This is a genomic window from Porcipelethomonas ammoniilytica, assembly GCF_025567485.1.
In the GTDB taxonomy this organism is placed as follows: Bacteria; Bacillota; Clostridia; order Oscillospirales; family Ruminococcaceae; genus Porcipelethomonas; species Porcipelethomonas ammoniilytica.
The window spans coordinates 3,027-60,697 of record NZ_JAOQKH010000007.1 but is presented as its reverse complement, the minus strand read 5'-3'; the positions used below and the strand labels follow the sequence as shown (position 1 = coordinate 60,697).

General features: G+C 37.5%; 58 protein-coding genes and 2 tRNA genes (1 of these 60 only partly in view). 46 read left to right on the top strand and 14 right to left on the bottom strand.

Annotated elements, in window-relative coordinates:
* The 23 genes from OCV67_RS07430 to OCV67_RS07320 all read left to right on the top strand — a co-directional run.
* Positions 1-391, top strand: partial view of a YlbF family regulator gene (locus OCV67_RS07430; RefSeq protein WP_147643351.1) — the 3' portion only. It extends 17 nt beyond the left edge of the window; the window shows 391 of its 408 coding nt (coding positions 18-408); its start codon lies beyond the left edge, outside the window; it ends in the stop codon at positions 389-391.
* Between the two features lie 88 nt (positions 392-479).
* Complete coding sequence (gene mutS, locus OCV67_RS07425) at positions 480-3,089, top strand: DNA mismatch repair protein MutS (protein ID WP_147643350.1); 2,610 nt, start codon at positions 480-482, stop codon at positions 3,087-3,089.
* Positions 3,090-3,107: 18 nt separating this feature from the next.
* Positions 3,108-5,081, top strand: a complete 1,974-nt coding sequence (gene mutL, locus OCV67_RS07420) for a DNA mismatch repair endonuclease MutL (RefSeq protein ID WP_147643349.1) — start codon at positions 3,108-3,110, stop codon at positions 5,079-5,081.
* 1 nt (position 5,082) lies between these two features.
* Positions 5,083-6,024 carry a tRNA (adenosine(37)-N6)-dimethylallyltransferase MiaA gene (gene miaA / locus OCV67_RS07415; RefSeq protein WP_147643348.1) on the top strand — a complete coding sequence of 314 codons (942 nt, stop codon included), beginning with the start codon at positions 5,083-5,085 and terminating at the stop codon, positions 6,022-6,024.
* Between the two features lie 103 nt (positions 6,025-6,127).
* Positions 6,128-6,370 (top strand): RNA chaperone Hfq, encoded by a 243-nt coding sequence (gene hfq / locus OCV67_RS07410; RefSeq protein WP_147643347.1) that lies wholly within the window; start codon positions 6,128-6,130, stop codon positions 6,368-6,370.
* An 11-nt stretch (positions 6,371-6,381) separates the two neighbouring features.
* Positions 6,382-7,632: an HlyD family efflux transporter periplasmic adaptor subunit gene (locus tag OCV67_RS07405; protein WP_147643346.1), complete on the top strand. Its 1,251-nt coding sequence runs from the start codon at positions 6,382-6,384 to the stop codon at positions 7,630-7,632.
* Positions 7,622-8,317, top strand: a complete 696-nt coding sequence (locus OCV67_RS07400; RefSeq protein WP_147643345.1) for a YggS family pyridoxal phosphate-dependent enzyme — start codon at positions 7,622-7,624, stop codon at positions 8,315-8,317. Before OCV67_RS07405 ends, OCV67_RS07400 begins: the two co-directional genes overlap by 11 nt.
* A gap of 88 nt (positions 8,318-8,405) precedes the next feature.
* A complete protein-coding gene (locus OCV67_RS07395) occupies positions 8,406-8,897 on the top strand; it encodes a cell division protein SepF (RefSeq protein WP_147643344.1) in 492 nt (163 codons plus the stop codon).
* Between the two features lie 3 nt (positions 8,898-8,900).
* Positions 8,901-9,665 carry a YlmH family RNA-binding protein gene (locus OCV67_RS07390; protein ID WP_147643343.1) on the top strand — a complete coding sequence of 255 codons (765 nt, stop codon included), beginning with the start codon at positions 8,901-8,903 and terminating at the stop codon, positions 9,663-9,665.
* Positions 9,666-9,672: 7 nt separating this feature from the next.
* Positions 9,673-10,362 (top strand): DivIVA domain-containing protein, encoded by a 690-nt coding sequence (locus tag OCV67_RS07385; protein ID WP_262644413.1) that lies wholly within the window; start codon positions 9,673-9,675, stop codon positions 10,360-10,362.
* A gap of 3 nt (positions 10,363-10,365) precedes the next feature.
* Positions 10,366-13,131, top strand: a complete 2,766-nt coding sequence (gene ileS, locus OCV67_RS07380; protein WP_147643342.1) for an isoleucine--tRNA ligase — start codon at positions 10,366-10,368, stop codon at positions 13,129-13,131.
* A gap of 58 nt (positions 13,132-13,189) precedes the next feature.
* A complete protein-coding gene (gene lspA, locus OCV67_RS07375; protein ID WP_178085046.1) occupies positions 13,190-13,705 on the top strand; it encodes a signal peptidase II in 516 nt (171 codons plus the stop codon).
* On the top strand, positions 13,698-14,603 hold the full coding sequence (locus OCV67_RS07370; RefSeq protein WP_147643340.1) for an RluA family pseudouridine synthase: 906 nt from the start codon (positions 13,698-13,700) through the stop codon (positions 14,601-14,603). The genes lspA and OCV67_RS07370 overlap by 8 nt, the downstream gene beginning before the upstream one ends.
* Positions 14,604-14,605: 2 nt before the next feature.
* On the top strand, positions 14,606-15,427 hold the full coding sequence (locus OCV67_RS07365; protein ID WP_147643339.1) for a Cof-type HAD-IIB family hydrolase: 822 nt from the start codon (positions 14,606-14,608) through the stop codon (positions 15,425-15,427).
* Positions 15,428-15,471: 44 nt separating this feature from the next.
* Complete coding sequence (locus OCV67_RS07360; protein ID WP_147643338.1) at positions 15,472-16,311, top strand: transketolase; 840 nt, start codon at positions 15,472-15,474, stop codon at positions 16,309-16,311.
* 5 nt (positions 16,312-16,316) lie between these two features.
* Positions 16,317-17,258 carry a transketolase family protein gene (locus OCV67_RS07355; RefSeq protein WP_178085045.1) on the top strand — a complete coding sequence of 314 codons (942 nt, stop codon included), beginning with the start codon at positions 16,317-16,319 and terminating at the stop codon, positions 17,256-17,258.
* Positions 17,259-17,263: 5 nt separating this feature from the next.
* Entirely contained in the window at positions 17,264-18,328 is a 1,065-nt protein-coding gene (locus OCV67_RS07350) for a hypothetical protein (RefSeq protein WP_147643337.1), read from the top strand.
* A gap of 91 nt (positions 18,329-18,419) precedes the next feature.
* The gene (locus OCV67_RS07345) at positions 18,420-19,799 is read left to right on the top strand and encodes an SPFH domain-containing protein (protein WP_147643336.1); all 1,380 of its coding nucleotides are present in this window, start codon (positions 18,420-18,422) and stop codon (positions 19,797-19,799) included.
* 28 nt (positions 19,800-19,827) lie between these two features.
* The gene (locus tag OCV67_RS07340; RefSeq protein WP_147643335.1) at positions 19,828-20,922 is read left to right on the top strand and encodes a hypothetical protein; all 1,095 of its coding nucleotides are present in this window, start codon (positions 19,828-19,830) and stop codon (positions 20,920-20,922) included.
* A gap of 5 nt (positions 20,923-20,927) precedes the next feature.
* Positions 20,928-21,749: a TPM domain-containing protein gene (locus OCV67_RS07335; protein WP_178085044.1), complete on the top strand. Its 822-nt coding sequence runs from the start codon at positions 20,928-20,930 to the stop codon at positions 21,747-21,749.
* Between the two features lie 138 nt (positions 21,750-21,887).
* Positions 21,888-24,881 (top strand): rhamnogalacturonan lyase family protein, encoded by a 2,994-nt coding sequence (locus tag OCV67_RS07330; RefSeq protein ID WP_147643333.1) that lies wholly within the window; start codon positions 21,888-21,890, stop codon positions 24,879-24,881.
* 221 nt (positions 24,882-25,102) lie between these two features.
* Positions 25,103-26,458 (top strand): citrate/2-methylcitrate synthase, encoded by a 1,356-nt coding sequence (locus OCV67_RS07325; RefSeq protein WP_337405183.1) that lies wholly within the window; start codon positions 25,103-25,105, stop codon positions 26,456-26,458.
* A 33-nt stretch (positions 26,459-26,491) separates the two neighbouring features.
* Positions 26,492-26,737 carry a GIY-YIG nuclease family protein gene (locus tag OCV67_RS07320; protein ID WP_178085043.1) on the top strand — a complete coding sequence of 82 codons (246 nt, stop codon included), beginning with the start codon at positions 26,492-26,494 and terminating at the stop codon, positions 26,735-26,737.
* A gap of 214 nt (positions 26,738-26,951) precedes the next feature.
* Here OCV67_RS07320 and OCV67_RS07315 read toward each other — a convergent pair whose 3' ends face one another.
* From OCV67_RS07315 to OCV67_RS07305, 3 genes are all read right to left on the bottom strand, one after another.
* A complete protein-coding gene (locus OCV67_RS07315) occupies positions 26,952-27,209 on the bottom strand; it encodes an HPr family phosphocarrier protein (protein WP_147643331.1) in 258 nt (85 codons plus the stop codon).
* A 70-nt stretch (positions 27,210-27,279) separates the two neighbouring features.
* Positions 27,280-27,927: a potassium channel family protein gene (locus OCV67_RS07310; protein ID WP_147643330.1), complete on the bottom strand. Its 648-nt coding sequence runs from the start codon at positions 27,925-27,927 to the stop codon at positions 27,280-27,282.
* Between the two features lie 20 nt (positions 27,928-27,947).
* A complete protein-coding gene (locus tag OCV67_RS07305) occupies positions 27,948-29,288 on the bottom strand; it encodes a TrkH family potassium uptake protein (RefSeq protein ID WP_147643329.1) in 1,341 nt (446 codons plus the stop codon).
* Between the two features lie 212 nt (positions 29,289-29,500).
* Here OCV67_RS07305 and OCV67_RS07300 point away from each other — a divergent pair, with 212 nt between their 5' ends.
* The gene (locus OCV67_RS07300) at positions 29,501-29,782 is read left to right on the top strand and encodes a DUF2325 domain-containing protein (RefSeq protein WP_147643328.1); all 282 of its coding nucleotides are present in this window, start codon (positions 29,501-29,503) and stop codon (positions 29,780-29,782) included.
* Positions 29,783-29,993: 211 nt separating this feature from the next.
* Here OCV67_RS07300 and OCV67_RS07295 read toward each other — a convergent pair whose 3' ends face one another.
* Positions 29,994-31,589, bottom strand: coding sequence for a recombinase family protein (locus tag OCV67_RS07295; RefSeq protein WP_147643327.1), 1,596 nt, complete (start codon positions 31,587-31,589; stop codon positions 29,994-29,996).
* A gap of 64 nt (positions 31,590-31,653) precedes the next feature.
* Positions 31,654-31,791: a hypothetical protein gene (locus OCV67_RS07290; RefSeq protein WP_178085042.1), complete on the bottom strand. Its 138-nt coding sequence runs from the start codon at positions 31,789-31,791 to the stop codon at positions 31,654-31,656.
* A 285-nt stretch (positions 31,792-32,076) separates the two neighbouring features.
* Between OCV67_RS07290 and OCV67_RS07285 the strand changes: the two genes are divergently transcribed.
* Entirely contained in the window at positions 32,077-32,637 is a 561-nt protein-coding gene (locus OCV67_RS07285) for a helix-turn-helix domain-containing protein (RefSeq protein WP_147643326.1), read from the top strand.
* Between the two features lie 101 nt (positions 32,638-32,738).
* Here the strand turns inward: OCV67_RS07285 and OCV67_RS07280 are convergent, their stop codons facing one another.
* From OCV67_RS07280 to OCV67_RS07255, 6 genes are all read right to left on the bottom strand, one after another.
* Entirely contained in the window at positions 32,739-33,668 is a 930-nt protein-coding gene (locus OCV67_RS07280) for a hypothetical protein (RefSeq protein ID WP_147643325.1), read from the bottom strand.
* A 39-nt stretch (positions 33,669-33,707) separates the two neighbouring features.
* The gene (locus OCV67_RS07275; RefSeq protein ID WP_147643324.1) at positions 33,708-34,295 is read right to left on the bottom strand and encodes a recombinase family protein; all 588 of its coding nucleotides are present in this window, start codon (positions 34,293-34,295) and stop codon (positions 33,708-33,710) included.
* Positions 34,296-34,461: 166 nt separating this feature from the next.
* Positions 34,462-35,634, bottom strand: a complete 1,173-nt coding sequence (locus tag OCV67_RS07270) for a zinc ribbon domain-containing protein (protein WP_147643323.1) — start codon at positions 35,632-35,634, stop codon at positions 34,462-34,464.
* 6 nt (positions 35,635-35,640) lie between these two features.
* On the bottom strand, positions 35,641-36,873 hold the full coding sequence (locus OCV67_RS07265) for a hypothetical protein (RefSeq protein WP_147643322.1): 1,233 nt from the start codon (positions 36,871-36,873) through the stop codon (positions 35,641-35,643).
* 16 nt (positions 36,874-36,889) lie between these two features.
* Complete coding sequence (locus OCV67_RS07260; RefSeq protein ID WP_147643321.1) at positions 36,890-37,558, bottom strand: hypothetical protein; 669 nt, start codon at positions 37,556-37,558, stop codon at positions 36,890-36,892.
* A gap of 35 nt (positions 37,559-37,593) precedes the next feature.
* Positions 37,594-37,782 carry a helix-turn-helix domain-containing protein gene (locus OCV67_RS07255; RefSeq protein ID WP_147643320.1) on the bottom strand — a complete coding sequence of 63 codons (189 nt, stop codon included), beginning with the start codon at positions 37,780-37,782 and terminating at the stop codon, positions 37,594-37,596.
* Positions 37,783-37,928: 146 nt separating this feature from the next.
* Between OCV67_RS07255 and OCV67_RS07250 the strand changes: the two genes are divergently transcribed.
* On the top strand, positions 37,929-38,234 hold the full coding sequence (locus OCV67_RS07250) for a helix-turn-helix domain-containing protein (protein WP_147643319.1): 306 nt from the start codon (positions 37,929-37,931) through the stop codon (positions 38,232-38,234).
* 260 nt (positions 38,235-38,494) lie between these two features.
* Here OCV67_RS07250 and OCV67_RS07245 read toward each other — a convergent pair whose 3' ends face one another.
* From OCV67_RS07245 to sigK, 3 genes are all read right to left on the bottom strand, one after another.
* Positions 38,495-39,193, bottom strand: coding sequence for an ATP-binding protein (locus OCV67_RS07245; RefSeq protein WP_147643318.1), 699 nt, complete (start codon positions 39,191-39,193; stop codon positions 38,495-38,497).
* Positions 39,194-39,197: 4 nt separating this feature from the next.
* Positions 39,198-40,052, bottom strand: coding sequence for a phage replisome organizer N-terminal domain-containing protein (locus OCV67_RS07240; RefSeq protein ID WP_262644411.1), 855 nt, complete (start codon positions 40,050-40,052; stop codon positions 39,198-39,200).
* 265 nt (positions 40,053-40,317) lie between these two features.
* The gene (sigK, locus tag OCV67_RS07235; protein WP_178085040.1) at positions 40,318-40,953 is read right to left on the bottom strand and encodes an RNA polymerase sporulation sigma factor SigK; all 636 of its coding nucleotides are present in this window, start codon (positions 40,951-40,953) and stop codon (positions 40,318-40,320) included.
* Between the two features lie 175 nt (positions 40,954-41,128).
* Here sigK and cobI point away from each other — a divergent pair, with 175 nt between their 5' ends.
* From cobI to OCV67_RS07135, 20 genes are all read left to right on the top strand, one after another.
* Positions 41,129-41,830, top strand: a complete 702-nt coding sequence (gene cobI / locus OCV67_RS07230) for a precorrin-2 C(20)-methyltransferase (protein WP_147643316.1) — start codon at positions 41,129-41,131, stop codon at positions 41,828-41,830.
* On the top strand, positions 41,823-42,959 hold the full coding sequence (cbiD, locus tag OCV67_RS07225) for a cobalt-precorrin-5B (C(1))-methyltransferase CbiD (protein WP_147643315.1): 1,137 nt from the start codon (positions 41,823-41,825) through the stop codon (positions 42,957-42,959). Before cobI ends, cbiD begins: the two co-directional genes overlap by 8 nt.
* Entirely contained in the window at positions 42,952-43,707 is a 756-nt protein-coding gene (gene cobM, locus OCV67_RS07220) for a precorrin-4 C(11)-methyltransferase (RefSeq protein ID WP_147643314.1), read from the top strand. The genes cbiD and cobM overlap by 8 nt, the downstream gene beginning before the upstream one ends.
* Positions 43,704-44,744, top strand: coding sequence for a cobalt-precorrin 5A hydrolase (locus OCV67_RS07215; RefSeq protein ID WP_147643313.1), 1,041 nt, complete (start codon positions 43,704-43,706; stop codon positions 44,742-44,744). Before cobM ends, OCV67_RS07215 begins: the two co-directional genes overlap by 4 nt.
* On the top strand, positions 44,738-45,469 hold the full coding sequence (gene cobJ, locus OCV67_RS07210; protein ID WP_147643400.1) for a precorrin-3B C(17)-methyltransferase: 732 nt from the start codon (positions 44,738-44,740) through the stop codon (positions 45,467-45,469). Before OCV67_RS07215 ends, cobJ begins: the two co-directional genes overlap by 7 nt.
* On the top strand, positions 45,462-46,223 hold the full coding sequence (cobK, locus tag OCV67_RS07205) for a precorrin-6A reductase (RefSeq protein ID WP_147643312.1): 762 nt from the start codon (positions 45,462-45,464) through the stop codon (positions 46,221-46,223). Before cobJ ends, cobK begins: the two co-directional genes overlap by 8 nt.
* On the top strand, positions 46,213-47,412 hold the full coding sequence (gene cbiE / locus OCV67_RS07200) for a precorrin-6y C5,15-methyltransferase (decarboxylating) subunit CbiE (protein ID WP_147643311.1): 1,200 nt from the start codon (positions 46,213-46,215) through the stop codon (positions 47,410-47,412). The genes cobK and cbiE overlap by 11 nt, the downstream gene beginning before the upstream one ends.
* Complete coding sequence (locus OCV67_RS07195; protein WP_147643310.1) at positions 47,409-48,770, top strand: cobyrinate a,c-diamide synthase; 1,362 nt, start codon at positions 47,409-47,411, stop codon at positions 48,768-48,770. Before cbiE ends, OCV67_RS07195 begins: the two co-directional genes overlap by 4 nt.
* Positions 48,754-49,809, top strand: coding sequence for a nicotinate-nucleotide--dimethylbenzimidazole phosphoribosyltransferase (cobT, locus tag OCV67_RS07190; protein WP_147643309.1), 1,056 nt, complete (start codon positions 48,754-48,756; stop codon positions 49,807-49,809). Before OCV67_RS07195 ends, cobT begins: the two co-directional genes overlap by 17 nt.
* Complete coding sequence (locus OCV67_RS07185; protein WP_147643308.1) at positions 49,803-50,324, top strand: bifunctional adenosylcobinamide kinase/adenosylcobinamide-phosphate guanylyltransferase; 522 nt, start codon at positions 49,803-49,805, stop codon at positions 50,322-50,324. Before cobT ends, OCV67_RS07185 begins: the two co-directional genes overlap by 7 nt.
* Positions 50,321-51,106, top strand: a complete 786-nt coding sequence (locus tag OCV67_RS07180; RefSeq protein WP_147643307.1) for an adenosylcobinamide-GDP ribazoletransferase — start codon at positions 50,321-50,323, stop codon at positions 51,104-51,106. Before OCV67_RS07185 ends, OCV67_RS07180 begins: the two co-directional genes overlap by 4 nt.
* Positions 51,094-51,486, top strand: a complete 393-nt coding sequence (locus OCV67_RS07175) for a bifunctional adenosylcobinamide kinase/adenosylcobinamide-phosphate guanylyltransferase (RefSeq protein WP_178085038.1) — start codon at positions 51,094-51,096, stop codon at positions 51,484-51,486. The genes OCV67_RS07180 and OCV67_RS07175 overlap by 13 nt, the downstream gene beginning before the upstream one ends.
* Positions 51,483-52,040, top strand: a complete 558-nt coding sequence (locus OCV67_RS07170; protein ID WP_147643305.1) for a histidine phosphatase family protein — start codon at positions 51,483-51,485, stop codon at positions 52,038-52,040. Before OCV67_RS07175 ends, OCV67_RS07170 begins: the two co-directional genes overlap by 4 nt.
* On the top strand, positions 52,037-52,999 hold the full coding sequence (gene cbiB / locus OCV67_RS07165) for an adenosylcobinamide-phosphate synthase CbiB (RefSeq protein ID WP_147643304.1): 963 nt from the start codon (positions 52,037-52,039) through the stop codon (positions 52,997-52,999). Before OCV67_RS07170 ends, cbiB begins: the two co-directional genes overlap by 4 nt.
* Positions 52,996-54,030 carry a pyridoxal phosphate-dependent aminotransferase gene (locus OCV67_RS07160; RefSeq protein ID WP_147643303.1) on the top strand — a complete coding sequence of 345 codons (1,035 nt, stop codon included), beginning with the start codon at positions 52,996-52,998 and terminating at the stop codon, positions 54,028-54,030. Before cbiB ends, OCV67_RS07160 begins: the two co-directional genes overlap by 4 nt.
* Positions 54,023-55,507 carry a cobyric acid synthase gene (locus OCV67_RS07155; protein WP_147643302.1) on the top strand — a complete coding sequence of 495 codons (1,485 nt, stop codon included), beginning with the start codon at positions 54,023-54,025 and terminating at the stop codon, positions 55,505-55,507. The genes OCV67_RS07160 and OCV67_RS07155 overlap by 8 nt, the downstream gene beginning before the upstream one ends.
* The gene (locus tag OCV67_RS07150) at positions 55,507-56,028 is read left to right on the top strand and encodes a cob(I)yrinic acid a,c-diamide adenosyltransferase (RefSeq protein WP_147643301.1); all 522 of its coding nucleotides are present in this window, start codon (positions 55,507-55,509) and stop codon (positions 56,026-56,028) included. Before OCV67_RS07155 ends, OCV67_RS07150 begins: the two co-directional genes overlap by 1 nt.
* Entirely contained in the window at positions 56,025-56,651 is a 627-nt protein-coding gene (locus tag OCV67_RS07145; protein WP_147643300.1) for a precorrin-8X methylmutase, read from the top strand. The genes OCV67_RS07150 and OCV67_RS07145 overlap by 4 nt, the downstream gene beginning before the upstream one ends.
* A gap of 78 nt (positions 56,652-56,729) precedes the next feature.
* Positions 56,730-56,805: transfer RNA gene (locus OCV67_RS07140), tRNA-Lys, on the top strand.
* A gap of 2 nt (positions 56,806-56,807) precedes the next feature.
* Positions 56,808-56,882: transfer RNA gene (locus OCV67_RS07135), tRNA-Glu, on the top strand.
* Positions 56,883-57,671: the final 789 nt, after the last annotated feature.

Genomic DNA, 57,671 nt, shown 5'->3' with positions numbered 1-57,671 from the left:
GGCAAGAGAATTAGGAAAGCTTATACAGGCAGATCCGAGATATGACGCATATATAAAGGCAAAGGAAACAAATGATAAGGACGAACAACTTCAGAAGCTTATCAATGATTTTACAATGAAACGTTATGAGCTTAATATGGAAATGTCTAAAACAGATAAAGATACTGATAAGGTAAAAGAGCTTGACGGAGTTATCAAGAATATTTACGGTGAAATTATGGTAAATCCTAATATGGCTGCATTTAATGCTGCAAAAAATGCCATGGACGGTATGCTGGCAGAAATTAACAACATTATTACTGCGTCTGCAAACGGAGAAGATCCTGAAACCTGTCCGTCACAGCCGAGCGGTTGTTCAGGCAGCTGTTCAACTTGCGGCGGATGTCATTGATCTGATATGATTTAAATAAAATTTTTAGCTTTTTGACTTTTTCATGAATTTTTCTGAAAAGGTCAAATTGCATAATCGGAGGTTATTGATGGAAATAGACAGATCCAAAATTTCCCCTATGATGAAGCAGTATCTGGATACTAAAGACGATTATCCCGATACTATACTGTTTTTCCGTGTGGGCGACTTTTATGAAATGTTTTTTGATGATGCGCTTTTGGTATCTAAAACTCTTGAACTTACCCTGACGGGAAAGGAATGCGGACTTGAGGAAAGAGCACCTATGTGCGGAGTTCCTCACCACAGCAGTGAAATATATGTAAAAAAGCTTATAGAAGCAGGATATAAAGTTGCTATATGCGAACAGCTTACAGATCCGTCTGAAGGAAAAGGTATAGTACAGAGAGATGTTATAAGAGTTGTTACACCCGGTACGCTTATAGAAAGCAGTATGCTAAACGACGATAATAATAATTATATATGCTGCGCTTATTATGATAATCAGAGCTGCGGAATGTGCTTTGCTGATATATCAACGGGAGAGGTTCGTCTTGCACTTGTTGACGGCGGGAAAAATCTTGAACCCGAGCTTGTAGATTTGTTGTCCAGATACAGTCCGGCAGAAGTTATATTTAATCCTGAATTTCTTTCTCTTAAAACAGTCCTTGATTTTATAAAGGAGAAATTGGGCTGTTCGGTAACACTCAGAGAATCGGAGTGTTTTGATCCGGATTTGAAGAAAGAAACTGTGTATAAACAATTTTCCGTTTCTTCAATGGATATGCTGGGACTTGCCGAAAGCGGTGCGGATGTTTGTGCAGTGTGCGGACTGTTTGAATATATCGGTGATACTCAAAAAACCCTTACAGGACGTTTCACTTCAATTGAACGTCAGGACGCTTCGTCGGTTATGGCTTTGGATCTTACTGCAAGACGAAATCTTGAGCTTACTGAAACCTTAAGAAACAAGGAAAAGAAAGGTTCTCTTCTGTGGGTACTTGATTCCACAAGAACATCAATGGGCAAGAGACTTCTTAAAACTTATATTGAACAGCCGCTTACAAGTCCGGCAAGAATTATTGACAGACTTGAAGCTGTGGAGCAGTTTACTAAAAATCCTGTTGTACTTATGGAAACCGGCGATATTTTAGAGCGTGTTTATGATCTTGAACGTCTTATGACAAGGGTAATGTACAAAACTGCAACCCCAAGAGATTTGAAGTCGCTGTCTGTAACTTCTCTTCAACTGCCTCATTTGAAGGAACAGCTGAAAAAACTGTCTGGTTCAAAGCTGATAAATTCTTTGGAAAGCAGTATCTCAACTCTTGAGGATATATCCGGTCTTGTTGAAAACGCTATAATTGACGAGCCGCCGGTTTCAGTAAAGGACGGCGGTGTTATAAAGGACGGTTTTAATGAGGAGCTTGACGACCTCAGGCATATAATGAACAGCGGTAAGAATATTATTACTGAAATCGAGGAACGTGAGCGTGAAGAAACAGGCATAAAGGGACTGAAAATTGGTTTTAACCGTGTATTCGGATATTATATTGAGGTTACACGCTCATACTACGATCTTGTTCCTGACCGTTACATACGCAAGCAAACTCTGACAAACTGTGAACGATTTATCACGGAAGATCTTAAAAATGCCGAGAATAATATTCTTGGCGCAAAGGACAAGGCGCTGAGACTTGAAGCAGATATTTTCTCAGAAGTACGTGATTTTCTGGCGTCAAAACTTCAGAGCGTTCAGCGTACTGCTTCCGCCGTTGCCGCAGTTGACGTACTATCATCATTTGCTGACGTTTCAATGAAAAATAATTATACTCGCCCGGAAATTGCGATTGACGGAGTTATTGATATACATGACGGACGTCATCCGGTTGTAGAACTAATGCTGTCTGATGAAATATTTGTGCCTAATGACGTTTATCTTGATACAAAGGGCAGCAGAATGTCGGTCATAACAGGACCAAACATGTCCGGTAAATCAACATACATGAGACAGACTGCACTTATTACTCTTATGGCTCAGATGGGTTGTTTTGTTCCTGCGTCATACGCAAAAATTTCTGTGGTTGACAGAATTTTCACTAGAGTAGGAGCATCCGATGATCTTACCGCAGGACAAAGTACCTTTATGGTTGAAATGAGCGAGGTTTCGGATATATTAAAATTTGCTACAAAAAACAGTCTTGTGATTCTTGACGAGGTTGGACGTGGTACGTCAACCTTTGACGGTATCAGTATTGCAAGAGCAGTTGCGGAACATATATGCAGTTCAAAAAATCTTGGCTGCAAGACGCTTTTTGCCACTCATTATCATGAGCTTATCGAACTTGAAAATCTCATGGAAGGCGTTAAGAATTACAGCATAGCCGTTAAGAAAAGCGGCGATGGAATACGCTTTTTACGAAAGATTGTCAAGGGCGGTGTAGACGAAAGCTACGGTATTGAGGTCGCAAAGCTTGCAGGACTTCCAAATAAAGTTGTCAAACGTGCCAGAGAGCTTTTGGCTGAAATGGAACTTGAAAATAAAACCGTACGAAAAGCAGACAGTGACGATGGTCAGATAAGCTTTGAAATACTCAATAGAGATATTCTCGCAGACCGTCTGAGAAAAACAAACGTTGCCGAGCTTACTGACAGTGAGTGCAGAGAAATGCTTGAGGAACTGGCAAAGCTTGCTGATTAAAGCAAAAAGGAGGATTAAATGGCGGAAATCAATGTACTGAGTAAGGATATTTCCGAACTTATTGCTGCCGGAGAGGTTATTGAACGTCCGGCGTCTGTAATAAAGGAACTTCTTGAAAATTCAATAGACGCAGGAGCGGAGCATATTACTGTTGAAATCAAAAACGGCGGTACGACTTATATGCGTATAACCGATGACGGCTGCGGAATTGCACCTGATCAGGTCGCTACTGCATTTCTCCGCCATGCCACAAGCAAAATTACGTCTAAAGATGATCTGGACAGTATTTTGACTCTTGGTTTCAGAGGAGAAGCGTTGGCGTCAATTTCAGCAGTTGCAAGGGTAGAAGTGCTTACAAAGCAGCATGAAAGCGAACTGGGAACTAATTACATAATTGAGGGAAGCATTGAAAAACTGAATGAACCTACAGGCTGTCCGGACGGAACAACAATTATCATACGTGATATTTTTTACAATGTACCGGTACGTCAGAAGTTTATGAAAAGAGACTCTGCTGAGGCAAATGCAATAATTTCAATTATGCAGAAGATCGTACTTTCTCACCCCGAAATTTCTTTTAAGCTAATTAAAGACAATAAGGTCGAGTTTACCTCTGCCGGAGACGGGGAACTTTATTCGGCGATTTACGGAGTGTACGGAAGAGATTTTGCCCATGACCTTATTCCTGTTGATTACAGTGAAAACGGTATAGCGGTAAAGGGGTATGTTATTAAACCTCTGTATTCAAAGTCCAATAGAGTATTTCAGAACTTTTTTATAAACGGAAGATTTGTAAAATCTGTGACATGCTGCGTGTCTCTTGAAGAGGCATACAAAAATCTTATAATGGTCGGAAAATATCCTGCGTGTGTGCTGATGCTTGATGTTCCTCCCGCAACTGTAGATGTAAACGTTCACCCTGCAAAGGCGGAAGTAAGGTTTTCTGATGAAAAGATCGTTTTCAACTGCGTGTATTTTGCAGTTAAAAATGCACTTATGGCGTCTGGACTTATTTATGAATTTCAGATGAAGGAAGAAAAGAACAGTATTGTTGACTATAAAGCCAAGCCTTTTGAGCCTGAAAAATTTGAACAGCCTAAAATTCCTGAAAAAACAGAAAATACTGTGTCTGTGAGATCTGTATCAAATTCTGAATATTCCGCTGCTTATTCTAGTGAAAAAGTGAAAAGCGATAATACAACTGCTTTTCATTCAGAATCAATAAATCTTTCGTCCAGAAAGATGATTTATGGAAATGATGGAAGAACAGGTTTTTCTGATGTTCAGAAAAATACTCAAGAAGAAACGAATCAGTCATGTGAAAATGAAAAAGATTTTGGTGAGTTCAGTTATATTAACAGTAACTCGTTTAAAAAACCTGTACCTGATCCTGAACCGCATGTAGAGGAAAAAACAGAAGAACTTGAAATAAAAGTTATTGGGGAGCTTTTTAAAAATTATATTTTGGCAGAATCAGGTAATAATATGGTTATGATTGATAAGCATGCTGCTCATGAAAGAGTGATTTTTGAAAAGCTGAGAAGTAACTGTACTTCTGCCGACAGTCAGATTCTTATCGACAGTATGGAAATTTTACTTTCAGAAAATGAATGCGGAGCACTTGAAGAAAACAGTGATGTTCTTGAAAACATGGGATTTAAAATAGATACTTCCGGTTCGCCTTTTGTGAAGGTAACTGCTGTTCCGTTGATTCTTGATATGCTCAATATGGATGAAATAATTCCTGAAATAGCAGAAAATCTTTATCTTAACAAAGTCAATCCTCAGACTCATTGTCTGGACGACACACTTCATGATCTTGCCTGCAAGGCTGCTATAAAGGCAAATGATAAAAACAGTATACCTGAACTTCAGCAGCTTGCAGAAGATGTTTATTACAATGAAAATATCAGGCACTGTCCTCATGGCAGACCTGTAATGTTTGTGCTTTCAAAGCGGGATATAGAAAAACAGTTTAAAAGGATACAGTAGAATGGAAAAAATAAAAATTGCTGTTATTGCAGGTCCTACCGCTTCGGGAAAAACTGAATTGGGCGTTGAAATTGCCAAGTCGTTTGACGGAGAAGTGATTTCTGCAGATTCTATGCAGATATATAAGGGTATGGATATTGCGACTGCGAAGCCGACACAGGAGGAAATGGGCGGTATTCCTCATCATCTTATTGACTTTCTGGAGCGTGACAGAGCGTTCAGCGTAGCAGATTATGTGGAACTGGCTAATGAAAAAATAAATGAGATTCATAAACGTGGTCGTTTGCCTGTAATAGTCGGCGGAACGGGACTTTATATTTCCTCTCTGATTGACAATATTCAATTTCCGGATATAAAATCCGATTTGGATATCAGACAAAAGCTGGAACAGGAAGCAGCCGAGTTTGGTAATGATAAGCTTTTTGAACGGCTTGAAAAATGTGATCCTGAAACTGCCGCTGAGCTTCATCCTAATAATCTGGTACGTGTGATACGTGCTTTGGAGGTTTATGAAATTACAGGACGAAAGCTTAGTGAATATAAAGCTGAAAGCCGCCTTGTTGAGTCTCCTTATGAATCGGTAATAATCGGATTGAATTATCATGACAGACAAAAGCTTTATGATAAAATCAATCGGCGTGTAGATATAATGGTGGAAAATGGACTTGTTGAAGAGTCCAGAAAAGTTTTTGAATCAGGTGAAATGAGAACTGCTGCTAATGCTATAGGTTATAAGGAATTGATTCCGTATTTTGAAAACAGAGCGGATCTACAGACCTGTATTGATAAAATTAAGCAGGAAACCAGACGTTATGCAAAGCGTCAGCTGACTTGGTTTAGGAAAAATGCAAAAATTCAGTGGTTAATGTTAGATGAATTTGACAATAAAGAGAAATTTTTTGATAATTGTAAAAAAAATATAGCCAAAGCGTTGAGTTTGTGATATAATATAAAATAAGTATTTTTACATACGTTTTCGGGTAATAACCGAAAAAACAGATAAACAAATGTTTTGAAAAAACACAATATTTATAAGGGGTGTTACCATGAACAAAATTCTTAATTTGCAGGATGTATTTCTTAATCAGGCCAGAAAAGATAAAATACCGGTGACTATTTATCTTACAAATGGTTTTCAGTTCAAAGGTATAGTAAGAGGATTTGACAATTATGTCGTTATTCTGGATTGCGAGGGAAAGCAGAATCTTGTTTATAAGCATGCTATTTCCACAATTTGTCCTGTTAAGCCTATACCTATTCTTGATGGGTCTGAAAAGGCGGAACAGTAAGGGAGAAATAAATGAATTCGGCTACTTCCAGAATTTTAAGCGTATTGCTTTTAATCTGTATAACAACTTCTCTGCTGAGCGTTATTATTCATTTGAATGATGAAGAATACAAAACCGAAACCGCTACTTATGCAGAGGCTGATGATTCTGTTTCTTTTAAGGCAATTTATATAAGAAATGAAGAAGTAGTGCGTTACAGCGGAAACGGTGTTGTAAGCTACGAAGTCCCGGACGGAGGAAAGCTTGGCAAAGGGTCTGTAATTGCCGAAATCTATGCTGATGAAAGCCAGATTGATGTCAAGCAGAAAATTGACGATATTAACAATCAGCTTAGTATTCTTAAGAAAATCCAGAATCCGGGTACTATTGAATCTGCTCAGCCGTCTAACCTGGCAACTCTTATTGATGAAAAGTACAGAAGCATAATAAGCGACAGAGAATCCGGTAATATTGAGGATATTTCCTCTAAAAGAGATGAACTTGCTGTATTGCTTAGTACTTATCAGCTTGTAACAGACTCAGCTTCTGATTTTACAAAACGTATGACTGATCTGAATAATCAGATTGCTCAATTAAAATCAACTGAAACCGTTCCTCTTGATAGTATCGTGTCTGATAGATCGGCTTATTTTGTAAGCTATGCAGACGGTTACGAAGAAGAACTGACTATGGACAAGCTCAGCAGTATTACTCCTGAGCTTATAGGCAGCGTAAAGGACAGCGGTCCGGTTGACGAAGGAAATATAGTCGGAAAATTGATTGACGGCTATGAGTGGTACGCCGCAGGAATCATTGACAACAGAGAAGCTCAGTTTTCTCTTGAAGAAGATGTTAAGCTGAAATTTCAGTCTACGTCCGATACGGTTGAGGGTACGATTTTTGATATAAGGGATACTAAAATTCCCGGTCAAAGTATCGTGATAGTTAAGTGCGATGAGCTTACTTATGATCTTGTTCAGCACAGGACAGAACAGGTTGAAATGATTAAAGGCGAATACGAGGGCATTAAGGTATCAAGAAAAGCTATTAGGTTCAAGGATATTGAGGAAACTGTCGTAGATGAAGAAACCGGCGAGAAAACTACAAAAACAGTAAACTGTAAAGGCGTTTATGTAAAGCTTGGAGAACAAATAAATTTCAAAAAGCTTGACGTGGTATACGAAGGAAACAATTATGTTTTGTCCTCTATGAATGCAGGAAGCGATTATGTTTCGCTTTATGATGATATAGTAGTGGAAGGTGTTGACGCTGATGGAAACTGATTTCAGCTATATTGATGAAAATTATAAGAAAATAGCTTATAATGTTCAGGAAGCTTTTGCTAAGTACAGAAATTCCAATGAACATATTGATATTATGGCGGTTACGAAGACTGTTGATCCTCAAGCCGTTAATCATGCAATAGGACTGGGTATAGGACTTTTGGGTGAAAACCGTGTTCAGGAATATATGGCAAAAAAAGAATTTTACAGTAAGAATACAGATGTTCATTTTATTGGACATTTACAGACAAATAAGGTAAAATATATAATTGACAGTGTTTCAGTTATACAGTCGGTTGACAGCGCAAAGCTTGCAGCTGAAGTGGACAGGCAAGCGCAAAGACTGGGAAAAATTCAGGATATACTTATTGAGGTAAATATAGGTGATGAGGCTTCTAAAGGCGGTGTTGGCAGATCTTTTCTCAGGGAACTACTGTATGAAGCCGCTGAAATGAAGAATATAAAGGTTTGCGGACTTATGGCTATTCCGCCGGCTGAAAATGCTGAAAAATTTTTATGCGATATGCAGCAATTATATATTGACATTTCAAGTGAAAACATAGATAATATAAATATGGACATTCTTTCAATGGGAATGTCAAATGATTATATTAAAGCAATTCAGTATGGTTCAAATTTAATAAGAATCGGCAGGGGACTTTTTGGACCCAGAATCTATAAGTAATATGCCGTTTTTTATGCGCTTTTACAGTGCATAGATGTGATTTTAATAAAACTGTTTAAAGCAGTGCGGAGATAGGAGAACGGAGAATATGGATATTTTTAAGAACATTAAGGATTTTTTTGTACCGCCGGAGGAAGGCGATGAACAGTATGAGGAAATGTCACGCAGCAGACAGTACAGCGGCAGCGGACATTCTTCTGAAAGAGACAGCGATTATGAGGGAAGCAGAAGCTACAGAGCAGAACGCTTTGACAGTGATGAAGAAAAAAGAAGCAACAAGGTTGTAAACATTCAGGCAACAGCACAGCTTCAGGTAGTACTTGTTAAACCGGAGGTCTTTACTGATGCAAAACAGATCGCAGATCATCTGATTGCTAAAAAAACTGTTGTGCTTAATCTTGAAACAGCGTCCGCTGAAAACAAAAGAAGAATAATTGATTTTCTTGTAGGCGTTGCTTATGCAAACGGCGGAAGCCTGAAACCTGTTGCTAATATGACATATATTATAACTCCTTACAATGTCGGATTTATAGGAGAAGATCTTGTGGGGGAGTTGGAGAACAATGGAGTGATTATCTGATAGATGAGTGATAACATTTCAGCAGCGGATGAAAGTAAGCGGCTTGTTTCCAGAATTAACGATATGATAAGACTTGCAGAAAAAAGAGGATCGGTTTATTCTTCTTTTCTGAATGCCCGCGAATGTGTATTGGCTGAGGCAGAACTGAAAAGACTGATGTATGATAATTACTGCTTTTACGGATTATTTGAAAATGCAGAAAGAAAAATGCTTTGTGTGTTTAAAGAATATTATCAGCCTGAAAACAGTGATTTTCCTATGACTTGTCTGACATTTTCTTATCGAAAGGAAAATAAACTTACACACAGAGACTTTCTCGGAGCAATAATGGCTTTGCAGATAAAGCGTGAAACTGTAGGCGACATTGTAATTGGCGACGGAACGGCACAGATCGCAGTTTCTGATTCTGTTGGGAATGTTATTAAAAGCGATATCAGGAAAATGGGCTCTGTTGGCGTAAAAGTCTCAGATGAATGCGGTACGGTATTGAAAAAGGTTCAGGAATTCAAAGAAATTAAAGGAACTGTTGCGTCTTTAAGGCTTGACGGTGTTCTTAGTCTCGCTTTGAATATGAGCCGAAGCCGGACTGCAGGAATAATAAAAGGAATTGGTGCGGAAGTAAATTATTTTCTTAAATACGACAGTTCATTTAATTTGTCGCAGGGAGATATTATTTCTGTTAAGGGTTTTGGAAAATACAGGCTTGAAGAAATTTCAGGCATCACAAAGAAAGGCAGAATACACATAACTTTGTGTAAATATTGTTAAGAGGTGAGTGGCGTTGATAAGTGCAAGTGATATAAGAGAAAGAAAATTTGAAAAAGCTGCTTTTGGATATAAGCAGGAGGAAATCGATGATTTTCTTGCTGAATTGATTTCTGAATTTGAAGAACTGGATGCTGAAAGGGAAGACCTTCACAGTAAGATTCAGATACTTGCCGATAAGGTAAGAGAATACCGTCAGGACGAGGACGCATTAAAGGACGCTTTGCTGGGAGCGCAGAAGCAGGGACATAAGGTTGTTGCAGAGGCTCAGGAAAAAGCAGATGAAATAATTGCACAGGCTGAAGAAAAGGCAAAGATTTTACTTGACGAAGCAACAGTTCAGCATGAAGCGGCTATGGAAAAGAACCGTGCTGAAATTGCAAAAGAAAAGGAAAATCTTATAGAAGCGCAAAAGCAGGTTTCTGAATTTAAGAAAAGCTTGTTTGATATGTATAAAACTCATCTTGAAATGATTTCCGCTATGCCTGAGATTGAACTTGATGAAGAGGATACGTCTCAGTATTCCGAACAGACCGAAACGACTGAAGAAGAATTGCCGCAGCCGGATCCGTTTGCAACGTCAAGCTTTTCTGCAAGAACTATAAAGGGAGTATATGAATCAAGGTTTACAGACCTCCAGTTTGGTCAGAATAATTCCCATACGGGTAATACTACAACAACTGAAAAGGAAGAAGTATAAGCGATGGATTATAACAAGACATTAAATCTGCCGAAAACAGATTTTCCCATGAGGGGAAATCTGCCGAAAAGAGAACCTGAAACCCTAAAAAAATGGGAAGATGATAGACTGTATTATAAAATGATAGAAAATAATAAGGGGAAACCGAAGTATATTCTTCATGACGGTCCTCCTTATGCAAACGGTCAGATTCATCTGGGAACAGCTCTTAACAAAACTTTAAAGGATTTTATTATAAAGCAGAAGAATATGAGCGGGTACTGTGCGCCTTATGTTCCCGGTTGGGATACGCACGGTCTTCCTATTGAGCTAAAGGCGATGAAGGATATCGGAGTTGAAAACGGTGCGATCCCTCCGGTTGAACTGAGAAAGCATTGTAAAAACTTTGCTCTTAAGCATGTAAACAGCCAGATGGAACAGTTTAAACGTTTGGGAAGTCTTGGAGATTACGATGATCCGTATCTTACTCTTAAGCCGGAATATGAGGCAAGACAGGTTGAAGTTTTTGGTAAAATGGCAAAGGACGGATATATGTACAAGGGTCTAAAGCCTGTTTATTGGTGTCCTGACTGTAATACTGCCCTTGCCGAAGCTGAAATCGAATATGCAAACGATCCGTGTACATCAATTTATGTTAAATTCAACGTAACCGATGACAAGGGACTGTTTACTGGTATGGGACTGGATTTAAGCAAAATTTATTTTGTGATCTGGACTACTACTACATGGACAATTCCGGGTAACCTAGCAATTTGTCTTGGGCCTGAGTATGAATATACCCTTGTTAAAAACGGTGACGAATATTATGTGATGGCGGCTGAGCTTGTAAGGGTTACAATGGAAACTGCCGGAATAGAAGATTATACAACAGTTGGTTCCTTTACAGGCGCTGAACTTGAACATATAAAAACAAAGCATCCGCTTTATGACAGACTTTCTCCTGTTATCGTGGGAGATCATGTAACACTGGAAAGCGGTACCGGCTGTGTTCATACCGCTCCAGGCTACGGTGTTGAGGACTTTGAAGTGTGCAAGAATTATGATGATATCGGAATTCTTGTATGTGTGGATGCAAAGGGTAAACAGACAGAAGAAGCCGGAGAGTTTGCAGGTCTTGATACTAATGAAGCCAATAAGGCAATAGCTGCAAAGCTTGAAGAAACAGGCGCACTTCTGGCAAGCCAGCATATCACTCACCAGTATCCTCACTGCTGGAGATGTAACAGTCCTATTATCTATCGTGCTACTGAACAGTGGTTCTGCTCGGTAAACGGGTTTAAGGACGAAGCTGTAAAAGCTATTGAAAGCGTAAAGTGGATCCCAGAATGGGGTGAAGACAGAATCAAGGGAATGGTTCGTGACAGAAGCGACTGGTGTATTTCCAGACAGAGAACTTGGGGCGTACCGATTCCTATCATATATTGCAAGGATTGCGGCAAACCGATCGTTACCGATGAAACAATCAAGGCAATTTCTGATTTGTTCCGTAAAGAAGGTGCAGATGCATGGTGGACAAGAGAATTAAGCGAATTTATTCCTGACACTGTAAAATGCGAATGCGGCTGCGGAGAATTCACAAAAGAATATGATATCATGGATGTATGGTTTGACAGCGGTGTGTCTCATACTGCCGTTATGGACGAATACGATTCATTGACATGGCCTGCTGATCTTTATCTTGAGGGTGCTGACCAGTACAGAGGTTGGTTCCAGTCATCATTGCTTACATCAGTAGTTTATAAGGGAACTGCTCCTTATAAAGCAGTCTGCACTCATGGCTGGGTTGTTGACGGTCAGGGTAAAACAATGCACAAATCATTGGGCAACGGTATTGATCCGGCAGAAATTGTAGATCAGTATGGTGCGGATATACTTAGACTCTGGGTGGCTTCATCAGATTATCATTCGGATATCAGAATATCTCCTGAGATTTTAAAACAATTGTCAGATGCATATAAGAAAATCAGAAATACAGCAAGATTTATTCTTGGCAATATTTCAAACGGTGAAGGATTTGATCCTGATAAAGATGCCGTTTCAGACGATGAACTTCTTGAAATTGATAAGTGGGCATTGATGCGTCTTGACAGCCTTATTGACAGGGTTCAGAACGGTTACAATGAATTTGATTTTCATATTGCTTTCCATAGTATTCATAATTTCTGTGTAACTGATATGTCAAACTTCTATCTTGATATTATTAAGGACAGACTGTACTGTGAGGGTGAAAAATCTGTAAAGAGACGTGCTGCACAGACGGCTATGTATCGTATTCTCAGTGGCGTTGCAAGACTGATAGCACCAATTATGTCATTTACAGCTGAAGAAATCTGGAGCTATCTGCCTCATTGTAATAAAGACAATGCTGAGAGCATATTCTTAAATGAAATGCCTGAAAAGTCCGGAATTGAGTTCAGTGATGAATTTATCGGTAAGTGGGAATTTATTTATAATACAAGAGAAACAGTAAATAAGGTTCTTGAAGAAAAGCGTAATGAAAAGGTTATCGGTAAGTCCCTTGAAGCTAATGTTATTATTCACTGCTGTGGTGATATGTATGAAAAGTACAATGCTATAGCTGACCAGCTTGCTGAAATTCTTATTGTTTCCGGAGTTTCTGTAGTTAAGGCTGATAATGAGTCGCCGCAATTTGAAGTTGTCAAGGCAACAGGTGAAAAATGCGAAAGATGCTGGGTATATTCGGAAACTGTCGGCAGATGCAATGAACACCCGACACTTTGTGATAGATGTGCCGGAGTAGTTGAATAAAGAAATAATGACTTGCCGTTCCTCTGAGCGGCAAGTTATATTTTTATTAGAGAGGAAGATGAATATTTTTATATTATTAATAGCGTTTTCTGCTGCTGCTTTACTAACGGGCGCAGATCAGCTTATAAAGTATTGGGCAGTTGAAAATCTTAAAGGACAACCGTCAAAAGAATTTATAAAAATCGGAAATACAAAAATACTGAATCTTACGTATCTTGAAAACGACGGTGCGGTTTTCGGAAGCTTCAGCGGTATGAGATGGGTTCTGCTTGGAATTACTTCTTTATTAATGATATTTTGTATTTACTATTTGATTAAACATAAAAAAGAGTTGCTGACAGTCATTTCCATGACGCTTATTATAAGCGGCGGATTTGGTAATATAATTGATCGTCTGTTCCGTGGCGGACTTGTTGTGGATTATCTTGACGTACAGCTTTTTGACTTCGCAATATTCAATTTTGCAGACTGTTGTGTGGTAGTCGGAGTTGTACTACTGTTGATTCAGATACTGTTTTTTGATAAAAGCACGAGCCAAAAAAACAAAAATGAATCGGTGCAGACAGATGAATAACATTATTCTGACAGTACCGGAAGAAGCAAGCGGTCTGAGACTTGACAAGTGGTTGACTTCTCAGATTGAAGATCTGACCAGAACCGCAGTTCAGAGTCTTGTTGAAAGCGGAGGAGTACTGGTCAACGGTAAAACAGTTGCTAAGAATTATAAACAAAAGGCAGGAGATGTTGTTGAAATAAATATTCCCGAACCGGTTGAACTGAATACTGAACCTGAGAATATTCCTCTTGATATTATTTATGAGGATAGCAGTTTGTTGGTAGTCAATAAACCAAAGGGAATGGTAGTGCATCCGGCGCCGGGCAATTACAGCGGAACTCTTGTAAATGCTTTGCTTTATCACTGCGGAGACAGTCTTTCGGGAATTAACGGTGTGATCCGTCCCGGGATCGTCCATAGAATTGATAAAAACACCAGCGGCTTACTGATTGTAGCGAAAACGGATAATGCTCATAAGTTTCTTGCAGAACAGATCAAAGTTCATAGCTTTACCCGTGAATACGAGTGTATAGCCTGCGGCAGATTTAAAGAGACAGAGGGTACGGTGGACGCACCGATCGGAAGAAATCCCAATGACCGTAAAAAAATGTGCGTTACTGATAAAAATTCCAAAAATGCAGTCACGCATTATAAGGTATTGGAGCAGTTTGAAAAATATGCTCATCTTAAATGTATTCTGGAAACGGGAAGAACTCATCAGATAAGGGTGCATTTAGCGTATAAAGGACATTCGGTGTTGGGGGACGATGTCTACGGCAAAGAGTTTAAGGGAATAGACGGACAGTGCCTTCATGCTAAAAAGATTGGATTTATTCATCCGGAGACAGAAAAGTATATGGAATTTGACAGTGAACTGCCGGATTACTTTAAAGAGATTTTAAGAAAGGTCAGGTAATTATGCCCGATTTATCAAATATTTTTTTAATAACAGATATGGACGGAACACTGCTTCCGGAAAATAAAATATTATCAGACAGAGACAAGTCGGCGATAAAACAATTCAGAACAGACGGTGGAAAATTTACAATTGCAACGGGAAGAACTTTGCAATCAGCTGAGAAATATATTAAAGAACTTGAAATTGAGCTGCCTGTTATTTTATATAACGGCTCGTTGATCTATGATACTCATACTGATGATGTTATGTTTACAGACGAACTGCCGGATTGCTCCAAGGAAATTGCCGCAGAACTCTTTAAATTTATGGAAAATCCTGGGGGAGAGGTTTTAAGACTTGACAATATTTATGTTGTGTGTAATAATGAATATGAAAAAGAGCACACAAGAATTTGTCAGGTTGAACCGGCTTATGCAACTCTTGACAGCGTACCTTCGGGCGGTTGGTTTAAGATTCTTTTTGCTGCAGAGCCTTCTCAGATTACAAAGCTTGGAGAATATGTAAAAACCAGAAATTTCCCTGTGGATTTTGTACGCTCTCATGATATTTTTATTGAAATGCTTCCAAAAGGAAGTTCAAAAGGCACTGCTCTGAAAGAGTACATAAAACTGTTGAATATGGAAAATTATACAGTTATTGCTGCCGGAGATTATAATAACGATATTGAAATGCTTCAATTTGCCGATTTCGGTACGGCAACGGCTAATGCTCAGCAGGACGTTAAAGACATAGCCGATATAACGCTTAAAAATTCAAGTGATGAAAATGCAATCGCAGAACTTATAGATATGATTTATTCAGGCGATATAAAAAATAAATAGGATTATAATTACACTTATTGATATTATTATTCAGGAGGTAAAAAATGGACGGCACAACTAAGAAATGCCTGCAGGTCAATGCCTGCAAAGTCAGAAAAGGAATAATAGAGGGGGTTTATAATGCAAAGTCCGGACACCCGGGCGGTTCGCTTTCAATAGCAGATCTGCTTACATATCTTTATTTTGAAAAGATGAATGTAAATTCTTCTGATCCTGAGGATCCGGACAGGGACAGATTTGTTCTTTCAAAGGGACACTGTGCACCGGCACTTTATGCAGTTTTAGCTCTTAAAGGCTATTTTTCGGATAAAGAATTAAAAAGTCTTAGACATATCGGAGCAATGCTTCAGGGACACCCATGTATTCATACAAAGGGTATTGACATGTCAAGCGGTTCTCTGGGACAGGGAATTTCAGCCGCATGCGGTATGGCATTGTCTGGAAAGCTTGACGGTAAATCTTATAAGGTTTATACTGTACTGGGCGACGGTGAAATAGAAGAAGGTCAGGTATGGGAGGCTGCAATGTTTGCGGCACATAAAAATCTTGATAATCTTATAGCAGTTGTTGATAATAACGGTCTTCAGATTGACGGTCCTATTTCAGAAGTTTGTTCTCCTGAACCGATTACAGATAAATTTGCCGCATTCGGCTGGCATGTGATTACAATGGACGCTCATGATTTTGATTCAATAGAAAAGGCTTTTGCTGAGGCTGAAACGATAAGCGGCAAGCCTGTTGCTATTATTCAGAAAAGTATTAAGGGCAAAGGCGTTTCATTTATGGAAAATCAGGTTTCATGGCATGGAAGTGCGCCTAATAAGGAACAGTATGAACAGGCAATGAAAGAGCTTGACGCTCAGTTAAAGGAACTGGAGGATTAATAAATATGTCAGATATAATAAAAAAGGCGACCAGAGAAAGCTACGGCGAAGCATTAACGGAGCTTGCTGAAAAGTATCCGGAGTTAGTGGTTCTTGACGCAGACCTTGCTGCCGCTACAAAGACAAGTATTTTTAAGAAGGCTTATCCTGAAAGATTTTTTGACTGCGGTATTGCAGAGGCTAATATGATGGGGGTAGCGGCAGGACTTGCCGCATGCGGTAAAATTCCTTTTGCAAGTACCTTTGCAATGTTTGCGGCAGGCAGAGCATATGAAATTGTAAGAAATTCAATCGGTTATCCGGGACTTAACGTTAAAATCGGCGCTACTCATGCGGGTATTTCTGTAGGCGAAGACGGCGCTACTCACCAGTGCAATGAAGATATTGCGCTTATGAGAACAATACCGGGTATGACTGTTATAAATCCGGCGGACGATGTTGAAGCTAAAGCGGCAGTAGAAGCGGCAATACGTCATAATGGGCCTGTATATCTGCGGTTCGGCAGACTTGCAGCTCCGGTTTTTAATGATAAGGAAACATATAAATTTGAAATGGGAAAAGGTATTACTTTAAGAGAAGGCGATGATATTACTATTATTGCTACAGGTCTTATGGTAAGCGAAGCAGTTGCTGCTTCTGATGAACTTAAAAAAGAAGGAATTAATGCGGGAGTAATTAATATTCATACTATTAAACCGCTTGATAAGGAACTTATATGCCGTGCGGCTGAGGACAGCGGTATTCTTATGACAGTTGAAGAACACAGCGTAATAGGCGGACTTGGTTCGGCTGTTGCAGAAGCTGTAACTGAATGCTATCCTGTACCGGTAATTAAAATCGGAGTGAACGACGAGTACGGTCATTCAGGCCCGGCGGCTGATTTGCTGAAGGAATTCGGACTTTGTAAAGATAATATTATTGCTCAGGTTAAAAAAGCGCTTAAATAAAATTTATGGATACAATTGTTGAGAATAATACAAGGAAATTTTATGCAAGTATAGGAAAAATAATTTTAGGGGTACTTGTTACCGCCATATTAGTTGGTCTGATTTTTTGGTTATTTATTGATATATTATCGGATTTTACGAATTTTATTCCTTTTTTTATTTACAGATTGAAAATACCTATATGCTTTTTTACAGGATTTTTGATAGCTGTTATTGTACAAATTTTAAGGTTTACTATTGTTACTGTTTCAGATGAAAAAGTATGTGTGAGGAGACTTTTAAAAAAATATACATTAGAACTTGAAAAATACTATTTTTATGAAAAAACCGAATATAAGAAGCATAGTATTTCAATGCTTGTGTTTACAAAACATAAAAGGTCTCTTATACTGAAGGATACATCAGGAAAAATTATCAAAATAAGGCTTTACAGCTTTACTTCCGGTAGCTTATATGATCTTATTGATGAAATACATAAGCGTGAAACTGAAGCTATCAGTGATGAGAGAAAAGCAGAGGTTATCCGTGACTCATGGGATAATGAAAGGCGTTTTAATGTATCATCGGAAGATATTATACGCAGCGAATGGAAAAAAGTCGGAATTATCATTGTAGTGTGGGTCAGTTTGGCTGTTTGTCTGACGATTTTGCTTATTTTTACCGATAATGATTCTTATAAAACCTTTGAGCTTATTTTTATGGTTATTGTATCATTAATATGTGTTTTGGAAATTCCCTATGAGTTGATAAGGACTGTAAAAAATGTAAAACGCTGTCCTGAATATGTAGAATTTAAAGGAGAGCATTTTATGGTCGGGGAAGATCATTTTATTGTGTCGGACATTAAAAAGCTTACAATGACTTCTGCCGACCGTAAAAGCAGCTCGATTTATCCTGTTCAGCGCTATATTATAGTAACTTGTACTGAAAAGTATAAATATTGGCTTGGTTCTGAAGCGTCTATGTCTGTTAAGGAATATAAAAGACTATGTGCGTTTATTCGTCAGGCTTTTATAAATTATCCGGATAAGCTGGAATTTAAAGGGAAACGTTCTTGGTTAAATACATAAAATTATTAATAGTAAAATTTGTATGCCGTTAATTGGCATACAATTATATTATGTATTAATATAAAATTTTGAATTGAAGGGAGTAATTTTTATGGGACTGATTAAAGCTGCATTCGGAGCAATAGGAGGAACTCTTGCAGATCAGTGGAAGGAATATATTTACTGTGATTCTCTGCCCAATGACGTACTTGTTGTAAAAGGCAGTAAAAGAACAAGCAAGCGTTCTTCAAATACTAAAGGAAGCGAAAATATTATAACCAACGGAAGCGGTATCGTTGTTTCTGACGGTCAATGTATGATCATAGTAGATCAGGGCAGAATTGTTGAGATCTGCGCTGAACCGGGCGAATATACATACGATATGTCAAGCGAGCCGAGTATTTTTTCAGGCGGTCTGGGAACGGGCATTAAGGAAACATTTAAAACCATAGGAAAAAGATTTGCTTACGGCGGTGATACAGGAAACGATCAGAGAGTTTATTATTTTAATACAAAAGAACTGGTTGACAATAAATTTGGCACGCCGAATCCTGTTCCGTTTCGTGTAGTCGATCAGAATATCGGACTTGATATTGATATTTCAATAAGATGCAACGGCGTTTATTCATATAAAATTGCGGATCCCTTGCTTTTTTATACAAATGTATGCGGAAATGTTGACAGAGCATATACTCGCGAAGATATCGACAGACAGCTTAAATCTGAATTTTTAAGCGCATTGCAGCCTGCTTTTGCAAAAATTTCTTCAATGGGAATCCGTTACAGTGCGCTTCCCGGTCATACCATGGAATTTGCTGAAGCTATGAATGAAGCTCTTTCATCCAAATGGAAGGAGCTCAGAGGACTTTCAATTGTTTCAGTAGCAATCAATTCTGTAAGTGCCTCCAAGGAAGACGAGGATATGATCAAGGATATTCAGAGAACTGCCGTTTACCGCAATCCTAATATGGCGGGAGCAGCTATGGTCGGAGCACAGGCGGACGCTATGAAAAAGGCAGCAGGTAATTCAGCCGGAGCTATGACCGGTTTTATGGGTATGAATATGGCAGCTCAGAGTGGAGGACTTAATGCTCAGAATCTGTTTGCTATGGGACAGCAGCAGAATGCACAGCAGTCTGCGTCGGCTAATGGCTGGACATGTGTATGCGGTACGGTAAACACAGGAAAATTCTGTACTGAATGCGGCAAAACAAAGCCTCAGCCCACTGGCAGCTGGACTTGTACATGCGGTACTTTAAATACCGGTAAATTCTGTATTGAGTGCGGCAAGCCGAAGCCGGCAGACGGCTGGACATGCGCATGCGGTGCAGTAAATAAAGGTAAGTTCTGTACTGAATGCGGCAAACCGAAACCGGCGGAAGCTCCGTTATATAAATGCGACAAGTGCGGCTGGGAACCGGAAGACCCTGCTAATCCGCCTAAATTCTGTCCGGAATGTGCTGACCCGTTTGATGAAAATGATATAAAGTAAGAATTACTGTTTTCAGCGAGGTGGAATAATGTCGACTATACTTGAGTATAAATGCCCGTGCTGTGGCGGAGCTGTGAGCTTTGACAGCACTCAGCAGAAAATGGTCTGCCCTTATTGTGACGCTGAATTTGATATTGAAGCGTTGAAAAATTTACAGAATGAGAATGATGATAGTGATAAACAGCCTGAAAGGTATGAATGGGACGTTCAGCCTGGTAATCAATGGGGTGAAGACGAACTTAAAGGAATAAATTTATATACATGCCAATCCTGCGGGGGAGAACTGATTGCAGATGAAAATACAGGCGCTACAAATTGTCCTTACTGCGATAATCCCGTAATATTAAAATCAAGCTTTTCCGGAGATCTGCGTCCTGATTTTGTTATCCCCTTCAAACTTGACAAGAAAGCGGCAAAAGCGGCTATGGAGAATCATCTTAAAGGAAAGCCATTTTTACCTAAAGTTTTTAAGGATCAGAATCACATTGACGAAATTAAGGGCATTTATGTACCTTTCTGGCTCTTTGACTGTGATACATATTCAAAATATACTTTTCGCGGTACTAAAGTGAGACACTGGAGCGACAGCAAATATGACTATACGGAAACTTCACATTTTAACATTTACCGCGAAGGCTGTCTTGCTTTCAGAAATGTACCTGTTGACGGTTCGGAAAAAATGCCTGATGATTTTATGGAATCAATTGAACCTTTTGATTATTCTCATATGGTTGATTTTGAAACTGCTTATCTTGCAGGGTATCTTGCAGATAAATATGACGTTGACCAAAAAAGCAGTATAGGACGTGCCAACAACAGAATTAAACAGAGTACGGAAGAAGCGTTTAAAAGGACTGTTCAGGGATATGCAACGGTGTCGACCACAGGCTCAAATGTGGGATTTTATAAGAGTGCGGCACATTATGCCTTGCTTCCGGTGTGGATTCTTAATACAACATGGAAAAACCAGAAGTTTATGTTTGCAATGAACGGTCAGACGGGTAAATTTGTAGGAGATCTTCCCACAGATAAAGGATTGTTCTGGAAATGTTTTTTTGGGATATTTGCAATTTCCGGCGCTGCAGCGTCACTGCTGACGGTATTATTGACAATAATAAGGTGATTGATATGAAGATATTAAAAAAAGTATTTTTGTCAGGTCTTGCATGTCTGTCTTTAATCGTTCCGTTATCTGCCGGAGCTGAAGGCAAGCTGAATGATGCTGATCTGCCGAGAGTAGTTGATGAAGCGGATTTGCTGTCAGACAGTGAAGAAAAAGAGCTTGCCGGTAAAATTGAAGATTTGACTGATAAATACGATTTTGATATAGTAATAGTTACTGCCGATACTATTAACGGAGAAACGCCTATGGCGTATGCAGACGATTATTATGATTATAACGGTTACGGCGCAGGTGCAGACAATGACGGTATACTTCTGCTTTTGAGTATGGAGGATCGTGATTGGTGGATCTCTACAACCGGATATGGTATTGATGCGTTTACAGATTATGGAATTGATGTTATCGGAGATGAAATTGTACCGGATTTAAGTAACGGTGACTATTATTCTGCGTTTACTGAGTTTATTGATTTGACGGACGATTTTTTGGCGGAGGCTGAAAAAGGTACTCCTTATGATATTGATCATAAATATAAAACCTTTTCTGATTATATTATAGCAGTCGGAATAGGATTATTTATAGGACTGATCATTGCAGTTATTTCTGTTTTGGTTATGAAATCAAAGATGAAAACTGTTGCAATGCAGCATAATGCAAATAATTACGCTGTAAACAATTCATTGAGACTTGATCGTTCCAACGATATTTTTATATATAGAAATGTAACTAAAACCAGAAGACCTGAACCGTCAAGTTCGGGAGGAGGAAGCAGTATTCATACAGGTTCTTCCGGAACGTCACATGGCGGAGGCGGCGGAAAGTTCTGATTAATTTTTGTAAAACGGAGCATATTGCTCCGTTTTTTATTATTATTTGGTTGACTTTAATGTTAAAAAATGATAAAATTATAACAGATATTATTAGTTTTGTTGAAAAAATATGTAAAATGTATATGGAGGGTGAAAATGAGGATGAGAAAAAAAATACTAAGTATCGCTGCGGCTTTATGTATAGCCGGCTGTATGGTCTGCATTCCTGACTATTCAGAAGCGGATGCTGCGTCAGGATATGTTGTAGAAAATCTTGACAGGGGTATTTCTGCGATCAGTACCGGTTCTGGTATGATGGTAAGCTGGCGTTTTCTTGCAGATGATTCTGACAATTCAATATTTAAACTTTACAGGAATAACGCTCTTATTTATACCAGTAATGCGGGAAATGCAACGTGTTATCTGGATAAGGACGGCAAATCCACTGATACATACAAGGTTGAAACTGTTGAAAGCGGAACGATTGTATCATCAGATACATGTGCAATGCAGTCAGGAAGTAATTATCTTGAAGTCAAGCTTGATGTACCCAAGGCTCAGACTTCAGGAATTACATACAGTCCTAACGACTGTACAGTAGGAGACGTTGACGGAGACGGACAGTATGAATTATTTGTTAAATGGGATCCTTCAAATTCAAAAGATAATTCTCAAAAAGGTAAAACGGATAAGGTTTTTATTGATTGTTATAAAATAGACGGTACTAAACTTTGGCGAATTGATCTTGGAGTCAATATCCGTGCAGGAGCGCATTATACACAAATGCTTGTTGCCGATTATGATCTGGACGGTCTTGCTGAAATGGTATGTAAAACTGCTGATGGTACAGTAGATGGTGTTGGTAATGTAATAGGTGACTCTTCAAAGGATTACAGAAATTCAAACGGCTATATTTTGAGCGGTCCGGAATACTATACTTTATTTGAAGGTTCTACAGGCAAAGCGTTAGATACGGTGGATTACAATCCTGGAAGAGGAACTGTATCAAAATGGGGCGATTCATACGGCAACCGTGTTGATAGATTTTTAGGCGCAGTAGCTTATCTGGACGGTGTGAAGCCCAGCGCCGTTACTGTAAGAGGATATTATACAAGAATGACAGCATGCGCTTATGACGTTGTTAACAAAAAGCTTGTACAGAAATGGTATTTTGACACCGGAAATGATAAAACTAAGCCAGGTTACGGAGATGGCAACCATAACTGTATGCCGGCAGATGTAGACAATGACGGTAAGCAGGAAATTGTTTTAGGTGCAACTTGTCTTGATGATGACGGCAGCGTTTTATGGTGTCTTAATACCGGTCACGGAGACGCAATGCATTTAGGCGATCTTCTTCCGGATAGAAAAGGCTTGGAACTATGGATATGCCATGAGGATAAGCCTTATGGAGTTTCTCTTGTCGACGCTTCAAACGGTAAAACCATTTTCCATAAAGATGGAGATGCCGATACAGGAAGATGCTGTGCAGCTAATGTATGGGCAGGAAATGACGGAGCAGAATTCTGGGGACTCGGAAACGATGTATTTGACGGATCAGGAAATACACTTTCATGCAGAAGACCGGCTGTAAATTTTCTCAGCTATTGGGACGGTGATCTTGAACGTGAAATTTTAGACGGATATACTGATAAACCGGCTACAATTTCTAAAATGAAAAACGACGGAACACTTACCACCATTCTTTCTACAGACGGCGCTTATACATGTAATACAACTAAGGGAACTCCGTGTCTATCAGCCGATATTTTCGGAGATTGGCGTGAAGAACTTATTGTAAGAGCAAGCGACAGCAAATCCTTAAGAATTTACTGTACGCCATATGAAACAGATTACCGTATAACGACTCTTATGCATGATCCTCAATATAGAAATCAGGTCGCAGGTCAAAATATATCCTATAATCAGCCGCCTCATACAAGCTTTTATCTTGCTTCAAATTATAAACTGCCTGAAAGACCGAATGTATCTGTACTGGACGATGGAATTGTTATTCCTCCTTCTCCTGTATTTACTCCGGCAGTACTTACAGAGGGTGCGGTATACATGATTCAGAATGAAAACAGCGGCTTGTATATGGAGGTAAAGGACGCAAATGCTGAAAATACCGCAAATGTTCAGCAATGGGGAGCAGAAAGTTCGGCAGCGCATAATACATGGCGAGTATTATCAGCAGGAAATGGTTATTATTACCTTTATTCTCAGCTTGGCGATAAAGTAACTTATTTATTGGATATTGATATGGGAAAATCTGATAATGGCACAAATATTCAGATATACACCGATACAAAGGCCGACGCCCAGCAATTTAAATTTGTAAGGAATGATGACGGTACATATTATATTTTGACAAAGTCTTCCGGAGATAAAAGCTGTGTTGCCGTTTCATCAGCTTCAACTTCCAGCGGAGCCAATATTATTCAGTGGGAATACAAAGCGGGAGATAAGTCTCAGAAATGGATACTTACTCAGGTTGAGGATACAGGCTGTATAATGGATACGAACAGTATTTATATGTTTAAAAACTTAAACAGCGGTTTGTATATGGAAGCGGAAGGAGGCAAGGCTTCTGATAATACTAACGTTCAGCAGTGGGGCGCCGACGGTATAAGCGCACACAATTCATGGACTCTTAAAAGCTTCGGCGGCGGTTATTATTACGTTATATCTCAATTGGCAGACGGAAAAACGTATTATCTAAATATTTCAGGAGGAACGAAAGAAAACGGCGGGAACGCTGAAATACTTACAAACAATAAAACAAGCTCCCATTTGTTTAAATTTGTAAAGAATCCGGACGGCTCTTACTATATACTGACAAGAGCTTCAAAGGATGCCGGCGCCTTGGAAACAGCAGGCGGTTCTAAAGGAAGCGGAGCTAATGTTCAGCAATGGGAAGTAAACGGAGAATCATGTCAGAAGTGGATTGTTGAAGCGTCTGAACCTGTTTATGAAAAGGGCGATATTAATATTAATAAAAAAGTAGATGTATCTGATATTGTCATTATGAATAAATATCTTGTTAAGCTGGAAAAATTCAGTGAACAGCAGTTTTTTCTGGCAGATATTAATGATGACGGAAAGGTAAACGTATTTGATTATATTTTAATAAGAAGAAAAGTAATGTGAAAATTGGAGCAGTCAAATTAAAAAATTTGACTGCTTTTTTGTTATCTTTAAAGAATTGTGATAATTTGATGAAATTGATTGACATATTTCGCTTTTTATGTTACAATATTATTATATTAGTGTTAATGCTTCTTTACTGAAGCATTATTATTTATTTTTTGGTTGGCACTCATATCAAAAGAGTGCTAATTTAATATATTCAACTTAAAGGAGGCATATATATGGGTTATATGGATAAGATTTCCAATTATACTAAAAAGCGAGAGAATTTGTGCATAGAAAACGACAGTATAAGCAAGGATCTTTTTCGTGAATACGGTGTAAATATGGGACTGAGGGATATAAACGGCAATGGGGTTTTAACCGGACTTACAAATATTTCAGAAGTCAGTGCGTTTAAAATAATTGACGGAAAGAAGGTTCCCAGCGACGGTCAGCTTCTTTATCGGGGATATGATGTAAAAGATTTGGTACAGGGAAGCAAGGGAGAAAAGTTTATATTTGAAGAAGCTGCTTACTTATTGCTTTTCGGTAAGCTTCCGTCCAATGATGAATTAAAACAATTTCTTGATATAATTGCAGAATGTATGGAACTGCCGACTAATTTTACCAGGGACGTTATTATGAAAGCGCCTAGCTATGATATTATGAATTCTATGACACGAAGTGTCCTTACGTTGGCTTCTTATGATAAACAGGCTGAAAATCTGGAAATCAGCAATGTGTTAAGACAGAGCATTCAATTGATCAGTGTTTTTCCAATGCTGGCTGTATACGCGTATCATGCTTATAATCATTATGAAAAAAATGAAAGTATGTATATACACAGACCGGAAGCAAATCTTTCAGCGTCTGAGAATTTTCTTCGTATGCTGCGTCCTGATATGAAATATACAAAGCTTGAAGCGCAGGTGCTTGACGTTGCTCTTCTGCTTCATATGGAACATGGAGGCGGAAATAATTCTACATTTACTACCAGAGTGGTAACTTCATCGGGTTCGGACACTTATTCTGCAATAGCGGCGGCGCTTTCTTCTTTGAAGGGGCATAAGCACGGCGGTGCAAATATAATGGTTATGAGAATGATGGACGATATCCGCAATCATGTGTCTGATTATGAAGATGAAGAAGAAATCAGCGCATATCTGGCAAAAATACTTCATAAGGAAGCATTTGACCGGAAAGGCTTGATTTACGGTATGGGACATGCTGTATATTCACTGTCAGATCCCCGAGAGGTCATATTTAAGACGTTTGTAGAAAAGCTTGCCAAGGCAAAGGGAAGAGATAAGGATATGGCGCTTTACAACAATATTGAAAAAATTGCTCCGAAGCTTATTGCTCAGGAGCGTCAGATATTCAAAGGTGTTAGTCCCAATGTAGATTTTTACAGTGGATTTGTTTATAATATGCTTGATATTCCGGTAGAATTATATACTCCGTTGTTTGCAATTGCAAGAATTGCAGGTTGGAGCGCTCATAGAATTGAAGAATTGGTATCGGTTAATAAAATTATCAGACCGTCGTATAAAAGCTTAGTAAAAAAGCAGGATTATGTCGGAAGAGACGACAGATAGCTTGCTGTTTATATAAAAAATATGTATGTTTATATGCTTAGATGTGCAGATAATTCGTTATATACAGGTATTGCTGCTGATATAGTCAAAAGAATAAAACAGCATCTGGGAGTTTTGGCAGGCGGCGCAAAATATACGCACAGTCATCGTGTTATATATATTGAGGCGGTATGGAAGTTTGATTCGGATAAAATTGCAAGAAAACTTGAGTATAGACTTAAACGGCTGAGTCATATTCAGAAAGAGATTCTTTTACAAAATCCTGAGATATTTCTTTAGTATTTTCTGAAATTTTATTTGGTTTACAAATAAGATGCTGTGATACCGGAGAGTATAATAAATATTTTAATTTTTCCAAAGAATATATGAACATAAAAAACAAAATATAAGTGACTATATCAGAAGTATCGCCTGAGAATTTTGATTCTCAGGCGATTTTTATGCATATACATTAGTTAAAATTAAATGACGATTTTTTATTTATAATTTATTATTATAGATTTGATTTAAAAAATTCTTCCATTGCCGAAGCTGCTGATTCTTCATCTTCGCCGGAAACAGTTACAGTAATAGTGTCCCCGCACTTTACTCCAAGTCCCATAAGCGCCATAAGTTTTAATGCATTTACTGATTTTCCGTCTTTTGCAATTGTAATTTCACTATTGAAATTTTTAGCGGTTTTAACAAGAAGACCGGCGGGTCTGGCATGGATTCCTAAATCATCTTTAATTGTATAAGTAAATGTTTTCATGGAAGCTCCTTTCAATATTAGAACATTATAATAAAATTATTCTATCCGATTTTTATGTAAATATTATTTGTTAAATATGAAAACATTTATGCATTGAACTATATAAACCAAGAACAAGAATAGTACTGGATTCAGGCATTGGAGTATCTGCTGAAATATCCGGACACAGCTTTCCGTTTGTGCGGATAGCAAGAATATTTATATTGTATCTGCGGCGTATATCTATTTGACCTACTGTTTTTCCGATCCAGCTTTTGGGAACTGACACTTCAAAAATTGCATAATCCCCGTCGATTTCAACATAGTCAAAGACATGATCTGAGGAATATCTGATCGCCGTCCATGAAGCAAGCTGCTTTTCGGGATAGACTATTTCGTCTGCACCGTTTCTGAGAAGAAATTTTGCATGTACATCTCTTGCCGCTCTGGATACGACCTTTTGTGCTCCAAGTTCTTTAAGGAGCAATGTAGTTTCCAATGAACTCTGGAAATTATCCCCGATGGCTACAATACATACGTCAAAATTTCCTACGCCTACTGTACTGAGAAAATCCTTTTTTGTTGCGTCTCCTATCTGTGCGCTTGTGACGTAAGAAAGAGCGGCTTCAACCCTGTTTTCATTTTTGTCAATAGCCATAACCTGATGGTCAAGTTCATTTAATTTTTGTGCTATATGACGTCCGAATCTACCCAGACCAATAAGTAAAATTGTTTTCATTTGTATTTATCCTTTCTGTCTTATCCGACATTTATCTTTTCAAGCGGAAGCTTTGCCACACTGTTACTCTTAGAGAACAAGGCTGCAAATATAAACGTAAGACCTCCGACTCTTCCTACAAACATTAATATCATAAGTATTATATGAGATGCATTTCCAAGCTCCGGTGTAATTCCTTTTGATAATCCTACTGTTCCTATTGCCGAAGCCGTTTCAAATAAACAATCAAGTACAGGCAGATTTTCAATGTTGCTGATTATGATACCGCCGGTCAGGAAAAGTGAAAGATACATCATGAGAATTGCAGTTGATTTTTTTATTGCATCATCCGGAATGCGTCTGCCGAAAAATCTTGTATCTTCCCGACGCTTGAATACTGATATTGCAGATGAAATAAGAACAGCCAAAGTAGTTGTTTTCATTCCTCCGGCTGTTGAACCCGGCGAACCGCCTGTAAGCATAAGGACAAGCATAATAACAAGAGATCCCTGTTTCATTATGTTAAAATTTACTGTGTTGAATCCGGCGGTTCTGGGTGTGACAGCTTGAAACAATGAATAGAATATGCGTTTTGAAAGCGAAATATTCCATCGGTCGGAAGAAAATTCAAAGAAGAAGAAATAAACAGCAGGGATTAAAATAAGAAGTCCTGAAGTTACTAGTATTACTTTAGTCTGCATACGATATTTTTTTATATGAAATTTATTGCATTTTATATCATCAAGCGTCATAAATCCTATACCGCCGATTATTATAAGAAGCATGATCACAATATTAATTAAAGGGTGACCTGAATAGGAAGTTAGTGAGGAATATTGTTCTTTTACACCCATTAAATCAAATCCGGCGTTACAGAATGCAGAAACAGAGTGAAAAACGGAATACCACAATCCTTTAAAAAATCCAAAATCTTTGCAGAAAACAGGAGCCATAATGACGCATCCGACAAATTCAATAAAAAATGTTATTTTTATTATGAAACCCGTTAGTTTTACAATACCTCCAACCTGAGGTGCAGAAAGGGCTTCCTGCATTGTACTTCTTTGTTTTAAATTTATTTTTTTCCCTGAGAAAAGTGCAATGGATGTAGCAGCCGAAACAACTCCTAATCCTCCTATTTGAATAAGAATCAGTATTACTGCCTGACCAAAGCCTGACCAGTATGTAGCGGTATCGTGAACGATTAGTCCGGTAACGCAGACTGCCGAAACGGAAGTGAACAGCGTATCCATAAATGGTGCCGATACATTTTCCGCTGTTGAAAACGGAAGCATCAAAATAAGACTTCCGGCAAGAATTACTCCTGCAAAACCCAAAATAATCATTTGAAATGTAGATAATTTTTTAAAAAACATTTTCATATAATTTCACCAACTCATAAAATATATAAAAGTTTATATTTACTGAGATATGATCCACTCAGTTCAGCTTTAGATATTATAGCATTAAACTTAAAAAAAGTAAATGCCGACGTGAAAATTTTAAGTAAAAAATAAAAAAAACTTGACTAAATTACCTATATATGTTATACTATATTGGTAAGCAGATGCTAACTTGGGAAAGGAGGTAAAAAATGAGCATAGTAGTAGTAGGTGGAAATGACCGAATGGCTACAAGATATAAAGATATATGTAAATCATTTAAATGTAAAGCCAAGGTTTTTACACAAATGCCGGCAGATTTTGAAAACAAACTGGGAACTCCCGATCTTATGGTGGTTTTTACTAATACCTGTTCTCATAAAATGGTTCAAAGAGTGAATCAAAGATCAGCAAAATATGATATCCCGGTGGCAAGAATACATAGCGCCAGCGTGAGTGCTTTGAAAAATGTACTTAATCAATATTGTATATGAATAAAATTGTCATCAGGTTAGTCTTGTCTAACCTGATGACGGCAAGTATTGCCGTTTTTTCTTGAGTAATTATGTTAAAAAGCAAAAACTTCCGTTAAAAATCTAAACGGAAGTTTTTGCTTTAATTAAATTAGTATGGATTTTTTTCGTACATTTTCCGCAGGGATGACAGCGCCTTTTTTTCAATTCTTGAAACGTAGTATAGGAATTATTATAAACGATCGGCTATTTTTAGTTCCGGAAACTTGAAGTGAATATCAAGTTCTTTATTTTCAGATAATTCGATCTTTTCGATAAGACTGACAAACAGCTCACGGGTATAATCTTCGGAGTCAATAAACTTTTTTACTAACTCTTTGATTTTTTCCTCGTTAATGGATGGACTGTCTTTTTTGTTGTTTTCAAGTTCAGTCAGCTTAGTTCGGGCAGCTGCTTCTTCTTCCTGAAGCTTGGCATAAATTCGCTGGAATGTTTGATTATCAATGTTCCCAGACAGTTTATCATCGTAAGCATTGTCGATCTTCATACGAATAGATTCCATTTTCGTTTTCAGAGCTGTGATGTCTCTGCCTTGCTTGCGCAGTTCCGTTTGAAGCTGCTTCTGCGCTTTTTCGGTAAGTTTTTCCGTATCGAGACAATCCAGATAATTCTTACATATTCTGCGGACTTCACTTACTACTGCGTTAGATACATCCTCGACCCTTACACAATGGCAAGTACACTCATGATACTGCGTAAATCTCTGGTAAGTCCTGCATATGAAATACAGTATAGGTTTTCCGCCGGACAGAGTTCTTTTGATAGTCGCAAGAGGATAACCGCATTCCTTGCAGAAGATAATTCCTTTTAATGGGAAATCATAAGTTCGATGTCTTGTATGTGTTCTGCTCTTTATGAGTTCTCCTACCTTTTGAAAAGTTTCCTTATCAATAATGGCTTCGTGCGTATTTTCTACGACGATCCATTCTTCACGGGGCATTTTTATTAGCTTTTTGGATTTGTAGCTTGCCTTTTTCACTCGTCCTTGCACCATATTCCCTATGTAAACCTCGTTCTGAAGCATTTCGCTGATGCGTTCAGAACTCCATTTACCGGAGAATGGCGCTTTCTTTTTCAATCGTATCTTTGCATACTGCGCCGGTGTAGGAATGTTTTCCTCTGTCAGAGTTACTGCTATCTGACGGCAAGACATTCCGTCAATTGCCAGTTTGAAAATGCGTTTTACAATTTCAGCGGCATACTCATCAATGATAATTGCGTTTTTATTCGTAGGAGATTTTTTATAACCGTACGGAGCTTTTCCGCCGATAAAAAGTCCCTGTTTTTGCTTTTTACGCTTTACGCTTAAAACTTTCTTCGATATGTCTTTTGCATACATATCGTTGAACAGTCCTTTGAAAGGCGTAATATCATCGTTGTAGCTTTCTGAGAACGTATCAATTTCATCAAGCAGGGAAATGTATCGAACATTGTTCTCAGGGAAAAATACTTCAAGAAATCGACCAGTATCAATATAGTTACGGCTTAATCTTGAAAGGTCCTTTGTAATGACCATATTTATTTTCTTTTCGATAATGTCATTTATCATACGTTCAAGATTAGGTCTTTCCGATGTAGTGCCTGAAATACCATCGTCAATGTATGTTTCGCATATTGAAATTTTTTGCTTTTCAGCATAGTCCTGAATCAAAGCTATCTGATTTTTTATACTCTCTGAATCATCTCCTGTCTTATTATCATCTTCTTTTGAAAGACGGGCATAAATTGCGGCTTTGTATTTCTGTGGGTTGTCAATTACAGGATACATAAGAATTCCTCCTTCATCAGCAACCATTCATTTTTTATATTATAAGCCCTTTTGGGTGATGAAGTCAACTGTTTGATGAACATAACTTCTCAACCTCCTTTTTGATAAAAATCCAAAGTGACTTGTTCAGAATGTCAGATACATTCTGACCTTTGTCATCGTAGTGAATATGAACTGTAATAACATTCTCTGTGTCTTTCATAATAAAAGCACCTCGCAATTGTTTTTAATAATACTTATGCCGAAAAACAAATTTCTTTGCTTGTCTGCATTAGTTTATTTAGTGCCTTTAGTTTTGCGTTTTTTCGCAAGGAGAAAGACAGCTTGAAATGTCCTCTTTAGCAATTACCGGTATGCTATTGTCTCAAAAGGAATTAGCTTGTTCCCTCTTGACATTTTTATTATAGCATGGTACAATGTAAACTACAACACCACGTTTTACTACCAAAAAATCAAATTATAGAAAAAAAGTAGCGGAGTCAACAACATGAAATATGACAAAAAAGCAATTGGCAAAAGAATCAAGGAAGAGCGTATAAAGGCAGGCTTTAAAAGTCAAGGTGCCTTTGCCGAACATATGGGATATGCATATGAATCACGACAGACTGTTGCAAATTGGGAAAAAGGAAAGACAATGCCTTGTTTTGAAGATTTTTTCAAAATGTGCGAAATCTTTGACTGTGACTATGGTTACCTGATGTGTGAGTATGATTGTAAACAAAGGAATAGAACTGATGTTCAAGCTGTTATAGGTCTGTCTGAAAACGCAATTAAAGTACTTGAATCTATCAATAAATCACCATACAAGGAAGCACTTGAAAGCCTGAGTGATATAATTGAACATAAAGACTTTTTTAAGCTGTTGCGTTCTGTTCATATACATAAATTCAATTTCAATCGAAAGATGTTCAAACAGTTCAATACAAATATTGACAGCTTTGCAGATTTTTTTAACTGTCTACCTCATGAAGTTTCTGATTATGCAAAAGCTTCTTCCCATTCTTTGATTAAAAATACCATTATGAAAATTGTTGATGATATGAAATGATAAAAAATTTCAACATTAATAGATAGTTTGGCTGTAACCTAAAAATGAAAAGAACCAGAGAGCTTTTATGCTCTCTGGTTCGTCTTTTTTATATTATCAGATTATTTGTTATCGCCAAACGCTTCAAGGGCGTCCAACACCGCATAATATACCATTTCGTCAGGGTGGTATCTATGATTATTCAATATAAAATCACCAGAATGATTAAAATGTTCCAGAATCGCAGCGGCACAGCCTGCACTCCGATTCTGCCCCGATTCACATTGACATATTATTTGCAGTTCTTTCGACTCTGCAAAATATACAAATTCTGCTATTTTTTCGGCTTCGGGAAGTTCTGTTTGAAAATCGTCAAGCGGAATGTAGAGTACACTATCTGCTTTTTCGCTGTAATCAACAAGTTTATAGTTTTTGTCGTTATTATATCTATTGGGGTCATAAAAACTGATGACAGCATTATTTTGTGGTAGACCAATATCCGAATGGTTTTCTATAATTTTTCTGGAGCAGATTTTAACATCCCATTTTTTTATCCCAAGGCTTGAAAAGATAATAATATCGCCATCAATTACTGTTCTATTTTCTTCATTTAATCCAATTAAACAAGCTAATCCTCTTACTTCAACATTTCCTTTAATTGTGACATAACCAGATATTTTTGCTCTTTCAAAAACGGTAGCCTTATCGCTTATTATTGAATTTCCCCCTACGAATGCATTTTCATCTACTGTTCCAAATCTGCATATAACCGCATTTTCACAAATAACAGCATTCCCACAAACATAAGCGTCATCTTTAACAACTGCGCTTTCTATTACAACTGCATTTTCATCGACCCAACACAGTCCATCTTGAGAAAGATTGTTTTCCTCTTCAATCCAGCCACCCAAGTCCCCTATATTAACTTCATCTAACATAGTGGGAGGTTTAAATCCTTTCAATGCCCTAATACGTTTTACTTCATGTTCAGAACTATTGTTTTTTACAATACGAGTTTCACCTGTGAATTCATATTTTGCTGTGTTTTCCATTTTTTACAATCTCCTTTTTAGTTTATACTTAATGTAAGGTTATTTCTCCACAATCTCCAAATACTTATAAATCGTCGGATAGGACAAATCACAAAGCCTTGAAAACTCCTTTTTATTTATCTCACCCTTTTTATATTTCGGATAATGCTTATAAAAGATACTCGGAATGTCCTCGGCTGTTGTAGGCGGTCTGCCGATGGTTTTGCCTTTGGCTTTTGCATTTTCCATACCGCTTTTTACTCTCTGACTAATGATATTGCGTTCCAGTTCGCTGAATACGCCCATCATTTTTAGCATACCCTCGGTCATTGGGTCAAGCTCCTTACTGCAATCCACAACGAAAGTACCAAGTACCAATTTGATGTGCTTATTTTTAGCAAGTTCAATAATATCGCAAAGCTGTTTTGTGCTTCGGGTAATTCTGCTGACCTCTGTTGCAAGAATGGTATCTCCTGACTGAACTATATCAAGCAGTTTTTGCAGTTCTGCCCGATTTGTTTTCATACCGCTTTCGTATTCTAGATAAATCGTAGTATCGGTTGCCCCTTGCTGTTTCAGCTCTCTGACTTGTCTGTTTATGTCCTGCATTTTTTCATTGGTGGAACATCTCGCATAACCGTAAATCATCGAAAACACCTCGCAAAATATAATGTTGTATATATTATAAGATATAAACGAAAAGAAGTCAACTGTTTCTTTTATAATTTCAGCCGTAATTTTTTAAGATTACGGCTGTTTTTACGGTATTAAAAATTATAAACGGAAAGAGATGCTTTCTTTTATTATGATTATGTTATGGCAACCAATTATGACCGCAGGCAGGGCAATTAAATCCTTCTGTTCCAACCCCAGTTGTAAAGAATCCATAACCGCAGTTCGGACACCAGACATTTGGTGTTTCTTCCCCATAAAATGAATCATCAACTATTGTTGCATCATACATATTTATCCAGCCTAATCCAGATTTCAGCTTTCCCCAGATGTATCCGATTGAGGTTTGTCCCGGCTCAATGTATTCCTCAACAATTGTATATCTTGATTTATCCGTAATTTCTCCAACAATATTTGCATTATAGCTCGGCGAATCATAGATACTTAATTTCGGGTTAGTAACCTCAATGACGTACGGTTCAAAATCAGCGGCGGTATCGAATCCCTCATATTCCCACGAATGGTCATGACGTCCATCAAAGGTCATAACCTCAGTAGTCATATATGGACGGGAAGAATTTGTGATTGCAACAGTGATAATATCATCTTCAAATGTAAGATATCCCTGAACATCTCCCGTGTCAAAATATGCAGTATTATTTTCAAGTGCAGCGGGAATATCTTCAATTGAATCTGTCCGATAGTACCACAGCGAAAAGATAATATTATTTCTTTTTACGCTCGAAATTGTCAGCTCTCTGTCGTAGCCAACACTTTCTTTGTGCCAGAATCCGATATAACTGCTTACATCTGCATATGACTCGGCGGTTGTTGTAATTTCCGTAGTTACTGTAGTCGTTGTTTCTGTAGTGGCGGAAGTTGTGGTAGTTTCTGTTGTAGATTCTGTAACCAAAGTAGTTGTAACTTCTGCTTGAGATACCTCACTTTGACTGTCTTTTGTATCTTCCTTACCTAAAAGTAAAAATACCAGTATGCCAATTATTACTACTGCAATTACAGAAATAATAATTATAATCAAATTTTTGTTGGATCTGTTTTGCGGTTCAGATTTTTCAATATTTTCTGTATTATATTCTTCCTGATTATTTTCAGTTTGCGTTATTTTTTCAATAGGCGAACCGCATATAGGACAAACACTTTCCTGCTCGCCGATTTCAGAACCACATACCGGACAAGTATTCACACTGTAATTTTGCCCATCATCAGAAATAGTCTGTTCCTCAATATGACAGCCGCACAAGAAACATTCCGTTGCATTATCATCAAGATTCGTACTGCAATTTGGACATATCATAGCAAATCACTTCCTATTCTTTTTCTTTTTCGGCAGTTCCATACCATGATACATCATAAGACCTACAACAGCAGTCAGAATATAAGACGCTAAAATAAGGAAAAATCCTATTCCGAGAGATGAACTTAACTTTGCACCCTCATCTTGTATAAAAGTCTTGAATGCTCCTCTTAAATCAAAAAATGTAATAAATTCTCCGATAATTCCAAGGGCAGGTGCGCCGACTGCAATATACTTTTTAAACGGTTTCAAAGGTTTTATGTAGTTCATAACAATTATAATTATTGGAACGAGAAACAGAATCAATCCAAAAATAGAACTATTAGAGCCGACTTTGATTTCATTTACACCAAACAGCGTTTCAAATCCGCTTACGCTGATTTTATTTCCCGTAACATCTCCTGCTTTTGCACTGAAACTTGCAAAGGGCAGAAAAGTCATAATAATTGATATGACCGCACAAAAGGACATAATGTTTTTTCTAATAAAATCATTTTTAATTGGAATGTTGTTCAGATTTTCTGTAGAATCTGATTCAGCAGCAGTATTTTTCAGCTTCTCGGCAGTTTTCTTTACTGAAAGTGAAATATTTTCTGTGTTTACTTTTGGAAGGGCAGATAAAGCAGTATTTGGTGTAGATTTTACTGGTTGTTTGACCTTGTTGACTTTTTCTGCAATTTTAGGGTCACGGTAGAATACGTCAACATTTTTTTGGCATTTATCAATAAGCAGTTTCATAAATTCCTGCTTGCCAACAAAATATATTTTATAGACATCAGTTCCAATAAATTCAGTAATCTCCTCAAAAATACCGTTCCATTGCAAATCTCTGATTTGAATTGGGTTTATCCATTCGTCAATAGAACGATTCTGAATGCGAGCGGTATTGAACACATTTCCATTGACTGTGATTCTGGTCGTAAACGGATTTTCATTATAAAGAATAGTAATGATATTGTTTGTGCCGATAAGTTTAGCTGGAGTTTCCGACAAAGCATATTTTACAATTTCAAAAGAAGTATCGTCACTGTCAAAATGAAGCGTAAAATCATTGCTTTCTGTGAATGCCTTTAATTCTTCATAAAGACCGTTCCATTTTACACCTTTTGAACAAAACGGAAAGACCCATTGCTCAATAGGAATATCTTTGATACGAGAAACGTCAAAGGCTTTTCCATTGCAGGATATTTTCAGTATATTTAAATCCATTTTGTAGACCATTTTTACGATAGATTCCATAAAGCACTTCTCCTTATTATTTTCTGTATTCTGCAACTTCAATCCAAGCCTCATTTTCCCATTCAATTGGAGAATTATAATCACTCTCGGCAATTGCAGTTCTTATGGAATCTTGGAAAGCAATATATTCCTCATAGTTCCACTTACTCCAAGGCTTTGAAGTGCTTTCGCTGTATTTACCCACAGTACCGCTCTTTTTGGGAACGCACTCCAATTTCAAGCAATATTTTAGTTTAGGATTATTTGAACCTACAGCCTGCATAATATAACTGTCAACTGGAATATGCAGATAACTTTTCAGAACAGAATCTTCCTCAATTAAGAGGACATATTTCAGCATCATATTCAGCCACTTCTGCGCCTGACCGTATGTAAAATCGCTGATTTCAGAATATGTTTTGATGATTTCTTCGCAGATTCGGTTGTGCTCATTATCGAAAATTTCTTGCTCTTCATTTTCAGAGGAACAAGCATTGACAGCATTACATAAAGCATTATATTCATTGACGAGCATATCACAAATTTTTGCCTTGTACTCTGCTTTGATATTTCCGTCAACTGTTTTAAATTTGATTGTTCTGCATAAATCCATATACGCTTTGTTTGCACATTTGCTTAGAATATCGTTCATATCATCACCCTTTGTAATATTGAAGTACGCATACTTCAAAAATTCAAGTACCATAATTTTCACCTTTCGCTCTTGTCTTATTTCATAGTCTACATAAATTTTTCAGGTCTAACGTTCAGCGCATAGCAAATTGCCCTTAAATCATCCAGGCATAGCGTTTGTTTTCCGTTCAGAATCGCATCAAAATTCTTAGCGGAAATCCCTGCTTTCTTTGCAATGCTGGACTGATTCAGTCCATTTTTCTTAATATACGTACGAACGTTTTCATAAACTCTCATAAGACAAACTCCTTTTCCAGAATTTCTGGATATAATTCCATTTTACCACAGAATATCTGTGAAGTCAAGCAGATTCTACAGATTATCTTGATTTCTTTGTTGACATACCAGAATTCATGGGTTATAATTAGTGTAGAGGTGATTTGATGAAATATGAAATTGGTGCAAGAATCCGTAAGTATCGGGAAATGCGTGGTTTCAGTCAAAAGGAACTAGCACAGAAAATCGGTGTCAGCAACAGCAGAGTTTCCAACTGGGAACAGGGCATTAACCGTCCCGATGCGGATATACTTGCGGATATTTGCAAGGCATTGAATGTATCTCCCAGTGAATTGCTTGACGTCAGATTATCACCGGAGGATTTAAGCGACCAAGAACGAAAGGTAATTATGGCTTATCGCACCAAACCAGACCTCCAGAAAGCTGTAAACATTCTTTTGGGTTTAGAATAATGACTTGTTCTCACCTAAAAATGCTTATACTTTCCCGCGGTTAACAACGGTTGAGAAGCTGAGTTGTTGCTTTTGCTGAATCTATGCATGAATTTTGCCCTTTATTATGTGGAATTTCACTAAACTAAGCCAATTTTTGAAAAAACCTTATATATTATCATAGGGCACGGATAAGTGTGTCCTTTCATATAGAAAAAAGCCATTGACTATTAAAAATCAATGGCTTTTGTAATATTATAAATGGTAGATATATTAATCGCTTACAGCACAGAGGTTTTTCTCTGACTTTCAGCTGTGACAGAAACCAATGTACAAATTTCTCTTAAACGGTCAAAGTTTCTGTCACCTATTTTTTCTTTTAATTCCTTTGGAGGACAGTTTGTTGTAACAAGTATAGGCAGTAATTCATTATATCTGTAATCAATGATTTCAAATAGAACTGATTTTGTCCATTCGCTCGACTTTTCAGCACCCAAATCATCAAGAACCAATAATTGTACTGTTTTGAGATGCTGAATCATTTTATCATAAAACCATGTTTCTTGCGAAGCAATTGACGTTTTTAATTTTTCAAATAGTTCCGTTACTGATATAAAGCAGGCATAGTCTATACAATGGATAAACCAATTGTAATCAAATGACATATTTCTCAGAACATGATCATTAGGCGATTCTAACCGCAAAATTTCATCTTCGCTTATATTGTCAATGATGTTGTTGACAACACTGGAAACCATAAAGGTTTTACCGCTGCCTACACCACCAATTAATAATAGACCGTCAGGCTTCTTTTCTGACAGGTAGTTTTCAGTGAAAGCAATTATTGCATCAAAGGCTTGTTCTTGTCCCTTTTGTGGGTTAACAGAAAGACTATTGAGATAATAATTGAATTGACGTCTTTTTAAACCTGCACAGTACCGATAGTAATCGAAGCATTTTATATAATCCATTTCATTCATATTCTTATACCTCCATTGTTAGATTCTCATATTTTGAACAATCTGAGTAATCCTCTTTTGATTTTTGTTTTCGGTCATCGTAGTTCCCCTCAATAATTTTGAGAGTATTGGCTGGAGCTACAATCCAATCAAAAGTAGAACACCAAGTCCCTTTTCGCCCCGAAAGAAAATCCGAATTGGCAACCTTTTCAAATAACTGCTCAAATGTTATATCTCCTAAAAGTTTATTGACCTCTGTAATAGCTTTTTTGCGTTTTTCCGTAAGCTTAATTACTTTGGGCAGGGATTTACAGATAGAATTAAAAGAGTTTATGATAGACTCATAGTCCAGATTGCTTAATGTTTCATCGGAAATAGAATCTTCTGTTTTACTCTTTTCTGATTCTATATCTTTTTCTTCTTCTGCCGAGTTAATGTTAACTTTACCATTAAGTTTACCGTTAACTTTATCCTCATTTTTACCAACGGCAACAGCTTTTTGCTTTTTACGGTACTCTCGCATATAATTGCGCATATATTCGTTATTTGCTTCGATTTTATCAAGATTTTGGTGCCTTCCCCAGTTAGTGATAGTAATAGCTCCATTTATATACTGTATCATTCCAAATTCTTCAAAGATTTTCAGAGCCTTTATTACTGTTTTTTCATTCCTTCTAAAAATAGTGGAGAGCATTTTTGTAGTGTAGGGGATATTATTCATCATAAAAACGCCTTTGTTATTCTGCTTGCCGGCGAAGCAAAGTAGTTTAAACCAAATGATGATGATTTCATCAGAATTCGACATTGAATCAATGAGAAGCATTTTCTCATCATCAAAAATGTCAGTTGTAATTTTAATCCACTGAACAGCACTTGCCATACTTATACATTCCTTTCTTCTATAGTGCCATTCATTTTTATCCATCGTGATACACATAGCTGCAAGGCGTTTTGTGAAGTTTTTTATGAAACAGTATAATTCCATACTGAACCTTTAAAACTTTCAACAAACCCAATTGTGGTATGTCTGCATTGAAATTATAATGCACAATACGAATAAGTGCTTGTCCTATGCATAAAATAAAAAAATGAATGGTCGCTTTTGTGTTTTTTGCGATTGCCATTCATTTATAATAAGCTATATACTATACATACGAACGGGAAATATTAAGTTTTTGTGCTACTTCTCTTTGAGTAAGAGCATTACAGCCGTATAATCCGTATCGATGCTTTATAATTTCAAATTCCCTATCATCAAGAGTATTTTCAAGAAAGCCGTATAATTGTCCGGATCTGATTGATAAATCTACCTGCTCAACAATGTCTTTTCCGTCACCCATTATATCCATTAATGTTAGAGCATTTCCATCTTTGTCAGTGTCGATCGGATCGTCGATATATATGTCTCCTAAAGTTTTTTTCTGGGAACGAAAGTGCATTAATATTTCATTTTCAATACATCTGCTTGCGTATGTAGCGAATCTGTTACCTTTAAGATAATCAAAAGTTGAAACAGCTTTAATTAATCCTATCGTACCGATAGAAATTAATTCGTCCTGATCTTTTAAATTTGAATAATATTTTTTTATAATATGCGCCACAAGTCTTAAGTTGTGCTCTATAAGTTTGTTTCTGGCAGATTCATCGCCTTCCTGCATTTTTTTGAAACACTCTTCTTCTTCCTGTTTTGACAATGGTTTCGGAAAAACATTTTTGCTGTCAATATGCAGTGCAAAGAAAAAAAGACTGTTTAAAACACTTCCTACAATATTAAGTATCAAATTAATCGCCTCCTTTTAAAAATTATGTTTTTCAGCTTGTTTATTATAATTTGTCTGCGGATAATATTTATTGTATGATAAAGCGTAAATAGTGTTCTTGAAAAAAATGTAATAATATGATAGAATTAAAATAGTATTTTACAAATTTGAATGAACAGCCAAAAAGGGAGACTTTATGAACGGAAAATTTTACGGAGTAAGCGTTGGCCCGGGAGATCCGGAGCTGATAACTGTTAAAGCTGTAAATACTATAAAAAAGTGCAGTATTATAATTGTTCCGCAGACTAAAAATGAAAACATGCTTGCACTTTCAATTGCACAGAAGTCCGTTGACATGACGGACAAGCTTATTGTTCCCGTCAGATTTCTTATGTCTCATGATATTGAGAAAACACAGGAGAATCATAAAAGATCTGCTGAGACAATCATGGAATATCTGCGTCAGGGACATGATGTGGCAATGCTGAATATCGGTGATATTTCCATTTATTCCACATGCTCTTACATTTTGAATATTATTGAAAAAAACGGATTTGAAACGGAGGTTTGCGCCGGAGTCCCCAGCTTTTGCGCTGCGGCTGCGAGACTGAAAAAACCTCTTGTTTCTCGCAAAGAAGTACTTGTAGTTGCTCCGGGTTATACTGATGAACTTGAAAGTTTGATGTCAGTAAATGGTACTAAGGTTATAATGAAAAGCGGAAAGCATATGAATAGAGTAAAAAAACTGGTTGAAAAATACGGAATGTCAGACAATACGATAATTGTGGAATCCTGTGGATTGGAAAATGAAAGAATACATTACGGTATAGATGAAACTGAAAACGGATACTTTTCACTTATGATTATTAAAACCTCTGAGGAAAATGATAATGCTTGAAGAATATATTTACTGCGGTACTAAAAAACTGAGATGCGGATATACGACAGGCTCTTGTGCTGCCGCTGCTGCCAAGGCGTCTGCACAAATGCTTCTTACAGGAATGACAATTGACAAAGTAAGTCTTATGACTCCAAAGGGTATACTGCTTGAGCTTAATATTAAAAATTCTGAAATAGAAACGGATTATGCAGAATGTGCAATAAAAAAGGACAGCGGCGACGATCCTGATGTTACAAACGGAATACTTGTGTATGCAAGAGTTGAAAAAATTCCTTCTGGAATAATTATTGACGGCGGAAAAGGAGTAGGGAGAATTACTAAAAGCGGACTTGACAGAAAAATCGGCGAAGCGGCAATAAATACAGTACCCAGAAGAATGATTGAGAATGCTGTTATAGAAATTGCTGAAAAATATGGTTATGACGGCGGTTTCAGGATAATTATATCTGTACCGGAAGGTGAAATGATCGCTGCAAAAACTTATAATCCCAGGCTGGGAATTGAAGGGGGCATTTCAATAATCGGTACAAGCGGAATAGTTGAACCTATGAGTAACAAAGCTGTTATTGAAACGATTCGTACTGAAGAAAGTATGTTAAAGGCTCAGGGCAGAAAAAATCTTTTGATCACGATTGGAAATTACAGCGGAACTTTCCTGAAAGAGTATTTGCCGGAGCTTGATAAAACAGTAAAGTGCAGTAATTTTATAGGTGAGGCTATAGACTTTGCAGTGGAATTTGGCTTTAAAAGAGTTCTTATTGCAGGACATGCCGGTAAGCTTGTAAAGCTTGGAGCAGGTATAATGAATACTCATTCTTCAAATGCGGACGGAAGAATGGAGGTATTGATCACATGCGGACTTTTAGCCGGTGCAGATACTGAAACGCTGAAAAAAATTTATGAATGTATAACGGTAGACGACGCTTTAGGAATTTTGCAATCGGCAGGATTACTTGAAAAGACAATTGAAATTTTAATGGGTAAGATACAGTTTTATCTTGATGCAAAGGTGAAAAATACGTTAGAAATTGGTGCATTAATGTTTTCAAATAAGTATGGAGTACTTGGAAAAACATCAAGCGCTGATAGTATTATCAAATGGATGGCGGAGGAATATAATGGTTAATTTTGTAGGAGCAGGCTGCGGAAGTCCGGATTTGATTACATTAAGAGGACATAGATTGATTTCGGAAGCAGACGTTATAATTTATGCCGGTTCACTTGTTAATCCTGAACTTCTTGACTTCGCCCGAAAGGACTGCGAAATTTATAACAGCGCTTATATGAATTTGGACGAAGTAATTGAAGTTATGAAAAATGCGGAAAGGGACGGAAAAATGACTGTAAGGCTTCATACTGGAGATCCCAGCGTTTACGGAGCGATACGGGAGCAGATGGACAGACTGAAAGTTCTTGAAATACCCTATGAAATTTGTCCCGGGGTAAGTTCATTTTGCGGAGCCGCAGCGGCGCTTAAAGCTGAATATACTCTACCTGATGTGTCCCAGACTGTAATCATTACACGAATGGCAGGAAGAACTCCCGTACCACCGAAGGAGGATATTTCAGAACTTGCAAAGCATGGAGCGACAATGGTTGTTTTTTTAAGTACCGGTATGCTGGCGGAACTATCTCAAAAGCTTATTTTCGGAGGATACAGCGAAGAAACTCCGGCAGCTATTGTTTATAAGGCAAGCTGGGAGGATGAAAAGGTATGCCGGTGTACTGTAAAAACTCTTGCGGAAACAGCCGAGAACAATAACATAAAAAAGACAGCGCTTATTACAGTAGGGGAATTTCTGGGAGATGATTATTCTCTTTCAAAGCTTTATGATTCAGAGTTTGAAACGGAATTCAGAAAGGTAAAGAAATGACGGCGGCAATAATATCTGTGACTGAAAAGGGTACAATGCAATCGGAGTTACTATATAAAAAAATTGAAGCAAAAGGCTTTAAATGCAAAAGATTCTGCTACAGCAAATATGCATCTGTCGGTGCTGAAAGCTATGAAACCATATCAATACTTGTGAAAAGAATTTTCAGTGAATATGATATATTGATTTTTATATGCGCATGCGGTATTGCAGTACGGACGATTTCGCCTTTTATAAAATCAAAAATTTCCGATCCGGCGGTAATCGTTATGGACGAACAGTTTAAATATGTAATTCCCATATTGTCAGGACATTTGGGAGGAGCTAACAGAATTTCGCAGATAATTTCAAATGAAACAGGAGCAAAAGCGGTTATTACTACTGCTACCGATACAGGAGGAAAATTTTCAGTTGACAGTTTTGCTAAGGCAAATAGTCTTTATATTTCCGATATGAAGATTGCCAAAGCTGTTTCGGCGGCAGTTTTGCAGAATAAAAAAATTGGATTTGCAAGCGATTACAGTACGGTGAACATTCCTGACGAATTATGTACAGATTTAAATTGTGAAATCGGTATATGCATTTCTGATGATAAAGAAAAAAAGCCTTTTAATAGCACTTTGAATCTCATACCTCAAAATATTGTTCTGGGAATCGGCTGTAAAAGAGGCAGGACATCTGAGGAAATTGAAAGCTTTTTATTGAATTTTCTTGAAAAAAATCAAATTCCTTTGTATAAAGTCGGTCGTATTGCAACTATTGATTTAAAATCAGATGAAAAGGGTATACTGGATTTTTGCAAAAAGTACAGACTGGAATTATCTGTTTATTCTGCACATGAACTGATGAATGCTGAGGGAAATTTTACGGGTTCTGATTTTGTAAAAAATATAACCGGAGTTGATAATGTGTGTGAACGCAGTGCCGTACTGTGCAGTAAGGGAGGTATTATTGTTCCTAAAACTGTAGGAGACGGAATTACATGCAGTGCGGCTCAAACGGACATTACTATAGACTTTGCAAAGGAGACATTATGAAGTTATATATTGTTGGTTTCGGACCCGGAAATTACGACAGTATGACAATGGAAGCATGCAGCGTCATCGAACGATGCGGTCTTGTTGTAGGATACACAACTTATACGGATATTTTAGAGAAATATTTTCCACATAAAGAATTTTATTCAACTCCTATGAAAAAGGAAACGGACCGTGTCAAATATGCATTGGAAAGGGCGTCGAAGGGTACTGAAACGGCTTTAATATGCAGCGGCGACAGTGGAGTTTACGGTATGGCAGGGCTTGCATTAGAACTTTCGGCAGATTATCCGAATGCAGAAATTACAATTGTTCCGGGTATTACTGCGGCATTAAGCGGCGGGGCTGTTCTTGGGGCGCCTCTTACTCATGATTTTGCTGTTATAAGTCTTTCGGATCTTTTGACGCCGTGGGAAAAAATAAAAAAACGTCTTGAATGTGCTGCTGCTGCTGATTTTGTTATTTGTATATATAATCCCTCGTCAAAAAAACGCAGTGATTATTTGCGGAAAGCATGCGATATAATGTTAAAATTTAAATCATGTGAAACTATATGCGGTTATGTAAAAAATATCGGCAGAAACGGGCAGAAAAGCGGTATTCTTACCCTTTTGCAGCTTAGGGATTTTCATGCTGATATGTTTACCACTGTGTTTGTGGGCAACAGCGATACAAAGGTTATAAACAATAAAATGGTTACTCCCAGAGGTTATAAAAATGTTTAGAATACTTATTTTCGGCGGAACGACTGAGGGCAGGGAGCTTGCGGATTTTTGTCATAGTAATCGTATACCTGCGGCGGTATGCGTAACGACCGGATTAGGAAAAGAACTTCTTTCGTCTTTCAATACGCTGAAAATTATTACAGGCAAGAAGGATTACAGTCAGATAGTAAATATGCTTGAAAAAGAAAAATATTCAGCAGTGCTAGATGCTACGCACCCTTTTGCAGAAAAAGCTACCGAAAATATAAAAAAAGCGTGTAAAGATACCAATACACAGTTTTTTCGTGTAATTAGGGACAGTGAGAAAATTGATTATAATGATGTAAAGTATTTTGATAGTATCGGCAGTGCGGCAGAGTATGCAGAAAAAGAGTCGGGTAACATTCTTATAACGACCGGAAGTAAAAATCTTGCAGAATATACAGGAATCAGAAATTTTTCTGAAAGGCTCGTTGTAAGAGTACTGCCAGACAGCCGGATTATTAACAGCTGTATTGAAATGGGATTTAAAAAAGAAAATATAATCAGCGAGATAGGACCATTTACAGTTGAACAAAATTGCAGTCATATCAGACGGAATAATATCCGTATTGTTATAACTAAAGAAAGCGGTAAAAACGGAGGATTTTCTGATAAAATTACGGCTGCGCAATTATGCGGCTGCAAAGCGCTGATTATCAGGAAACCTATTGAATATGGTTACTCCGCAGAAGAAATCAAAAAAATTTTAATGAGGGTAAAAGATGAACAGTAAGAAGGTTATGGTTGTAGGTATTGGTATGAACGGCAGTGAAACCCTGACTGAGTATGCAAAAAAAATTATTGAATCAGCTGATATTCTTATCGGAGCAGAAAGAATACTTAAATGCTTTGAATATCTGAAAAAACCTGTACTGTCAACATATAACAGCAGTAATATCTCAAAATTTCTGCATACTGAAAATTTTGAGACTGCTGCGGTACTTATGTCTGGAGACTGCGGATTTTTCAGCGGTACAGCAAGGCTTTTACCTGAAATTTCTGATATGGATTATGAGATTGTCTGCGGAATTTCTTCAGTTGTTTATTTTTGTTCAAAAATCGGTATAAGCTGGCAGAATATGAAATTTGTAAGCCTGCACGGAATGGATTCAAATATAGTTCGTCATGCGGCTGAAAATGAGAAAACTTTTTTTCTTCTCGGAGGCAAAATTACAGCGGCACAGGCTTGCAGACGCCTATGCGAATATTCCATGAATAGTGCGGAAGTTTATATCGGTGAAAATCTGGGATATGAAAATGAGAGGATACTTTGCGGTACTGCCGAGGATTTTACTGAAACAGAAACCGCATTGCTGTCTGTGATGACGGTAGTAAATTCAGACTGTGAAACGTTAAAGCGGTCGGGAATACCGGATCGTGAGTTCGTCAGAGGAAATGTGCCTATGACTAAATCTGAAGTACGCAGTGTTATTATATCAAAGTTGGGTATATCAAATGATTCGGTTTGTTGGGATATTGGAAGCGGCACAGGCTCCGTATCTGTTGAAATGGCTTTGCAGTGCGGCAGCGGAAGAGTGTACGCGGTTGAAAGGAATCCCGAAGCCATGAGTCTGACGGATAAAAACAAGCATATTTTTAAATGCGACAATATAGAAATTATCAGCGGAAACGCCATGGATAATATAGAAAAGCTTCCTGTTCCGGATCGTGTTTTTATCGGCGGCAGCGGTGGAGAATTACAACAGATTATCAAAATGGTATTTAAAAAAAATAGAAAAGCTGTGATAGTTGTTACCGCTGTTTCGTTGGAAACATTGAATAAGTCGCTGGAAGGATTTCGTATATGCGGCGCTGAAACAGAAATTGTACAAGTATCGATTACAAGAACAAAGTCTGTGAGCGAATATACAATGCTGTGCGGTGAAAATCCGGTATTTATAATAAAGGGGACAATTTTATGAACAGAATTATGATTGCCGGTACTCACAGCGGCTGCGGAAAAACCACCGTTACATGCGGACTGTTAAAAGTACTTAAAGAAACTGGATATAAAGTGTCGGCGTTCAAATGCGGTCCTGATTATATTGATCCTATGTTTCATAGTAAGATTATCAAAGTAAAATCAAGAAATCTTGACGGTTTTTTTACCGATAAAAATACTATGAATTATCTTTTGGACGTTAACAGCCATGATTCGGATATTTCAGTTATTGAAGGCGTCATGGGATTTTATGACGGTTACGGCGGAAAAGCGTCGGCTTATGACGTTTCAAATGATACAGCAACGCCAGTTATAATTGTTATTGATTGTTCTGGAATGAGTGGTTCTGTTGGAGCGGTAATAAACGGATATCTTAATTATAAAAAACCGAATAACGTTGTCGGTTTTATTTTTAACCGAATGCCGATTTCACTAGAAGATGATATTAAAAAGCTTTGCAGTCAAATGGGAACGGAATATTTTGGATATATACCTAAAAATAATGATTTTCATATAGGAAGCCGTCATCTGGGGCTTATAACTGCCGATGAAATTAAAAATCTTAATGAGAAACTAAAGATGCTTTCGGATCAGATAAATAAAACAGTACTGATAGATAAAATAATTGAAATTGCCGGAAAAGCAGAAATAGTAAACTATGAGATTCCTAAAATTCCAAAATTAAATGACGGCAAAAATGCAAGGATTGCTGTTGCTTATGACAGAGCATTCTGTTTTTATTATGAGGATAATTTAGACTTACTTAGAAAAATGGGAGGGGAAATAATTTTCTTTTCTCCTCTTGAAGATAGTAAGCTTCCGGATAATATTGACGGACTGATACTCGGCGGCGGATATCCGGAATTGTATGCAGATAAGCTTTCTGAAAATAAGGAAATGCTTGAAAGCGTCAGATCCGCAGCGAACAGCAAAATACCAATTATAGCCGAATGCGGAGGATATATGTATCTTCATAAATCAGTAAAATTTCAAAATGGAAAAGAGTATAGAATGGCAGGAGTAATAGACGGCATTACTTTTGAAACCTCAAAATTACAGAGATTCGGTTATACAGAACTGACAGCAGATCGTGACAATCTGCTTTGTAAAAAGGGAGAAATTGTCAGGTCTCATGAATTTCATTACTGGGACAGCAGCTTCTGCGGAGACTGTTTTACTGCAAGGAAATTAAATGGAAAGCAATGGAAGTGCGGTTACAGTACGGAAAATATAATTGCCGGATTTCCTCATTTTTATTTTTACAATAAACCTTCAATGGCGGAATCATTTCTGAAAAAATGTTTAGACTATAGGAGTAAATATGGAAAGACTGTGTAAAATCTCTGAACCTGATCATATGGCAATGGAATTATCAGAATGTAAATGGAACAGTGTTGCAAAACCGCTTAAAAGTCTGGGATTGCTTGAAAAAGCGGTAACTAAAATTGCAGGAATTACAGGTAATGCAGAAGTTAAAATAGATAAACGCTGTACGGTGGTAATGTGCGCAGATAACGGCGTAGTTGCCGAGGGCGTTACTCAATCAGACAGTTCCGTTACAGCGTTAGTTGCTGAAAGCATCGCAAACGACAGGGCGAATATAAATCTTGTTTCAAAGTCCTATAATATAGATGTTATCGCTGTAGATATGGGTATGATAACAGATGTTGATGATGAAAGAATTATAATAAAGAAAACTGCATATGGTACAAAAAATATATATTACGGAAACGCTATGACCTTAAATCAGACTGAGCAGGCAATTACAGCCGGAATGGATATAGTAAGAGAGCTTAAAGCAAAAGGCTATGATATATTAATCACCGGAGAAATGGGTATTGGAAACACAACCACGTCTTCTGCGCTGGCTTCTGTTATTCTGGACGAACCTGTAAGAAACGTTACAGGTTGCGGCGCTGGTTTGGATAAAGAAAGACTGGCTCATAAAATACATGTAATTGAACATGCAATTGAATTGAACGATCCTGATAAAACTAAACCTGTCGAGCTTATTTCAAAAATCGGCGGATTTGATATCGCCGGCATGACCGGATTGTTTTTAGGCGGAGCAGTTTACAGAATCCCTGTAGTTATAGACGGTTTTATTTCCGCTGTTGCTGCAAAGCTTGCATGCATGATCGTTCCTGAAACTGTAAATTTTATGCTTTGTTCACATGTTTCAAAAGAACCTGCCGGAAGAAAAATGCTTGAATCTATGGGACTTAAGGCTATGTTAGACGGTGAACTGTGTCTTGGCGAGGGGACGGGGGGAGCGATGCTGATTCCCTTGCTGGATGGAGCTTTATCTGTTTATCATTCTGCACACAGGTTCGATGAATTACAGATGGATCAGTATGAGGATTATACAAAATGCTGACGGTCGTAACAGGAGGCAGCGGAAGCGGTAAATCAGAACTTGCTGAAAATATTGCATTTAAATTTACCGGAAAAAAATATTACATTGCGGCAATGCAGCCCTTTGGTGAAGAAGCGCTGAAAAGAATTGAACGGCATCGTAAAATGAGAGCGGAAAAAGGTTTTGAAACTATTGAAAAATATACCGATATAGATGAACTTACTTTTACTCGGAAAGATTTAGTTTTGCTGGAATGTGTGTCAAATTTATGCGCTAATGAAATGTTTTCGGGCAGGATGGATAAAAACATTGCTGCTGATAAAATAATTTCAGGTATTGAAAAAATAAATAAAATGGTTTCTCAGCTGATAGTAGTTACCAATGAGATATTCTCAGATGGTATTTTGTATGAAAAGGAAACTATTGAATACATGAAAGCATTAGGAGAAATTAACCGAAGGATTTTTGAATGTGCCGATAATATTATAGAATCAGTATACGGGATACCATATATTTTGAAAGGAAATCTGACATGAAGTTTTTCAATTCAATTATATCTGCGTTTGCTATGTATTCCAGAATACCCGTACCGAAAATAAAATGGTGCGAAGAAAACAGGTGTTACGCTCTGGGATTTTTTCCGCTGGTGGGCGCTGTATCGGGATTGATGATGGTTTTATGGTATTTTATCTCAGATAAACTGGGAATCAACACAGTATTATTTTCAGCGGTAAGTACGGCAATTCCGATAGTCGTTACAGGAGGAATCCACATGGACGGATTTTGTGATGTAATTGATGCAAAATCGTCATACGGGAATAAAGAAAAACGGCTTGAGATTATGAGCGACCCTCATACCGGAGCGTTTGCAGTAATCTATGCTGCTATATATTTTTTAGTACAGACCGGATTATTCAGTGAGGTAAGAACCTTGAAAACGGCAGTAATTTGCGGACTGATATTCGTAATTTCAAGGACATTAAGCGGATTTGCAGCCGTAACTTTAAAAAATGCCAAAGGTAATGGAACTCTTTATTCTTTTACTGAAGCGTCTCACAGGAAATCAGTAATTGCAATACTTTCAGTGATTTTTGCTGTTTGTACATTAGTAATTTTGTTTATAAGTCCGGTGTACGGTTTAGCAGTAATTGTTGTAGGATTTTTGACTTTTTTTGCATACAAGAGATTTGCTTATAAAAATTTTGGCGGAATAACAGGCGATCTGGAAGGATATTTTTTGCAGATATGTGAGCTTGCAATGCTTGCAGCAGCAGTCATTATACCATTGATATGGGGGAAAATAAAATGTATCTTATAACAGGCGGAGCTTATCAGGGGAAAAGTAATTATGCAGTTTCTGTGTTTAAATTTGATAACAACAGTATAGCTGATGGAAAAACAGTTGACTTTGAAGAAATAAATAAATATTTGTGTATCAAAAACTTTCATATACTGGTCAGAAGAATGATGAAAGACGGAAAAACTACTGAAGAAATCAAAATTATTGTTGATTCTCTTGATGAAAATACAGTAATTATTACTGATGAAATAGGAAACGGAATTATACCGGTTGATCAATTTGAGCGTGATTGGCGAGAACAAACCGGACGTATTTGTTGCTACATTGCGTCACAATCAAGAAAAGTTGTAAGATTAACAGTGGGTATACCTGTAATAATAAAGGACGAAAGTAAATGAAAATAATTTTTATACGTCATGGGCAAACAAAAGGCAATGAAGAAAAGCGCTATATCGGCAGAACAGACGAATCACTGTCTCAAAAGGGGATTGAAGAAATAAAAAATCGTTTATATCCTGACGTAGACACTGTTTTGGTCAGTCCTATGAAAAGATGTGTCGAGACTGCAAAAATTATTTATCCGGACAGTAAATACATAATTTGCAATGATTTTCGTGAATGTGATTTTGGTATCTTTGAGGGAAAAAATTACGATGAACTGAAAAATGATTCCGATTATCAAAAATGGATTGACAGTATGGGAACAATGGCAATTCCGCAAGGTGAAAGTCATGAGCAGTTTAAAACACGGTGCTGCAATGAATTTGAAAGTATCGTTAAAGCGTTTCAGGGTACGGCTGCATTAATAGTACATGGCGGAACAATAATGGCTGTACTGGAAAAATATGCAGTTCCCAGATCCGGTTTTTATTCTTATCAGGTGAAAAACGGATGCGGATATATTACTGAGTTTGAAAACGGACAATTGAAAATAATATCGGAGTTAAAATGAAATATTTATATTTTATTATGCCTTTAATTACGGCGTTTTTGCTGGATTTTATAATAGGAGATCCGTATAAGCTTCCTCACCCTGTAAGACTTATCGGAAAATGTATCGGGGCGGTTGAGAAAATTACAAGAAGGGTTTTCAGTAGTGAAAAAACAGCCGGAGCAGTTATGGCTATGATAATAACGACGCTGTCGTTTATCGTACCTTTTTGCTTGCTTTTTTTAGCTTATAAAATAAATTTGTTTGTGGGGATTGCAGTCGAGAGTGTACTGGGATATTATCTTTTAGCGGCAAGATGCCTTGAAAAGGAAAGCATAAAGGTATACGGTGCATTACAAAAACGTGATATAAAGGAAGCAAGAAAAGCAGTTTCTATGATTGTGGGAAGAGATACTCAGAATCTCGACGAAAAGGGAATTATTAAAGCAGCGGTTGAAACTGTTGCGGAAAATTCTTCTGACGGCGTAACCGCACCTCTGTTTTATATGACATTCGGTGTACCTTTAGGATACTTATATAAAGCGGTTAATACCATGGATTCTATGGTCGGATATAAAAATGAACGATATATAAATTTTGGAAAAATTCCCGCAAAAATTGATGATATTTTTAATTTTATACCGTCAAGATTTACGGCATTGCTTATGATTGTATCCTCATTTATTCTTGGACTGGACGGAAAAAACGCTTATAAGATATGGCGAAGAGACAGGTTTAATCATGCAAGTCCGAATTCTGCACAAACTGAATCGGTATGTGCCGGAGCATTGAATATTCGTCTTGCAGGGGACGCTTACTACTTCGGAAAGCTCTATAAAAAGAAAACAATCGGAGATAATAACCGTCCGATTGAAAATGATGATATAAAAAAATCAAACAGGCTGATGTACTGTACATCTGTTTTGATGCTTGCAGTAACGGTAATATTAAGAATTATAATAGCAGGGTGTTTTTTATGAAAAAATATCAGCATGGCGGTAATATAAATATTAAATATGATTTTTCTGCAAATATAAATCCTCTGGGAATGCCGGAAAATGTGAAAAAAATTCTTGCTGAAAATGTAGAAAAGTTTTCATTTTATCCTGATCCGAACTGTACAGATGTGATAAAAGCAATATCGGATTTTGAAAATATTCCGGAAAAAAATATTCTTTGCGGAAACGGTGCGGCGGATTTGATTTACCGCATAGTTAGCGCTGTAAGTCCATGTAAGGCTTTGCTTTTTGCTCCGTCTTTTTCTGAGTATGAAAAAGCGCTGCTTGACAGCAGGTGCAGTATAGAATATTGCTACCTCAAAGAAGAAAACGGGTATGTAATTAAAGATTTTGACACTGATTTGCTGAAAGATAAGGATATTTGTTTTTTATGCAATCCCAATAATCCCGTGGGGAATGTAACGGATATGAATATACTTTTAAAAATTATTGACGGCTGTCAGAAACATAATGTTATATTAGTGATTGACGAATGCTTTATGGATTTCGTACTGAACGGTTCTGATTTATCGGCAAAGAAATTTTTGTCCTGTAAACATGTTATAATACTGAAAGCTTTTACAAAAATTTATGCCATGGCAGGACTGCGTTTGGGATATGTTTTAAGTGAAAATGAGACGCTGATTGAAAAAGTTCGTAATTCAGGACAGCCCTGGAGCGTTTCTGTTCCGGCACAGCTTGCAGGTTCTGCCGCACTGCAAAATACGTATTTTATAAAAAAAACAGCTGAATTTGTTTCAGCTGAAAGAAAATTTCTGATTGATAGTCTTAATAATATGAACCTTAAAGTTTTTCCGTCAGAAGCAAATTTTATTATGTTGAAATCTGAAATTATTAAGCTTGACAGACTTTTAAAAAGTGAGGATATAGCAATCAGAAACTGTGAAAATTATGAAGGTCTGGAAAGAGGCTTTTACCGTATTGCTGTGCGTACCCGCAAGGAAAACCAATATCTGATATCGGCTATGGAAAGGTGTTTGGAAAATGGCTAAATCAATAATGATTCAAGGGACTATGTCCAATGTCGGAAAAAGTATTATAGCAGCTGCGCTTTGCCGTATTTTCAAACAGGACGGTTTCAGCTGCGCTCCTTTTAAATCCCAGAACATGGCGCTTAATTCCTATATAACGTCTGAGGGACTTGAAATGGGCAGAGCACAGGTTTTTCAGGCTGAAGCTGCCGGAATAGAACCTTCTGTATTAATGAATCCGATATTGCTGAAACCGACTGATAATGTAGGTTCACAGGTCATAGTAAACGGAGAAGTACTTGGAAATATGAAAGCGGCAGATTATTTTAAATATAAGAAGCGGTTAGTTCCTGATATTATGAACGCTTATAATACATTGGCTGAAAAGTATGATATAATTGTAATTGAAGGTGCGGGGAGTCCTGCGGAAATCAATCTGAAAAAAGATGATATCGTAAATATGGGTGTGGCAAAAATGGTAGGTTCTCCAGTGCTTCTTGCAGGCGATATTGACAGGGGAGGAGTATTTGCACAGCTTCTGGGTACTCTTATGCTTTTGGAGGAAGATGAAAAATCTTTGGTAAAGGGATTGTTGATAAATAAATTTAGGGGAGACAAAAATATTTTAAAACCCGGACTTGATATGCTTGAACAGATGGGCGGTAAGCCTGTGGCAGGAGTGATACCATATATTTATTGCGATTTGGAAGATGAAGATAGTTTGTCCGGAAAACTTGAACAAACAGAAAACAGTGGAATTATAGATATTGCAGTTATAAGGCTTCCGAAAATTTCAAACTTTACCGATTTTGATGTATTCAGACAGTTTAAAGATGTTTCAGTAAGATATGTTTCAAAAGTAAGCGAACTGAAAAAGCCGGATCTTATAATTATTCCCGGAACTAAAAATACGATTTCCGATATGAAATGGCTGCGTGAAAGCGGATTGGAAACGTCAATAAAAAAACTTGTTTCAGAAAATATTCCTGCATTCGGGATATGCGGCGGTTATCAGATAATGGGTAAAAAAATTGAGGATCCCGACTGTACAGAAAATGGCGGAAGTATTGCAGGTATGGGATTACTGGATATAGTAACGGTTTTTAGAAATGAAAAAACAAGAACTCGTGTCAGCGGGAAATTTAAAAACATCAGCGGTATTTTTTCTGTACTTAGCGGTAAGCAATTTAGCGGGTATGAAATTCATATGGGAGAGTCGTACGGTATAAAAAACAGTATGCTGGAGTTTTCCGACGGCAGTACCGGCGGAGATTCTCATGATAATATTTACGGCTGTTATGTACATGGCATATTTGATGAAAACGGAATTGCAGAAAGTATTGTGCACAGTCTTTACACTGCCAAAGGATTGGAGTATATTGGAAAAGGTATTGACCGAAAGGCTTACAAAGAACAACAGTATGATATTCTTGCAGATGAAGTGAGAAAAAATATTGATATGGATTTTGTTTATAAAATCATTGAGGAGGGCGTGTAATGGGACTTATTCATATTTACTGCGGTGACGGCAAAGGGAAAACAACTGCTGCTGTCGGTCTGGCACTGCGTGCCGCAGGACAGGGAATGAAGGTTCATTTTATACAGTTTTTAAAGGGAAGTGAAACCGGAGAAATTAACATATTAAAGCATATCAAGGGAATTACCGTGGCACGCTGTGATCGTAATTACGGTTTTTACAATACCATGTCAGATAAAGATAAGACGGAAATAATATGCTGTCATAATAAAATGCTGGCGAATGCAATTGTACTTGCCAATCAGGAAAGTATTGATATGCTGATAATGGACGAATTTAATGCGGCGTATAATTACGGTCTTATGGATAAAGTAACAGCAGAAAATTTTATAATTAACAAACCTGAACGTCTTGAGCTTATAATTACCGGCAGAAATCCTGTTGAAAAATTTATGGAAAAGGCAGATTATGTGAGTTGTATTAAAGCGGTAAAGCACCCTTATGAAAAGGGAATAAACGCTAGAAAGGGGATAGAATATTGAATATCGAACACATTTTACCGGAGAATATTGAAAAAAGAAGTTTTGAGATCATTGAACAGGAACTGAACGGAAGATATATTCCGCCTATGGAAAAACCAATTGTAAAGCGTGTAATACACACAACTGCCGATTTTGACTATCTGGATAATCTGTGCTTTTCTGAGAATGCAGTTGAAAAAGCAATTGAAATTCTAAAAAAAGGCGCAGTAATAGTAACAGATACTAATATGGCAAAATCCGGTATCAATAAAAATGCACTTAAAAAGCTTAAATGCCGGGTCGAATGTTTTATGGCAGACGCTGATGTAGCAGAAGCGGCTAAGGCAAAAGGAATTACAAGAGCGTCGGCGTCTGTTGATAAGGCGGCATCGATCAAAGAACCTATTATTTATGCTGTAGGAAATGCGCCTACTGCACTTATTCGTCTTGATGAGCTTATTAAACAGAATGTTATCAAGCCTGAACTTATTATCGGAGTACCGGTTGGATTTGTGAATGTTGTTCAATCCAAAGAAGTTATTATGAACGGTAGTATTCCTTATATTGTAGCAAAAGGCAGAAAAGGCGGCAGTAATGTTGCAGCAGCTATTTGCAATGCACTGCTTTATATGATCATTAGATAAAAATATGTCAAAAAATAAAAAATACTATTGACATTTATAAAAAAGTGTGATATACTTTTTAAGTGGAAAAATTACTATGCACCATTAGCTCAGTTGGTAGAGCAACTGACTCTTAATCAGTGGGTCCTGGGTTCGAGCCCCCGATGGTGCACCAATGGCCCGTTGGTCAAGCGGTTAAGACTCCGCCCTCTCACGGCGGCAACACCAGTTCGATTCTGGTACGGGTCACCATACAAGAGTGCTAAAATCATCATCTTTCCGTTGTGTTTGTATGGAAGTTGATGATTTAAGTAGCGGCTCATTTAAGTCTATCAGAATTCATATGAATTCTGATAGACTTTTTAATTTGATTTTAGTATATACATGTTTCATTATTTTGAAAGAATCGGGATTTTTAATCTCGGTTCTTTATTTTTTACCTTGTCAAAAAAATTTTTTTGGACATATTTTCAGTAAGACTGCAATTTCTGTCAAAGCACGGAAACTGCGGTCTTTTTTTATATTTTACTACCGCAATTTTTACTTGGTTTTGCATGTATTTTTTCTCAATACCCCTCTTGACAAAATAAAAAATGGTGTATATAATTGGAAATCAAATTGAGGTTTATCCGCACAAGGGTAAAATTTAATATTACTTACTGAGAAAAAATCCGCAAAAAAATCGAAATGCAATCGGAATTTCACCTCACTCGCTTTTTTTCCGTTTCTAACCCTTTTCTGGCAAAATCGGCATGCAGTTTCTGCAGAAACCGCCAAGTCTGAATCGCACTCCTTTTCTGATAAACGAAACGGTAACTTTTGCAGAAACCCGCACAGTTGCAGCAACCCACTTTCTCCGGGAAATAATCAGCCCGCACACGGGCTGAAAATTCGGATTTAACTCACCGGCACGCCGGCAGTCAAATCCGGAGGTCTGGGTAGCAAGCAAAGCCGGTGTGGACACACTCGGCAAATTTTGAAAAAATCAGCGAGACTGAACAAAATTTATCCTTTGGGAGACCCCAAACCCCGTTAGAATTT

What these genes read in the sequence shown, in the direction of transcription:
- OCV67_RS07350 (WP_147643337.1), top strand. Translation starts at nt 17,264, where the DNA reads ATGGATACAATTGTTGAGAATAATACAAGGAAATTTTATGCAAGTATA.
- cbiD (WP_147643315.1), top strand. Translation starts at nt 41,823, where the DNA reads ATGCTTGAAGAATATATTTACTGCGGTACTAAAAAACTGAGATGCGGA.
- OCV67_RS07315 (WP_147643331.1), bottom strand. Translation starts at nt 27,209, where the DNA reads ATGAAAACATTTACTTATACAATTAAAGATGATTTAGGAATCCATGCC.
- OCV67_RS07240 (WP_262644411.1), bottom strand. Translation starts at nt 40,052, where the DNA reads ATGGCAAGTGCTGTTCAGTGGATTAAAATTACAACTGACATTTTTGAT.
- cobM (WP_147643314.1), top strand. Translation starts at nt 42,952, where the DNA reads ATGGTTAATTTTGTAGGAGCAGGCTGCGGAAGTCCGGATTTGATTACA.
- miaA (WP_147643348.1), top strand. Translation starts at nt 5,083, where the DNA reads ATGGAAAAAATAAAAATTGCTGTTATTGCAGGTCCTACCGCTTCGGGA.
- OCV67_RS07395 (WP_147643344.1), top strand. Translation starts at nt 8,406, where the DNA reads ATGGATATTTTTAAGAACATTAAGGATTTTTTTGTACCGCCGGAGGAA.
- mutL (WP_147643349.1), top strand. Translation starts at nt 3,108, where the DNA reads ATGGCGGAAATCAATGTACTGAGTAAGGATATTTCCGAACTTATTGCT.
- OCV67_RS07355 (WP_178085045.1), top strand. Translation starts at nt 16,317, where the DNA reads ATGTCAGATATAATAAAAAAGGCGACCAGAGAAAGCTACGGCGAAGCA.
- OCV67_RS07215 (WP_147643313.1), top strand. Translation starts at nt 43,704, where the DNA reads ATGACGGCGGCAATAATATCTGTGACTGAAAAGGGTACAATGCAATCG.
- cbiE (WP_147643311.1), top strand. Translation starts at nt 46,213, where the DNA reads ATGAACAGTAAGAAGGTTATGGTTGTAGGTATTGGTATGAACGGCAGT.
- OCV67_RS07300 (WP_147643328.1), top strand. Translation starts at nt 29,501, where the DNA reads ATGAGCATAGTAGTAGTAGGTGGAAATGACCGAATGGCTACAAGATAT.
- OCV67_RS07330 (WP_147643333.1), top strand. Translation starts at nt 21,888, where the DNA reads ATGAGGATGAGAAAAAAAATACTAAGTATCGCTGCGGCTTTATGTATA.
- OCV67_RS07335 (WP_178085044.1), top strand. Translation starts at nt 20,928, where the DNA reads ATGAAGATATTAAAAAAAGTATTTTTGTCAGGTCTTGCATGTCTGTCT.
- ileS (WP_147643342.1), top strand. Translation starts at nt 10,366, where the DNA reads ATGGATTATAACAAGACATTAAATCTGCCGAAAACAGATTTTCCCATG.
- hfq (WP_147643347.1), top strand. Translation starts at nt 6,128, where the DNA reads ATGAACAAAATTCTTAATTTGCAGGATGTATTTCTTAATCAGGCCAGA.
- OCV67_RS07265 (WP_147643322.1), bottom strand. Translation starts at nt 36,873, where the DNA reads ATGGAATCTATCGTAAAAATGGTCTACAAAATGGATTTAAATATACTG.
- OCV67_RS07170 (WP_147643305.1), top strand. Translation starts at nt 51,483, where the DNA reads ATGAAAATAATTTTTATACGTCATGGGCAAACAAAAGGCAATGAAGAA.
- OCV67_RS07185 (WP_147643308.1), top strand. Translation starts at nt 49,803, where the DNA reads ATGCTGACGGTCGTAACAGGAGGCAGCGGAAGCGGTAAATCAGAACTT.
- cobI (WP_147643316.1), top strand. Translation starts at nt 41,129, where the DNA reads ATGAACGGAAAATTTTACGGAGTAAGCGTTGGCCCGGGAGATCCGGAG.
- OCV67_RS07360 (WP_147643338.1), top strand. Translation starts at nt 15,472, where the DNA reads ATGGACGGCACAACTAAGAAATGCCTGCAGGTCAATGCCTGCAAAGTC.
- cbiB (WP_147643304.1), top strand. Translation starts at nt 52,037, where the DNA reads ATGAAATATTTATATTTTATTATGCCTTTAATTACGGCGTTTTTGCTG.
- cobT (WP_147643309.1), top strand. Translation starts at nt 48,754, where the DNA reads ATGGAAAGACTGTGTAAAATCTCTGAACCTGATCATATGGCAATGGAA.
- OCV67_RS07290 (WP_178085042.1), bottom strand. Translation starts at nt 31,791, where the DNA reads ATGAAAGACACAGAGAATGTTATTACAGTTCATATTCACTACGATGAC.
- OCV67_RS07180 (WP_147643307.1), top strand. Translation starts at nt 50,321, where the DNA reads ATGAAGTTTTTCAATTCAATTATATCTGCGTTTGCTATGTATTCCAGA.
- OCV67_RS07310 (WP_147643330.1), bottom strand. Translation starts at nt 27,927, where the DNA reads ATGAAAACAATTTTACTTATTGGTCTGGGTAGATTCGGACGTCATATA.
- OCV67_RS07175 (WP_178085038.1), top strand. Translation starts at nt 51,094, where the DNA reads ATGTATCTTATAACAGGCGGAGCTTATCAGGGGAAAAGTAATTATGCA.
- OCV67_RS07150 (WP_147643301.1), top strand. Translation starts at nt 55,507, where the DNA reads ATGGGACTTATTCATATTTACTGCGGTGACGGCAAAGGGAAAACAACT.
- OCV67_RS07255 (WP_147643320.1), bottom strand. Translation starts at nt 37,782, where the DNA reads ATGAGAGTTTATGAAAACGTTCGTACGTATATTAAGAAAAATGGACTG.
- cobK (WP_147643312.1), top strand. Translation starts at nt 45,462, where the DNA reads ATGTTTAGAATACTTATTTTCGGCGGAACGACTGAGGGCAGGGAGCTT.
- OCV67_RS07390 (WP_147643343.1), top strand. Translation starts at nt 8,901, where the DNA reads ATGAGTGATAACATTTCAGCAGCGGATGAAAGTAAGCGGCTTGTTTCC.
- OCV67_RS07305 (WP_147643329.1), bottom strand. Translation starts at nt 29,288, where the DNA reads ATGAAAATGTTTTTTAAAAAATTATCTACATTTCAAATGATTATTTTG.
- OCV67_RS07325 (WP_337405183.1), top strand. Translation starts at nt 25,103, where the DNA reads ATGGGTTATATGGATAAGATTTCCAATTATACTAAAAAGCGAGAGAAT.
- OCV67_RS07285 (WP_147643326.1), top strand. Translation starts at nt 32,077, where the DNA reads ATGAAATATGACAAAAAAGCAATTGGCAAAAGAATCAAGGAAGAGCGT.
- OCV67_RS07295 (WP_147643327.1), bottom strand. Translation starts at nt 31,589, where the DNA reads ATGTATCCTGTAATTGACAACCCACAGAAATACAAAGCCGCAATTTAT.
- OCV67_RS07160 (WP_147643303.1), top strand. Translation starts at nt 52,996, where the DNA reads ATGAAAAAATATCAGCATGGCGGTAATATAAATATTAAATATGATTTT.
- OCV67_RS07345 (WP_147643336.1), top strand. Translation starts at nt 18,420, where the DNA reads ATGGGACTGATTAAAGCTGCATTCGGAGCAATAGGAGGAACTCTTGCA.
- OCV67_RS07275 (WP_147643324.1), bottom strand. Translation starts at nt 34,295, where the DNA reads ATGATTTACGGTTATGCGAGATGTTCCACCAATGAAAAAATGCAGGAC.
- OCV67_RS07260 (WP_147643321.1), bottom strand. Translation starts at nt 37,558, where the DNA reads ATGGTACTTGAATTTTTGAAGTATGCGTACTTCAATATTACAAAGGGT.
- OCV67_RS07280 (WP_147643325.1), bottom strand. Translation starts at nt 33,668, where the DNA reads ATGGAAAACACAGCAAAATATGAATTCACAGGTGAAACTCGTATTGTA.
- OCV67_RS07370 (WP_147643340.1), top strand. Translation starts at nt 13,698, where the DNA reads ATGAATAACATTATTCTGACAGTACCGGAAGAAGCAAGCGGTCTGAGA.
- OCV67_RS07400 (WP_147643345.1), top strand. Translation starts at nt 7,622, where the DNA reads ATGGAAACTGATTTCAGCTATATTGATGAAAATTATAAGAAAATAGCT.
- mutS (WP_147643350.1), top strand. Translation starts at nt 480, where the DNA reads ATGGAAATAGACAGATCCAAAATTTCCCCTATGATGAAGCAGTATCTG.
- OCV67_RS07405 (WP_147643346.1), top strand. Translation starts at nt 6,382, where the DNA reads ATGAATTCGGCTACTTCCAGAATTTTAAGCGTATTGCTTTTAATCTGT.
- OCV67_RS07250 (WP_147643319.1), top strand. Translation starts at nt 37,929, where the DNA reads ATGAAATATGAAATTGGTGCAAGAATCCGTAAGTATCGGGAAATGCGT.
- OCV67_RS07270 (WP_147643323.1), bottom strand. Translation starts at nt 35,634, where the DNA reads ATGATATGTCCAAATTGCAGTACGAATCTTGATGATAATGCAACGGAA.
- OCV67_RS07155 (WP_147643302.1), top strand. Translation starts at nt 54,023, where the DNA reads ATGGCTAAATCAATAATGATTCAAGGGACTATGTCCAATGTCGGAAAA.
- OCV67_RS07320 (WP_178085043.1), top strand. Translation starts at nt 26,492, where the DNA reads ATGCTTAGATGTGCAGATAATTCGTTATATACAGGTATTGCTGCTGAT.
- OCV67_RS07340 (WP_147643335.1), top strand. Translation starts at nt 19,828, where the DNA reads ATGTCGACTATACTTGAGTATAAATGCCCGTGCTGTGGCGGAGCTGTG.
- OCV67_RS07195 (WP_147643310.1), top strand. Translation starts at nt 47,409, where the DNA reads ATGAACAGAATTATGATTGCCGGTACTCACAGCGGCTGCGGAAAAACC.
- OCV67_RS07245 (WP_147643318.1), bottom strand. Translation starts at nt 39,193, where the DNA reads ATGAATGAAATGGATTATATAAAATGCTTCGATTACTATCGGTACTGT.
- lspA (WP_178085046.1), top strand. Translation starts at nt 13,190, where the DNA reads ATGAATATTTTTATATTATTAATAGCGTTTTCTGCTGCTGCTTTACTA.
- OCV67_RS07365 (WP_147643339.1), top strand. Translation starts at nt 14,606, where the DNA reads ATGCCCGATTTATCAAATATTTTTTTAATAACAGATATGGACGGAACA.